Below are 55782 nucleotides of genomic sequence, written 5' to 3' on the forward strand. Positions count from 1 at the left end.
TTCAACTTTCTTCACGAGACCATCCACCTGCTCGCGTAGTAAGTATCGAAGAGACGAGGTGATTTTGATGGTATTAAGAACGCCGCGAATTTGCAGTCCTTTAACCTGCTGGGGCAGAATACCCAATCGCGAAGCCGCATCTTTGAGGTTGAGCAAAGTATCTCGGTACGCCTTAGCTCTTTCGACCTCTTTTACACTTAGCTCCGTTCGTTTGAGTGCCTCAGCCTTCGATATGCCGTCTAGGTGTCCAAGCAACAGCTTTAGGAAAACAACACCCAGGTTTGTACGCCTTCTCGCTTCTTCCATAGAGAGCCAAATCCGTTCTTTTGGTTGCTCTCCAAACACCCTCTTTCCCGTTGGGGTAGGATAGGTATCGAATACATGCTCGCGTGCGACGTCAATCATCGCTTTCATTGCTGGTTCCTTCTGAGCTTCGCGCAGCCAACTATAGTGGGGGCCGAAGTCCGTCGTGTAGTATGGCTTTTCCGCCCCGCTCTGACGATGAAGTTCAATGAGCGCCTCTCTGTACGCATCGGGTCCATCTACCAACCTCTCAAATCCAATCTGGCTGAAACTGCGCAGCTCGGTAGATGGGAGATTCTTGAGAAACTTTTCTTTGAACCCACTCATTGCAGCGCCAAGCGACAAGCTTCCGCGGTGGATTTGCGTAAGCTCAAGATCTTTCAGCCAATCATCCTCAGGCCCACGCCAGATCCTTCGCCGGACATAGGCTTCAAAGCTGATGTCAGGTAGGAGCACGCATGAATCGCTAGCCCTGGAAATTTCATCACTGTGTTCCATCACGCGCGTAACGAAATCGTAAGTCGCATGAGAAAACTCCGCAGACGGGATCGTCATCAACTGGCAACCGTGATGCGCGCATCTTTCTATGCAAAGAATTGACCATTCAAGCATTTGAAATAAGCCATGTGATCCGACGTCCGAAAGTGCACTCTCCACACAACGCGGGCAAAGCCGTACTGCTGTGCGCCTCAACGTGCCCGTACTGGCTATCGCCCGACCCACCTCATAACGACCGATCCCGATTTTCCGGGTTCTCCACGTCTTTAACAGGGACGGCTGGACACCTAACAGCCACGCCAGTCGCTCGATTTGATGATCGCGGCCGCTGCATAGAAACGGCCAGCGCATCCCAAGATCGGAACAGAAATCTCTCGGGGTGGTTTCATGGAGCTTCGCGTTTCTGCTGACGTAGCCAGAAAGCGTCTCCCCTTCGATGAAGGGGAGAGCAAGTTTTAGAGGCGCAGTCATGCATCCTCTCCGTCGAATTCGAAGATCTGTCGCGGATCTATCCGCGTAAAGTCTTCCGCGATAAACGGATTAAGGGCATCGATAGCGGCACTTCGATCGAAGAACACATCCGCAAAGTGACGAAGCTGTAATTCGGCTTCAAACCCTTCGTTGAACAGAGCCTTTGAAAGGGCTTGAACCGTTATCTCTGTCATCAGGCCAAACTCATAATCCGCTGCATGCATGAGACGTTTCGCGAAGCTTTCGTTTCGCACACACGATTGTGCTTTAACCTTCGCCCTCGCGACGTATTTCTGGACGATGTCGAGTACAGGCTCCACATCTCGGACCGCATGCAATCTGCCGATCTCGACGGGATAAAGGCGGCGCGCCAATTGAGGGTCCTGGTTCACGATCTTCTTAAGATCCGGCATGCCTGACAGGATGAGCCCGGTTGGCCAGAGGGAGTTCTCCATTACGGATTTGAGGGTGTTAACGACAGACTGGCGCTCTTTATCTGTCTGATATCGAGCCAAATCCTGTGCTTCATCGAGATGCAGAAAACAGGTCTGCCTTAGCTTGAGCTGAACCTTGACCTGATCCCATATGGCCGGACCCTGCTTGTCCCCGGAATAGGGATAGCCAAGAGCGCGAAGCGTCGCTGCGCCAACAAATTTCATGGTTGCCGGGCTTGGAACCTGAAGACTGAAGAACTCGCAGATATCCTGCGTGGGGTCCGTCTGGAGCAACGATTTGTTCTTACGGATCAACTCCCGAATGGCAGTGGTTTTCCCACTTCCGGATTGCCCGACAAGAACTATACCCCGCGCATTGTTGATGGTTCCGTCCCTCACGTCGGCGCGGCGCTGCTTAAGTAAAGCGCGGAAGTGGGCTTCAAGTTTGGCGTATGAAGGCGTCGGCACAAATGCCGACCGTAGATCTTGAACAATTTTGCGAATTTCATTGTTGGTCTCAGTCATTGTTTTCATCCTTGTCAGACGTGTGAGGCTGGTCTTCGTCTTCATCGCTGAATGACCAGAATTCGATGGGTGGGTTTTGCTTGTCGCGCAGAACGGGACGATCGGCGGGGCTGGGAGTTAGATCGTGCGTGATCTCGTTCGACAGAAGGCCCTGAGGCTCACCGCCGCCACCCTCAGATGGAGCTGGGCACAGCTCGGGATCGCCCCCTAATGAGAGCCCCCAGAAGGTTTCTTTCTGAGCCCTTTTGATCTGATCGTGGGTGTCGCCAATCGGACCAAGCTGTCGCAGAGCGCATTGCTCCGCATCTATCTCCTTGATCCTTTTGATGGCGCGATCCACCACGCCCTGCGTCAGCGATGCCGCATTGCGATTGTTCTGCCGAAGTTCAAACACGGATCGTTCCCAGGCGGCAAAAGACACACCTTCCAGTCCGCCTATCTGGGCTTTCAGAGTTGACCAGCCAGAGTCTTTCCCCTTCTCCAGCCAGACGGAAATATGCCCCATATCTTCAGGGTCGATGCGTATATCAACATGTTGCTTGCCAAATTTCTGGAAGTGCTTCGCAAGACGGTCAGAGTGATAATTCACACCATTCACGAGAACACCGTGAGGACCGGTATCACGCGACATTGCGACTCCAAGGATATGCCGCAGGGTGTGGTGGCTCATGGGAGGTGACCACCCAAACTCCTTGATGAGCCGATCCCAAACGATGTTGGGGGTTGCGTATTCCAATCCCCGATGTTTGCGGTTGTGGTACACATCGACAGTGAACCGAACCAAAAGCTCGATGATACTTTCGGCTGTGTGCACCGCATATTTCTGGGATGGATAGTCACCACGTTCTTGAGGATTTGAGAACGTTCGTCCCGTCAGATGCGGCATCAAAAGAGTGATGATGGAACGAAACACCCGCTCGATGCGACCGCGCAGTTTCGGTATTCCCGCAGGAAGGACCGAGTAGTCAATGCACAGATCTGAGAGTGCCGCTTTGAATTCTGCATTGACGAATGCTGGGCCGTTGTCGACAACGACATGGCCAATATGACCATACTGTTTCCAGTCCGTTTCACAGCCCAGTTGACGAGCCAGTTCAGTCTTGTCGCGCATTGCCATCCACAAGACAGCTTTGGCGTCTTCAGCCGTGGGGCTTCGCGAAAGCTTCAAACCAAGGATACTGCGGCTGGCGGCATCAAACGCGACGCACACCCAGTATCGGCCGGTTTCGAGATCCCGCACATTGTCTTGGCTGATATTGTATCCGCTCTTGTTGAGGAGAGCGATGAGATCAATCTCCCATTCGTCCATTTCAATGCGGTGAAGTGGGACATCCAGCTTCAATCCGCCACCATGAGACCCTAGCTTGTTCTTCGCAGCAGCTAGCCCTTTTCTGGCGGCAAGCACCTCGAACTTGTCGAGTTCCTTTATCCGGCGTTCGATGGTGCTTTTGGAGACCTCAGTTAGAGGCGGCTCATCGCTCGCGATACGTATTGCGTTGCGCCGTCGGATTTCCGCATTTACGTCATCATGGATGTGACCGGCGAGAAGCTGATTTGGATGCAGGTAGCTCTCGAGAATCCCTTGAATGATAGCTTCGCGCTCAGCGTCGATACGCCGAGCATTACTACCGTTGAAGATGGATTTCTTTACAAAGATCATTGGGTCTTTGGACGTTTCCCACTCCCGCAGCCAAGACATGACTGAGGTTCTGCAAGGTGTTCTGCGCAACTCAATACTATCAAAGCTGGCCCCGGCAGTTGCCGCTTTCAGTCCCTGTTTCAGTTTCTCAGCGATACGTTGTTCAAGCGCCGGCCGAAATTCTTCCCAGCGTTCAGCAGAGCGATTGAATTTTTCCTCGGCTTCAAGCTCCTGGACCGATGTGCAACAGCATTCCTTGTAGAATGCGTCCAGCTGGGCCTTTATTGGAATCCTCGACATCAACGCCCGTCCAGCTATTGCGCGACGAGCAACCTGACGGCTTTCAAAATACCCATACTGAATGGAGAACTGACCGGAGCTGATGAGCTCTGATAGCTCTGCGTGGGTTAAGGAAATTGGTTCGGTGTCCCCGCGCAGAGGTTTCATTTCGACAAACAGGTCGGTCACTTTGGTGATGGCTTGTATTGTCCCGTTGGCGACGATGGCGTCACACGGTGTCACGCCAAGCCGTATAGGTTCATGTTTCATGCCCAGCCCTTTCCTGGTGCAACGATGGAGTTGATGGAGATGTGCTCTCGCGTATTCGCATTGAGCCTGCCCGCGTAGACCGCACGGAATGCCGCGCGAAACGCCCGAGCACCAAGGCCAGATTTCTCAACCAGATCACTGATCGGAACCTCGCCAAAGAGCCCATTAATCAGATCGACAACGATGTTGTCAGCCTCTTCGTCAGAACACCGCCGAAAGAAATTCAGCAGCTCAGCATTGCGAACCTCGACCTTGTGCCGCTCTCGCTCCGTGACCAAGGCAACCTGGTCGGCAAAGCCAATGGGCAAGTCGCGCTTGATAGCTTGCAGCGTGGCTTTGAAGTTCAGTCGCTCAACGCGCTCCTCAGGTTTCACCGCAATGGCGACGCGGCGACCATTTCTGAATACTGCGAGATAGTCGAACCTGTGGGTTCTTTGTCTGCCATCCACGTCTACAAAGCTCACCGGCTTTGGCTGATCGATGAGGTTCCAGAGATCTGGCATTGCCAGCGACAACAGGCAGGTTTCACGCTCCCCTTGGCTGGCACTGATAATCTGACGCCAGTATTGTTCTGCAGGTGTCATCGCGAGCGTGAAGCCGCGCACAGTTTGTTTGGACCGCGCGGGAAACATCAGCCCCGCTACGGTCGGCGAAGGTGGACAATAGAAGTCGTCATCATCATCTTTTGTCATAGTGTTTGCCATGGCCACCGGTTCACACCGGCGCCGTGTGGCTCTCCTTTATGTTGGGATGAACGAAACCCGCCCGCAGAAACACTCTGCGCGGTTGACGGGTTTCGAAATTTGGGTCATGAAGGAGGTGCAAAGGGCTACAAACTTTTGCACCTCGGGCCTTGATGGAAGTCGCTAGCTTCTTTCGAGGCCTTTGGTTTTTATAGGCTCATTGTTTTTTCCTCCCGATGCTGCGTTCTGGAAATAGCTCTTCGGGGGTAGTCTCCAGCGCTTCTGCTAGAGCTCTTTCGACGCGCCGAGAGCGTCGATGCCCCTGGCTAACAGCGGTAACACTGCCAGCCGAAATCCCAAGCTCCCGCGCGACCTGAACCAAGGACAGTCGCCGCTTCCTGAGGCGATATTTTATCTCTTCATGTCGGTCGAGGTCGGGAGTCATCAATCTATCAAACTGTTTTGCTGATGAACCCAACTTCACCTCTCTCACCATCAGGTCAAGGATTTCCACTTTGTGGCGCTTTGAATCTCAGTTTTGCCCGGTCGATCGTGTATCAAAATGAGAACTTTAGTTGGCCCCAGCGCCGCAAACAGAGACCATGACACAAAAAAGAATCACAAGCTGGGAACCAGATATGGGCTTGAAGATCGATGCACAGCCTACCCCTAGTCGCATTAGCGGGCTAACCGACGAGGAAGAGCGGCAATTGCGCCAGGCCGAGGATGACCTACGTCGCGCGCAAGAAGCCTACGACGCACTCGCGCCGTTACGACAAAAGAGGGCCTTGTTGAAGAGAAGCGAAAGGCACCGAAACCGCAGGCCGCCGACTGAAGTGGAGCAACCAGCTGATGACACGGCAGCGGTTCGAAGCGCACGAGAACGACGTCTCAGGTACCACAGACGAGCGCAGGAGCGCCTCTTTTTTAACAGCTTTCAGCAGGACGCCAGCATTGAGCAATCATCCGATGATCTGGTGTCATTGTTTCGGGAGATCGGATCCCTCGATCAGTTTGCGAAACATCTTGAGACAACCCGACGCAACGCCATCCACGCATTGAAAGCAGCAGGCGTTGACGTACTGGAAGACATTGCCAAGCAATGGGAAAATAAGACATCTCTTCGCCGCCTCAGCGAACAGCATGGCCCAACACCTCAAACGATATCCAAGTGGATCAAGTCAACTGGGAGGCAGATCAAACCACGAAATTCCAATCGGATCTACGACGAGACCACGATGCACGCCCTGTTCCGTCAAAAATGGACTATCAACAGCATCGCGGAAGCCATGAAGCTCAGCTGGGCAACTGTACAAAAGTGCTACGAAGCTTGGTGGAGAGCCCAAACTGAGCGGGCCTAACATGCTTTGACCCGCGGCCCGTTGCAGCCACCGATTATTAGCCCAGCATCCGGAGCGAGGGCGGAAAAGCCGCCTTTCGCTGCGCTGTGTCGTCAATCCTTGAACCAACTCCGAAGCAGACCTTCTGCTTGTACCAACCTTTGAGTTTCATCTGTCTGCCTTAGGACCTTTGGATGGTCGTCCGCCCCGACACCAAGTGATTTGTCCCTTCTTGATCCAAAAATGGCACCCGCAATCATTCTTTTGGTGAACCGATGGATGCACGGTAGGTCGTGACCAAAAGTCTTCTGAGACCCTCCACCGCGGTCGCAGGTTAGGGTTGAGCGAAAGACTGATAACTTCCCCGCATCCACCGGGACACTTCAGACATGCCCATTTCTTGATATCGCCACTTTCGACAAGAGTGAGTTTACCCGCTTCCATCATTGACCGGTCTGGCAAGGTTGAAGCGCGTATCGTGAGAACATCAAAACGTAGCAGGCGCAGCAGTCGCAATAGGTGTGAGATGATGTTTTTCATTTCAGCTCACCACGTCCAAAAACGGTTGCATATCTGCCCGACCAAGTGTTGCTGGCTGGTTGCAACAGGGGCAATCTGGTTGCGACTCAACAAACGGTCTGCGCTCGTCTCTGGCGTGAAAGCGCCGCATGCGCGTAGGTACCATTCCAGCCTCTCCAGCAAGCCCGGTCACCCCGGCCAACCATTCATTGACTGCCATCGCTGCCGCTTCGGTCGTGAAGGTGACGACGGCCGGGGACGGATCACCTTCACCCAGAACGTAGGCTTCTTCTTTCAACCGCTCATATGCATCGAGGTCATCGCGCTGCATCGCTTCTTCACGCGCTTGCCGTGGATCGACGTAGCCGCCGCAAAGTAGGCAAGGATGCCCAGGCACGAGTGTCGAAACGCGGGCGAAGAGATCATATGCCGTGTCCGTCCGCCGCTGCATTGCGAGTCCGACATCGATAACGGGGATGCCATAGAACCGCGCGAAGCGATTGAGAAACAACCGTCCGGCGTGGTCATCTGTGCAGCAAAAGATCACATCGCACGCTTTTAGCGAGTCCCAGGTTTCTGGGTGTCCGGCCCAGGCATCCACACTCACCAACGTCATGCCGAGCCCGGATTCCTTCACGGTTCGCGTGTGAATAGCGGTCTTAGGCATTCTTCCATCGACATCCGAGCGCCGCGCTCCGTGAAGGCGGTTGAGATTTGTTTCGTCCACGATGTCTTTATCGAATTGGACAGCCTCCTGAACGCCAAGCCGCAGGAGCAACGGCAAGACGGCACTGCCTGTCGCGCCCCCACCAGCGATGCCACAGCGAAAGCCCGCCACCTGACTTGAGGCTTCTTTGCCGAATAGCCGGACCTGCCGATCCAGAAAATCTGCGGGTGTTCCCTGTAAACCCGAAATACGCAACCACGGTCCGGAATGCAGGATTCGATTGATGTCTTCAGCCTTGTCCTTTCGCGCCCAGATGCGTGCAGCGATATCGCCGTCTCCGGCGACGACCACACTGATCAACCCTGGCACGCCTTTCAGAAGGGCGGTGCGGGCAAGTTCGGCTTCGTTGCGGTCGTCCTGTTCAGAGAACTTAGCCTGGCCGTTTGGATGGGTGTGAACGAGGGCCGGGACGAGGCCGGTCGCCTGGGCCTCGCTCAAGAGCCGCATGAAGCCATCGGTCTGCCAAGTCACATGCCGCGCCGATGCTGATACGAGATCGTCATCGCCGATCGCATCGAAACGGTGTGACACCAGGCGCCGCCGCGGTTCGGTTGTCCATGGATCGACTTTGATATCGACGATACCAAAGAGCATATAGGCAGAGCGCTCCGACCCGGCCCCCGCCGCCAGCAGGGACCGAATTTGCGCCTCGTGCGGGCCCAAAAGGATCATGTCCAAATCACGCATCAGACTCGGGCCCCCGCCAAGGCCGTCTGCACGCGGGCAACCATGGTTTGAAGTCCATCGACCCCCGGGCGCCACGCGTTGTTATGGCGGGACCACCGCTGCCACACGCGACTACCGAAGCGATGCTCAACGGTACAGGCTTTTGGCACTCGACCGGTGCCTGCCAAAGTCAGCTTCGGCGAGACATAGAACATGTCCGGCGGGCAGTCAGGATACCCCTTGGGGAGCAGGATCAGAACGTCTGCAGCCCCGTGGTTGAACTTGCCGTCCGGCAGCGGCAGGTTCTTCAGGATGATTCCCGTGTTGGCACCCTCCGTAACCACTTCGAACGCGTAGCCGTGACCCGAAAGATAGGTCTGATCTTTTGACGGAAGGGCATCCCCTTCCGTCGTTTGATCGATCAGCGACACGAACCGCTCAACACCGGCATCGGCAAGGTTGATCACATCCCTATCAGCGATCTTCTTGTCATGCTGACCCGGGATTTCCCGCCAAAGGTTGTAGTTGGGCGGCAACTTCGCGAGCTTGCGCAGCACGAAGCCGCTGATGCAGGCACGCGGCCATTCGAGATCGGCGTCATCGATCTTGAATTTGAAGCTCCGATCCGAACGGGCGACAAGCACTTTCTCGACGCCACGACCGCGCAGATCGTAACTTTCGTCTAGTCGGATGTCTTCGAAATCGCCATTGGACAGGATCGCAATGGCCACATGCTCATCGACAGGGCGACCACCAGCCGCTTCGATCAACTGGCGTCCCAGCACCTTGGGATCGTCGAAGACATGTTTTTTGAAGTTAAGGTCCTCATCGGCGATGAGAACAGGGAAGCGAGGATCATTTCCTTGCGGTTTCATATTGTTAGTCCTTGTTCAGTTAGAGGTCACAGACACCATGTCTGCGCCTTCACAAGGACAATCGCGGCGTCAGCAAGAATCCGGTAAGCCTGATCCGATTTTTTTTCTGAGCGTGCCCGATGGTGGCGGATTGCAGATGAAAAAGTAGGGACAACGCGCACATCGGTCGCTGCGGCTAGGTGGAAAGCGTCCCTCTATGATCGAAATCGCGGCGTCCGCGATCTTCTTTTTTCGGGTTTTGATTTTGCCCTCGGACATACTCAGACGATCCCGATCACCGCCTGTCAGGTACACGAATTCCGCTTCCCCGCGTCCGTCGGCTGCAATCTGAAACGCCGCAGCATCGAGAGCGTCTAGCGCCGTGCTTGTCTTGCGACCTGTGCGGATACGCCGGTACACCGTCGAGTGACCGGTCTCGATTTGTTCATGCGCAGTCACCACGACTTCAGCGTCCTCGAAGCGAAGCGAGAGAGATTTTGGTACCCGTCGGCGCTCGCCCTGACGGAGTTGGATAAAGAACTGCAGCAGTTCATCGGAAATCTGGCGATACTCGTTGGCATAGCCGTGTTCAGTGGGCCCGTGCGCGGCCCAGGCCACATCTATGATCGTCCGCATCTCGGTTTCATCGGGCGCGTATTCTGGGCGAGCTGTCAACTCATCGACAACAGCCTGTACGGCATTGTGCATGCGCATGGGCGCGGACTCCATGCGCCGCCCGCCGACCTGCAGCACGTGGGCGAAGAAAAATCGCCGCGGACATTTGTCGAATGTCGCCAGTTGAGACGGCGACATACGGGCAATGCCATCGACCTCCAATGTGAAGCGCTCTGCCTCGCCGCCGACATCTCTCAACGCGGAAATCGGGTCCTGATTGGACAGTTGGCCCGAAATATCGTCGACAAAGCTGGATCGGCTCTGCCGATGACCATTGGACTTTTTGTTGGGCGCATAGAGGAACAAACCGTCTTCCGCCCGGGATAGGGCTACGAAGAACAAACAACGCTGTTCCTCATCATGGCCAGCATCTATCGCGTCGCATCCCCGAAACACTGGGCCCTCGATCATGCCGTCGGGTGGAGGAAGACCACGGCTCTGTTTGGCCGAGCGTGGGATCGAGCCGCTTGTCAAAGACGGGAGGTGAAGCACCTTGAACTCAAGCCCCTTGCTTCCGTGGATCGTCATCAAACGAACAGCATCTATGCTCTGGGCGGCGGCAGGCAGATCGCGCAGATCCCGTTCGTCCGACAGGATCACCAGCCGTCGAATGTGTTCTAGGAGATCGCGGATAGGGTAACCTGATTTCTCGGGAAGGGTTGAGCGCAGGAAGTTCTGAAATTGCCAGAGTGCGAGCGCAGGATTGGCGTTGCCCTCGCGGGCCTGCGTTGCGATGTCGGCCGCAACGCGGGTACGCTCCAGATAGATATTCGTGATCACCTGCCACGCGGTTGCCGTAGGCTCGATTCCCTCAAACGCATCGATAAGAGCGTTCGCTGAGGCCCGACCGCGCTCGCTCATCCCTGGTGCCATTGCCAATATAGTGCGCCAATCGAGCGGCAGAGGCTTCTTGCTGGCCCGAACTGTTTCGATGGCGACGGCGACGTCTTCGATCGACATCTGAAATGGCGACATCGAAGCAATGCACGTCAGCCCCATAGCCCTTGGATCGATCACGAGCGATAGGAGGGACAATGCCTCCTTGATCTCCGGCCGGTCGAACAAAGGACCGAGGAACAGCACCGGGATTCCACGCGCCTCGAGGCCCGCGGCTATTTCTGCTAAACGCGCATTTCCCTTGCAGATCACGGCCTGGTCGCGAAACGCGGTCGTATCATCGCAGGCAGCCATTATGCGTGCTGCGATTTCGTCAATCTCGTGATCTTTGGAGTCAACAGAAACGAAAGAGGGCGATACACCGCTTTTGCCCTTGAAGGCATTTGCCTGAAAACCCGTAGCCGCCATGCGCGTCGCCGCGAAAGCGCTGAACGTGTCGCAGATTTCCTGAGACGATCGGTAGTTCATACTGAGTTGCATCGACGTCCCACCCGGGAAGTCTTCGGCCTCGAACCGGTCGATATTGTAGGAGGACGCGCCCCGAAAACGGTAGATCGACTGCTTGGCATCTCCCACGACCCAGAGGTTCTTGCCGTCCGGTTTGAGAGCGCGCAGAAGCCGAACGCTTGCGCGGTTCACGTCCTGATACTCGTCTACAAGGACGTGTTCATATCGCCCTCGCAACTCCTTTCGCACGGCCTCGTCGGATTCGACCAAGGCCGTTGGGCGGGCAACAAGATCGCCGAAATCGACCGCACCGCGCTCGGCTTTCAATTGTTCATAGAGGTCGTAAACGGAGGCGATCTCGAGGCACTTCTCCGCAGCTATCTCTTCTTCTTCCGTCTCCGCCGCATCAGCCATCTGCTGCGCCAGCTCGCGGTAGCGATGTTGATCGACAACTTCGTCTTTCGCCCGCGAGATTGCCGAAAGGATGGACCGCAAATTGTCGGTTGGGTCCCAAAGATCGTTGAAATGCTTTAGCCTCAGGCGCGGGAATTCGTCCTCAAGAAGCGCTATAGCTTCCGTGGCATCGATCAAGCGCGGGTCTGGAGGCAATCTTGCCCGATCATGGAACCGGCGCAGAAGGTCGAGCCCAAAAGAGTGAAATGTTCCGATCCACGCAGACCCTGCAGCCTCCGGCCAGGCCAGCATGGCACGATCCGTCATTTCACCGGCAGCCTTGTTGGAGAAGGTGAGCAACAAGATGCTCTCCGGATCGACGCTGCGGTCCTTCAATACCGACAGCCGGCCGACGAGCGTCTGAGTTTTTCCGGTGCCAGGCCCAGCTTTCAGGAGCAAGGCCTTGCCCTCATGTTCAGCCGCGTGTCTCTGTTCTTCGTTCAAGGGTTTGGGCGGCGACGCCGCATCATCATCCGGCTCACTCTGCGGAAGTAAGAGCGCATCAAAAAGCTGAACGGCCACCATCGGATAGGGGGCACCCAGCTTCTTGGTGATGTCACTTGCGCTCAAACCTTCGTCGATATGCCACGACCAGGCCATGGTGCGTGGAAACAGGAACTCGCGTGCAAAGAGGTCCATTTGGACCTCCTCGCGTGCGCGATTGCTGTAGTCGACTACTCGATCGGCACCGACGGATGACGGGTCTGCAGACCGCGCCGGATCGACCTCAATGATTGGCGGTATTTCTACTTCACCACCAAATTCGTGGTGCCCGATTTCGTGCGCGACCAGGAATGCGTCCAGAAATACATCACCCGTGTCTTCATGCAGGATGGTGGCAGATGCCCGTTGCAGAAGAGCTTTGCCGCCTTTGAGCTGCGGATGACCCGCTGGAAGTCTCCTCACCTCAAGATCGCGAGCTCCGGCTTCAGCCAAAACCAATTCGTAAGGCTGTGTGGGATCGCTGCCCTCGTTCACACGGTGATTATGAAGATCGGTCGCGCGTACGCGTATCGCTTCAATCCGATCCATCGCCAGCTAGCAGCGACTGCAACACGCGCTGCTCCTCCTCGGAAAGACCGGCACGATCAACGTAATCTTGGAAGTCGATTGGCGGCACGGCACCTGGCTTTACATCTGATTTCATCGCAACGGCGTGCCCATCACCTTGCTGCATGCCGCTGATGACATCCTGCATGTGTACGCCGAGCTTATTTGCCAGAGTTTTCAACAGGCTCGTTGGCATCGAGGCGATATGGACAACTTCGGCGGTCAAGCCGGTGAAGAAAGCTCGAGGAAGACCGAGGTCACGGGCAAATTCCCTTACACCTGTTCCAAAAAGGGATTGTCGGACGTGTTGGACGCGCAGCACTTCCGCGCTTACGGCCTTGGTTTCAAGTGGAAGACTTGCCTCAGCCGACGCCAAATCGCTCATCGATAGTTCGTTGAAGAGCGCAAGGAGGTCCTGGGTGAATTCCGGGAAGCGCTGGAGGTATGCCTTGAGAATTGCAGGCGACATCTCTTCTTCCACGGTGAAGTCGTTGAGGACGTCTTCTCTATTGGCCATCACCAACCTCCAGTTCCAGCGCTTGCCGGATTTTTGTAAAAGCACGATCCCGTCGGTTGCGCACAGTCTTTTCAACGCAGCCCAAAAGCTCCGTCATCGAGGGTTCGCCATCTTTGTTCGTCTCAATAGGAATGTCTGCGAGCATCAAATCAACTACCTCTCGTTCGTCTGTCGGTAGAGCGTTAATCGCGTCACGCAGATGAATCCGGTAATCGAGATCCTCTTCAGCCGTGAGGCCGACTTTCTTGTATCGCTCCAAAGCGGCTTCGACGACAGCGCGCACCTCGCCGGTGACTTCGTCCTCCATGTCCTCATTAGCGTTTTCCCGCCGGCTTACTTTGCGGAGCTTCGTGATGTGCGCCGCGCGAACAGCCTTGTCGAAGACAACTTCGTAGATATCGAGTTGTTCATCATAGTCCTGCCGGTCAGTGAACATCAACTCCGTGACATGATCGACGGTTGCGTCACGAATTTCAGAAAGACGCGCATCTTCGTGGATTTCCTTGCCAACCTGGCGGTTTGCCCGCGGACACGCGGCTTCAACCCGATCGCGCAGAATGTCGTAGAGCTGAATGAACCGACCGTCTGAATTGTCAGACTTTGTCTGGCGCAGATAGTAGACGAGTACTTCCGACGGGATATAGTCACTATGTCGCCGATCCCGAATGGACGCGCGGTCAAGCAAATCCTCAAAGGACCAATCAAGGCTCTTCTCGATGTACTGTTTTGTTGGCGATCGTCGCGTATAGAGTTCGCCGTTTGTTTTGCGTTTCCGCAGTGGTTCAATACTCATTCAAATACACGATAAATCCTTGCTCAGTGCTTTACTATCAGGGGGCGAACCACAGCGGCAAGTGCTCAACTATATTGAGCGCCCATTTGATATGATCCTAAGTAAAATTCATCTCTTCAAAATTTCGGCGAGAACATCACCTGGGTTGGGCTCTGAATGGCATGCCCAATGATGTTGGCTTGAACGCCTTCATCAAGCAAGCAGAATGCACTGCTTGATTGCATGACCGCTAACCGCAAGCTGCATCGCAGCGAATTTTGTTGCGAGCAATGTCCGGTTAGGGCCGTACTTACTAGTTGTGATGGGAGTATCGGCCATCGACTCTTTTTGAGGGCCAGCGGGATTTGGATAAACCAAACGCCCCTGGCCGTCAGGGTGAGGGCGCGGCCCTCCCCCTCGGGCAAACCTATTAGACAGGGCCGTGTCCTCGGCTGCGCCTGCGGGCCGCACCCCCCCCTGTCGAATAGCATTGCCTCGCCCCCTCCCGCGTTCGCCACGTGGCAGATCAGCAGGAACAGGCGGCTTCGCCGTCTGATCTGCAAATCAGCCCTGATTTCCCGAAGGGAAGTCAGATTAAACGAAACAGTCTGCGGGAGTACGAAAAGGGGTTGTTGGGTCAGTTTATGACGCAAAGGTCAAATTCGTCTGACGTCCAACAATTACCAAGTGGCGGACCGAGGAGGATTCGAACCCCCGACCCCTTGATTCGTAGTCAAGTACTCTATCCAGCTGAGCTATCGGTCCGCGTTGGTGAGGCGGTATTTAGACCTGAGGCCACGGGCGTGCAAGCCGATTCTTCAAAAAAACTTCAAAAAGTCATATCACCGCGTGGGAGCCTTATTTCAAAGGTGGTTCCCTCGGGTCCGGTGGTTTTCAGAAACAACTCCCCGCCATGGCCACGCACCAACTCTTGCGAGATAGCCAATCCCAAACCCGAGCCGCCTTTACGCACGCCCCCCTGAAAGGGTGTAAACAGATTCTCTTGGGCTTTTGGCGGAAGACCCGGGCCCGTATCGCTGATTTCGATACACCAATCCTTTTCCTGCTCGGAGGCGTTTACAGAAATGCGACCCGGTTTTCCAGAAGTAGACAGCGCCTGTCGTGCATTGCGTACGAGGTTCATAATGACCCTGAAAATCTGCTCGGGGTCAGCACGGACAACAAGATCTTCGGGCACTTCATTTACGATCTCAACACAGGCATTCGCCAGCGCGAGCCTCTCGCTGGTGGCAACATCCTCGGCAATCTCTCGCAGGCGCAACATGGTCAGTGTCGGAGCGGGCTCCTCCGCGCGACCAAAGGCCAGTGTGCTTTCGCATAATGAGACGGCGCGGGTGATCGAATTGACAAGTTTTGGCGCCATACGAGCCACCAGCGGGTCATTACTCGCCTCAATCCGGTCGGTAAACAGCTGGGCCGAAGTCAGAATGTTGCGCAAATCATGACTAACCTTAGCCACCGCACCTCCCAATTGCGCCAGGCGTTCGCGTTGCTTCAAGGCTTGTGTCAGATCGGTTTGAAGCATCTGCAAGGCCTCTTCGGCTTCGCGCAGTTCCGTCACCTTGGAATTGGGTGAGATAATTCCGCGCGCGTCCTCGGGTGCGCTGGCGTAGCGTTGCATATAGCCGACCACACTTTTGATCGGGCGTACCAGAACCACGCGCACGGCAAGAAACAGGAATGAGGCGGTAATGATAGAAATCACAAAGGACAGGCCCAAAATGCGAAGCCCGTAATCCGTCATCGCCATTCGCAACGGGTCGCTATCCATTGTTACTTCTATCAGCAGACCAGCATCCTTGACTGGCGCACCTAGAACGCGAATGACCTCGTTTTCGGGTGTAAACAGCCGCAGAGTCGCGTCGCGGATCAGCACCCAGGCGCTGGCATCGCGCAGATCGAAGGTTTTGGAGATCCGATCCGGGATGGGTGAAGACAGCATGAGTTGGCGCACTTCGTCGCGGCGCAGCACGACGTTGTAAACACCCGCATTGACCAGCAGTTCTGCCTCAAGCTCGTCGGCCAGCATATCATCAGCCAGCAACGCCAACGAAGCGATCTGGGCACGCTCGAGCCGGTTCAGTAGGAAATCTTCACGAAAGCGCGCGATCGATGGCACAAAGATCAGAACTTCGGCCAACATCACGAAGACCGTCGTCAGGATCAGAAATCGGCCCGACAGCGAGTTCACTTTGCGCTCCTCCTTAGGTCAGGGAATCCAGCGCTGGACGAATCTGACCACTTTCTTAACCGTTTGATTCTCAAACAGCCTTGGCGTGAAATAGGCACCCGCCACCCGTTTGTTAAGCTCTCCGATCGTCGGATAGGGCGAGACCATGGCAGCGATCTGCCCCATCTTTAGGTTATTTGCGAGCGCCAGCGACCACAAGTTGATCAGTTCACCGGCTTGGTGCCCTACGATTGTTGCACCGACGGGGCGACCTTTAACTACCATCACCTTGATAAAGCCTTTCGTTTTCCGATCGGAAATCGCCCGGTCATTATGGTGATAATCGAAACGGGCAATTTCCACCGCGTCTCCGTGTTGGGCACGCGCTTGCGCTTCGCTGAGACCGACCTGTGCCAGTTCCGGGTCGGTATATGTCGCCCAGGGGATATGTGCTGTCTTCGCCTTTGACGGTAACCCGAACAGGGCTGAGCGAATGATAACCCCCGCCTGATAGCCTGCCACATGGGTAAATTGCAGACCACCTGCGACATCTCCGATAGCATAGACCTTGCGGTTGGTAGTTCGCAGTGAGTCGTCGACCTTGATACCGGTGCGAGTACGCTCAATCCCGGCAGCTTCAAGATTTAGGCGATCAACGTTGGCCTTGCGCCCAACGGCAAGCAACAAATGTGAACCAGCGTGAATCTCTCCATTCTCGGTCACGACCTCTATGACGCCCGCATTGTCTCTGATCTGAGCCACCATGGCGTTTTCATGAATCGCGACGCCTTCCGCCTTCAGGGTGTCCAGCACGATGGTTGCGGCTTCGGGGTCGTCCTTGCCGAGCGCCTTCAGGCCTTCGATCACCGTAACCTTACAGCCCAGACGGATATGCGCCTGCGCCATCTCCATGCCGATCGGGCCGCCACCGATGATCAGCAGATGCTCGGGCTTGTCGCGCAGGTCGAAGATGGTCTCATTGGTAAAATAGGTTACCTGATCCAGACCCGGCAATGGTGGCACCAGCGGCGAAGACCCGGTGGCCACAACAACGCGGCGGGCTGTGATCAGGTGACCGCCAGCCTGAACCTGAGTTGGTGAGACAAAGCCACCGTATTCCCGGATTACTTTGACACCAAAACTCTCGAAACGCTCCTGACTGTCCATCGGTTCGATCTGAGCGATCACGTCATGCACATGATCCTTTGCAGCGGCATAGTCGACCTGCGGCACCACGTCCGCGACCCCAAAGGCCGAAGCGTGTGCTTGCCCATGTGCCGCCTTACCGCTGGCAATCAGGGCCTTGGAGGGAACGCAGCCAAAGTTCAGGCAGTCGCCGCCCATCTTGTGCCCCTCCAGCAGGACGACATCCGCCCCCATCTTGCTGGCCCCGGCCGCCACAGACAATCCGCCCGACCCGGCGCCGATCACCAGGATATCGGTCTTTAACTCTTGCATGAATCAAGTGTCCTTTCGGCCACGGAGGGATTTGATAACAATCGGCAGCGCCGCCAGAACACACAAGCCGATGATGGGCCCAATGACAAACGGCTCCCACAGCAACGAAACATCCGGCGTCTCACCCCGGTCAAATACACCCCCGAGCCCGACGCCAATCCAAGTATAGACGATGCCGCCTGGGATAATGCCCAGCGCAGTCGTGATCAGGAAGTTCCGAAATTTCACGCCAACCAATGCAGGCACCAGATTGGCCACGAAGAACGGCACCACAGGCACCAGGCGCAACAGGAAGAGAACCGAGATCTCATTCTCACGCAGGCCGTCTTTCAGTTTCTTGACCGTCCCTTCCGAGGATTCCAGCCGCGCCGTGAGTGACTCGCCCAACCCCCAGCGTGCTGCAAGGAAGATGGCTGAGGCCCCGATCGTAGCTGCAACAACATTGAACACGGTCCCGGCAAAGAGACCAAACAGGAAGCCCCCGGTCATCGATGCCACCGCAGCTCCGGGCAATGAGAAGGCCACGATCACGATGTAAATGCCAATAAAGGCAGCAACCATCGCCAAATAGTTGGCATCCCGCCACGCCAAAAGCGCCTCGCGGTTGTCGCGCAAGGTCTCAAACGTCAGGTAGTCGCCCAAGGTAAAGAAACCCACCGCAGCGACGGCGAGAATCACTAGCAAAGGGATATGACGCGCAGGTCCGCTGCGCGGGGTCTGAGCTGTATCACTCATTACAGTGTCCGGTTTGGTGCGTTTCATTCTGGCACCAACATGCGATGCCTTGGGCCCGCACAACAGGGACCTCACGCGGCGTTGATGTTTATGGCCCGGAATGTGACGAATTTGGGCTATAATACCTGCGAGTTGAAACCTTTTGCTGGTGCCGGTTACAGAATTGTTGCAAAAGGCGGCGAAACCCCCACCTAGGGGTTTGACTTAACTCCCGTGACCCAGTAGAGGACGGGCTTCGAACACTAGGGCCAGGCGAATCCGCGCCGCACCCGACCGCTATAGATTGGAGACGGAGCGATGAAACGCACCTATCAGCCTTCGAACCTGGTTCGCAAACGCCGCCACGGTTTCCGCGCGCGCATGGCTACCAAAGCCGGCCGCAAAATCCTGAACGCGCGCCGCGCACGTGGCCGCAAATCGCTGAGCGCGTAAACCGCTCACTGATCAGGTTATGAACATGACGCCGCCGGAGGCCCCTGAGGATGGTACAAACCAGCCGAGGGTCAAGCCCCCGGCGGCGTCCGTTTGCGCGCATGAGACTTTGACTGTTCTGCAGAACCGCTCGGATTTTCTTAAAGCAGCACGGGCGAAACGGCAGGGCACCGCCTCGATGTTGGTGCAAGCGCGAAAACGCGGCACAGATGAAGTGACGGGTATTCGCGTCGGATTTACCTGTTCCAAGAAAGTCGGCAACGCCGTGGCCCGCAACCGCGCCAAGCGCCGATTGCGCGAAGCTGCGCGTGCAGTTCTTCCCGTTCAGGGAAGCGAAGGGTGGGATTACGTCCTAATCGGCCGTGCCGAGGTCACTGCCGCCCGGCCCTTTGAGGCACTGAAAGATGATCTGCGCTTTGCCCTGCGCAAAGTGCATAGCGGCAAATGACCCTGTTTGCCCATATCCTCGCCCTACCGATCCGGGCCTATCGGCTGATCTTCAGCCCATGGGTTGGTTTCAATTGCCGGTACCAACCAACCTGTTCGGCCTACGCGCTGGAGGCGCTGGAAAAACATGGTCCCATCAAGGGCACATGGCTGGCTGCGCGGCGCATTGGACGCTGCCATCCATGGGGCAGCGATGGATATGATCCGGTTCCCGACGACGAATAACGCTCACCCTTGCCCGGTTCACTCAACTGCGATAGGCCCGCCCCATGTTCGACGAAGCTGACGATATCCATCCGCTCTTTGCCGGGGCGCCCTCGACCACCGAGTTTAAGAAACTGCGCAAACGCATTGTGCGTCAGACGCGTGAGGCCATTGATCAATACGGGATGGTGGACCGCACCAAAGATGGAAAAACGCCCCGGTGGTTGGTTTGTCTGTCGGGCGGCAAGGACAGCTATACCCTTCTGGCCGTGCTCCACGAACTAAAATGGCGCGGGCTGCTGCCTGTCGATTTACTGGCCTGCAATTTGGATCAGGGTCAGCCGGGTTTCCCGGCCACTGTTCTTCCCGAGTTCCTCGAACGCATGGGAGTGCCGCATCGGATCGAATATCAGGATACTTATTCGATTGTGGTGGATAAGGTCCCCCAGGGCCGCACCTATTGCGCACTGTGCTCGCGTTTACGGCGGGGCAACCTCTATCGCATCGCGCGCGAAGAAGGGTGTTCAGCAGTCGTGCTGGGCCATCACCGTGACGATATTCTTGAGACCTTTTTCATGAACCTGTTCCACGGGGGCCGTCTTGCGACCATGCCGCCCAAACTGGTCAATGAAGAGGGGGATCTGTTTGTCTATCGACCCCTCGCCCATGTGGCCGAGGCGGATTGCGAGAAATTTGCAAAGGCGATGAACTATCCCATCATCCCATGTGATTTGTGCGGCAGCCAGGACGGGCTGCAACGTCAACAGGTCAAACAGATTTTGGACCAGTGGGAAAAAAATGCGCCAGGGCGACGTCAGGTGATGTTCCGGGCGCTGACAAATGCCAGACCGTCGCATCTGCTTGACCCGAAACTTTTTGATTTTATCAACCTTTCGACCGGACAGATTCAAAACGACGAAAATTCGGCGGAAATTCCCAAGTTGCGTTAACGAGTGACTCAGATAGATTTCCTACGGTTGGCCTGCGCGATCCTTGCCCAAGCCAAAGGCCGTAAAACCGATGCGGAAATTTCTCTTTGTTGATAAATATCTCGATCTGTTGCGAGTTATCCTGACCGGACCACAGGTCCTGGCCTTTTTGCCAGCCATCTGTCTGGCAGCGTTCTGGTTGGGTGGTGAACGTGCCCTTTTCATGGCGGCGCTTGGCCTGCCGCTTATGTTTGCCGCAACCGGAATATGGGGCAGCCGATCCTACACCGCCCATAGCGCGGGAATGCGCCCCAGCGGCCTGGTGACTCATGATGTTTTTCAATCCGAACTGCAGATTTTGAATGAGACAGCGCGTAGCAAAGGCGAGAATGCCGCCTGCATCGCTATAGCTCTGGACGATTTTGCCGACCTTCTGGATCTGCACGGGCAGGCCGCAGCCGATCATGCAAAACAGCAATTCCGCGATCGCGTTCTTTCGATCATTCGCAATCATGACATCTTTTGCCAGATTGACCAAAATCGGTTTTTGATTGGTCTTAATCCCTCACCGCATCTGGATCTCGAAGCCTGCATTCAAATGTCAGGCCGCCTGCAAAGCGCCGTCGAAGAACCGCTCTTTTTAAACGGAGTTGGCGTGTATCAGTCCTGCTCGATCGGGTTTTGTCTGCAGTCGGATCTGCGCCAGGCTGAAGCTGATGAATGGATAGGGGCCGCCACGGCTGCCCTTGCCGAGGCCCAGAGAAGCGGGCCTTCGACAATCCGCGCCTATTCAACGGCAACCCGCCGGCGATCTCTGGTTCGAGCCAACTTGCGCAAAGAGTTCGAGGCTGCATTGGACAATGGGGAAATCCGGCCCTGGTTCCAGCCTCAAGTGTCCACTGACACCGGCAATATTACCGGGTTCGAAGCGCTTGCACGGTGGGAGCATCCTGGCAAAGGTGTGCTTGGCCCTCAGGTATTCTTGCCCTTCGCAGAACAAGCCGAACTGATGGAGCGGTTGGGTCAGGTCATGCGCCACCACGCCTTCGAGGCCCTGCGCACTTGGGATAGCGCCGATGCGATCATTCCTCGGATAGGTATCAATTTCTCGTCTGATGAACTTCGCAATCCCAACCTAATTGATCGATTGAAGTGGGAACTGGATCAGTTTGAACTGACACCAGACAGATTGGCGGTCGAGATTCTGGAAACCGTGTTCTCGCGCCGACCCGATGACGTGATAACGAGAAACGTGTCAGGCATGGCGACTCTTGGGTGTTGTATCGATCTGGATGATTTTGGAACTGGTCATGCCTCGATCGCGTCAATCAAACGATTTAACGTTTCGCGTATCAAGATCGACCGGACCTTTGTGGCAAAATCCGACCAGGATCCCAGTCAGCAGCAGCTTGTCAGCGCGATTCTGACGATGGCTGAAAGGTTGAATCTTGAGACTCTTGCGGAAGGTGTCGAAACCCCGGGTGAGCACGCATTGATGGCACAGTTGGGCAGCAATCACGTGCAGGGGTTCGGAATTGCCAAACCGATGCCGTTCGAACAGACGCTGCAATGGATCACTGCCCATCGTAATCAGCTTAAAAGCGCGCCCAGGATCGGCGGCAATATGGGATGAAATCGGTCATTTCATTGCGCCAAATCCGTTACTGCGGCGATTTATGAGGCGATTCCGCTTGACCTTTGGGGCTGCACTCTGTTGAACCCACCGGGTGTGTTTCACTGCTCAAGGTGGCTGTCCCCGATGGACGATCAGAATAAGAACCTCATCCTTGCAACCGCGCTCAGCTTTTTGGTGATCCTTGTCTGGTTCGTCCTGTTTCCACCGCCCGAACCATCGGTGACACAGGAAGAGGCTGAAATTGCCGCCCTTGAAGGGGACGAGGTGCAGACACCCAGTGCCACCAGCACTGTTGGTGAAGCAACCGCAACCACCGAAGAGACTCTGCCAGAGGAACAAGCCCCTCGGGTGCAAATCGACACGCCCCGCCTGGAGGGCAGCCTGTCCCTGTCGGGCGGGCGGATCGATGAGCTGTTCTTGAAAGACTACAAGGTTTCGATCGAAGAAGGAGCGCCCATTGTCGAATTGCTGTCTCCGGTCGGGTCGGAATCAGCATATTACGCCATTTATGGTTGGGCGCCAGGCGCAGGCTTGGCAGGTGCGGACGTTCCCGGCCCCAATACACTATGGACATTGGAGCAGGGAGAGAAACTGGGTGTAGACAGCCCCATCACGCTTGCCTGGGACAACGGCAATGGCCTGACCTTCCGCCGGATCATCTCGGTCGATCAGGACTACATGTTCACCGTGACCCAATCGGTCGAAAACGCGACCCAGTCCGAGGTGGGCATGGCCCCTTATGGCATTCTCGCCCGGCACGGTATTGGCGAAGATGGTGATCTTCCGGGCCTAAAGAATTTCTTCATCTTGCATGAGGGCGTGATTGGCATGTCGGATGGCACACTGTCCGAGGTCGATTATGGCGATGTCCGCGATTTCGATATCGACCCGAATGAAAGGGCCCAGGCCGAGGTCTATCAGGTCAAGGAAGATGGATGGATCGGATTTACCGACCATTACTGGATGACTACACTGATCCCCGAACCCGGTTCAGCTTTCAAAGCAGCCGCCAAATACGACTCGCGCCGCAAAATTTATCAGACCGAGACGGTCCTGCCGACACTCACTGTCGACCCAGGTGAAACCGCCGAGGTCACGACCCGCCTGTTCGCCGGTGCCAAGGAATGGGAAGCCATTCGTGAATATCAGGCTGAAGGCGTACAGAAATTCATCGACAGCATCGACTGGGGCTGGTTCTTCTTTCTGACCAAGCCGATCTTCTGGCTGCTGCACAATATCAATGCTCTGATCGGCAATATGGGCTGGTCCATCATCGGCCTGACCCTGATCATCAAGGCAATCCTCTTCCCGCTGGCCTTCAAATCCTACGTCTCGATGGCGAAAATGAAGGAACTGCAGCCGCAGATGGAGGCGTTGAAAGAAGCCGCAGGCGACGACCGCCAGAAGATGCAGCAAGGCATGATGGAACTTTACAAGAAGGAAAAGGTAAACCCGGCCGCTGGCTGTTTACCAATCCTGATGCAGATTCCGATCTTCTTCTCGCTATACAAGGTGATCTTCGTCACCATCGAACTGCGCCAAGCCCCCTGGTTTGGCCCGTTCCAGGACCTCAGCGCGCCGGATCCGACCTCGATCATGAACCTGTTCGGCCTGCTGCCCTGGGCTGGCCCACAACCGGAAACGTTCATGGCGCTGATCTTCATCGGCATCCTGCCGCTGTTGCTGGGTATCTCGATGTGGCTGCAGCAAAAGCTGAACCCGGCACCAACCGATGCGACACAGGCGATGATCTTTGCCTGGATGCCTTGGGTGTTCATGTTCATGCTGGGCAGCTTTGCCAGCGGGCTGGTGGTGTACTGGATCGCGAACAACACGATCACATTCACCCAGCAATATCTGATCATGCGCAGTCAAGGCTACAAACCTGACGTATTCGGAAACATCAAGTCTGGCTTCAAGCGCACCCCAAAGACGGATGACAAATGAGCGGAACAGTAACCGCTTTGTGGCGGCACCCGATAAAAAGTCACGGGCGCGAAAGCCTTGATCACATCACCATGACCCCCGGGCAGACCATGCCCGGGGATCGTATTTGGGCGGTTGCGCATGAGGCGTCCAAAGCGGATGGGTCGGAATGGGTACCCTGCAACAATTTCAGCCGCGGCGCGAAGGCGCCTCAGTTGATGGCAATCTCAGCGCATCTACAGGGTGACACGGTCACGCTGCGCCATCCCAACCGCCCCGATCTGAGTTTTGAGCCCGACACGCAACAAGACAAATTTCTGGACTGGGTGAGGCCACTGATGCCGACAGACCGGGCCGCCTCGGCCCGCATCATCCGCGTTCCCGGTCGCGGGATGACCGATAGCGATTTCCCATCAATCAGCCTGTGCAATATGGCCTCGCACCGTGCGGTCGAGCAGAAATTGGGCCGTGATCTTTCGATTGCACGTTGGCGTGGCAACATCTGGTTCGATGGCCTGCCACTGTGGGAGGAATTCGACTGGCTGGGCCGCGATATACGAATTGGCGAGGTGATCTTTCACGTCCGTGAACGCATAACGCGTTGCTTGGCCACGACGGCCAACCCCGAGACGGGCGAACGCGATGCCGATACGTTGGGCGCGCTCGGCAATTGGGATCATCAGGATTTCGGGGTCTACGCTGAAGTTCTGCAAGGCGGCAGCATCCGCACCGGCGACGAGGTACAGGTACTGTGACCGCTCTTCGTTTTCCATTGGCCGAATCCCCTGACGCATTCGCAACAGAAACCGGGCGCAAACTGTTTGCCGGACCATCCGAGTTCGTCAAAGGCGTGGTCGCCATGGACGGCCTGCCCGCACCTGACCGGCTAGAAGTCTGCTTCGCAGGGCGCTCAAACGTGGGCAAGTCCAGCTTAATCAACGCGCTGACTGGGACCAAAGGGCTGGCGCGTGCATCAAACACGCCGGGCCGCACACAAGAGATCAACTTTTTCACTCAAGGACCTGAGCTCTATTTGGTTGACCTGCCGGGATATGGTTACGCCAATGCGCCGGTCAAGGTCGTCGAAAAGTGGCAGCGGTTGCTGAAAAAATATCTCAGCGGCCGTCAAACCCTGCGCCGTGCCTTTGTGCTGATCGACTCGCGCCACGGGGTAAAGCCGGTCGACGCAGAGATTATGAAGCTGCTGGACACCAGCGCTGTCACGTTTCAATGCGTTCTGACCAAAGCCGACAAGGTAAAAGCCAACGACCGCGAGAAGGTGCTGCAGCAGGTACGCAGTGCGCTTGCCAAACACCCCGCAGCCTTCCCCGAGATCGTGTTAACATCATCCGAGAAAGGCGACGGAATTCCCACCCTGCGCTCGATCATCGCGCATCTGGAATAGCTTAGCTCTTGGCAGCACCGTTCAATGACCCTAACACGGGTGCCCAGAGGGACCTCAGCCATGAAGACAAGAGATATGAATCGGGATTGGATCGCCACCGCAGCCACCTTGAACAGCGCCCTGCCCTACCTGCAGCGCTATGACGGGGCCATCGTTGTTATCAAGCTGGGTGGACACGCCATGGGCAGCGACGAGACGATGGAAAGCTTTGCACGCGACGTTGTTCTGATGCGGCAAGTCGGTGTAAACCCCGTCATCGTGCATGGCGGCGGCCCTATGATCAACGCCATGCTGGGCAAGCTGGACATCCAGTCCGAATTTGTCGGCGGCAAGCGTGTGACCGACAAAGCCACTGTTGAGGTGGTCGAGATGGTTCTGTCCGGCCTTGTAAACAAGCGTATCGTACAGGCGATCAACGGTCAGGGCGGCTCGGCTGTGGGTTTGTCGGGCAAGGATGCAAACCTGATGATTTGCGATCAGACCGATCCATCGCTGGGATTTGTGGGCTCACCGTCCAAGATGAACCCAAAGGTTCTGCATGACCTGTTCTCACATGACGTGATCCCCGTGATTGCCCCGCTTGGTGCGGGCCAGAATGGTGAAACGTTCAACGTCAACGGCGACACCGCGGCTGGCGCGATTGCCTCGGCACTTAAAGCAGATCGCCTTCTGCTGCTTACCGATGTTTCGGGCGTCAAGAATGCCGCCGGAGAGGTCGTGACCGAACTGAAAGCCGGTCAGATCCGTGAGATGACGCTGGAAGGCACTATCGCGGGTGGAATGATCCCCAAAACAGAAACCGCGTTGGACGCGCTTCATAGCGGTGTTCGGGCGGTGGTAATACTGGACGGGCGCGCGCCAAATGCGGTGTTGCTCGAACTGTTTACGGAACACGGTGCCGGATCCCTGATCCGCCCGGATTAACGCCATAGTGATCTTCGACATCTTGCACCGAGCATTAACATGCTCGATTGTGAATGTATGGAGAACGAGCCCCTATTTCGCCTAAGCGTGTTTTTGATCCTGTTTGTTGTGTTTGCGGCGGCAGAGACAATTGCGCCAAAACGCTTACGAACTTGTCCGCGAAAAAATCGGTGGCTAACCAATCTATCAATCACTGTTTTGAACACACTGATGCTCAGGACTATGGCGATTGGGTTGCCCTTATTGGCAGTTGGCGCTGCCATTGATGCCGCGAAAAATGGATTGGGCGTTTTTAATTGGCTCGCCTGGCCAGGGTGGGTTGAGCTTATTCTGAGTGTGCTGATTCTGGACTTTGCAATCTGGCTACAGCATCTGATTACCCACAAGGTGCCAATCCTTTGGCGGCTACATCGTGTGCATCACGCCGACCGAGACATGGACGTCACTACTGCAGTCCGCTTTCACCCTGTAGAAATCGCGTTGTCCATGATCCTGAAAATCGGGCTAATCTATCTGCTCGGCGCCAGCGCCCTGGCTGTGATCCTGTTCGAGATCCTTCTTAATGGCACAGCGTTGTTCAATCATTCAAACTTGAAGCTCCCCCTTGCCGTTGACGCTGTGGTACGTAGGGTTCTTGTGACACCCGATATGCATCGCGTACATCATTCGGTATTCCGAACAGAGCATGACAGCAATTATGGCTTTGCACTGTCTATCTGGGATCGGATGCTGGGGACTTACATCGCACAACCTCGGGACGGGCACGAACAAATGAGCGTGGGATTGGAATGGCAGGACGATCGGCCAACAAAACTGGGATGGAGCCTGGCTCTGCCCTTTCGCCGTCGATGACTTACGCCAATGTCGAACGAGCAGCCACTCAGGTTGGGCTGATAGTTATGGGTGCACAACATCCGCGCGTGTCGGGAGCCAAACAACTGGACGGCGGCACATTGATCCTGTTGGGGACGGCAGGAGCGTTCTGGCCCACTCTGGCTGCATCACCTGAGTGGAAGGATGGTCAACCCGATCCTGTAGACCGATGGTCAAAGCGAGTTATTGGCAAACTGGCGCAGGACCTGTCAGCCGCAGCGCACTATCCGTTTGGCGGCCCACCTTACGCACCATTCATTGACTGGGCACTAAACTCCGGGCGCACGTTCAGCAGCCCAGTAGGGGCACTGGTGCACGATACTGTGGGAATGATGATTTCATTCCGTGGCGCTTTGCATTTCACTGGGGAATTTACGATCCCGCACAACTTACAGGAATCTCCATGTATTGAATGCCCCGCCCCTTGCGCGACGACCTGTCCGGTAGAAGCGCTGAATACGCACAGCTTCTACGATGTGGCCGCCTGCAAAGGATATCTAGGTACTGAAGCTGGACAAGACTGCTTGAACGATGGGTGTATCGCGCGGCGCGCCTGCCCTGTCAGCGCAAGTGCCGAGCGTCAACCCGAACAGTCGGCGCATCACATGAACGCCTTTTTTCGATCATGACCCGAACTCTGATTCTGACCCGCCATGCGAAATCCAGTTGGCAAGATCCATTTGTCCAAGATCACGACCGGCCACTAAACAAACGCGGACGAAAGTCGGCTACTGAGATCGGCCGCTGGTTACAAAGCAATGGTTGGTTACCAAATGAGGTCATCAGCTCAACAGCACAACGCACGCGGGAGACATGGAACCGGTTGGGACTGAGCACATCAAAGCTGTCCTTTACCCCCGGCCTCTACCTTGCCGGGCCCGATCAAATGTTTGAGGCGCTTTCGTCGGCTTCGGCAAAGACCGTGCTCATGCTAGGCCATAATCCCGGTATTGCAGAGTTTGCACATCGATTAGTACGCCAAGCCCCGAACCATCCGCGATTCTACGATTATCCGACTGGCGCAACGACAGCCATCCACTTTAGAGCACCAGATTGGACTTCGGTTCGTTGGGGAAGTGGTGAAGTCGTTGGATTTACAATCCCACGCGAATTGCTCGAATAAAAAAGGCGGGGTAAACCCCGCCTTTCAGATCTTCCGGTCTCGGTTCAATGACCCAGAATTTGGCTTAGGAACAGTTTGGTCCGTTCGCTCTGAGGGTTGTTGAAGAACTCTTCCGGTTCGTTCTGTTCCACGATCTGGCCTGCGTCCATAAAGATCACACGGTTGGCAACCTGACGTGCAAAACCCATCTCGTGGGTCACACACAGCATGGTCATGCCTTCCTCGGCCAGTTCGATCATGGTGTCGAGCACTTCTTTGATCATCTCGGGGTCCAACGCCGATGTCGGTTCATCAAACAACATGATCCGCGGCATCATGCAGAGCGAGCGGGCAATCGCCACACGCTGCTGCTGACCACCCGAAAGCTGGCCGGGATATTTCAGCGCCTGATCCGGGATTTTCACCTTTTCCAGGAAATGCATCGCGCGCTCTTCGGCCTCTTTCTTGGGCGTCTTGCGCACCCAGATCGGGGCCAGCGTACAGTTTTCCAGAATGGTCAAATGCGGGAACAGGTTGAAGTGCTGGAACACCATGCCAACCTCGGACCGGATCTTGTCGATGTTCTTGAGGTCATTCGACAGTTCCGTCCCATCCACGACAATCGTGCCTTGCTGGTGCTCTTCCAGCGCGTTCAAGCAGCGGATCAGGGTGGACTTACCCGACCCGGACGGCCCCGCGATCACGATCCGCTCGCCTTGATTGACGGTCAGATTGATATCGCGCAGTACGTGGAAGGATCCGTACCACTTGTTCATGTTGTTGATTTCGATGGCGACCTCGTCGCTCACCTGCATCTTGGTGCGGTCGATTTCGCGGTCAATTGCAAGTTCAGACATATGTTGAACTCCTTAATGATGATCCGTGGCAAGGCGACGCTCGAGCCACTGGGAATATTGAGAGATGCCGTAGCAGACGACGAAGAACAGAAGCGCGGCAAAGCCCAGAAGCTCCCAATAGACGCCGTTCCATTCGGTCGACGCCAGGATGGGACCCCGGATCATGCCCACCAGATCGAACATTGAGATGACCGAAACCAGTGTGGTGTCCTTGAACAAGCCCACGGCCACGTTCACGATACCGGGGATCGATATCTTCAATGCCTGCGGCAGGATGATAAGCCGCATCGCCTGCGGGTAATCCAAACCAAGACTGTCTGCTGCTTCGTACTGTCCACGTGGAAGCGCTGCCAGACCACCGCGGATCACCTCGGCAATATAGGCGGCCGAGAACATGGTGATCATGATCACAACGCGCAGGAACAAGTCGACCGTGCTGTCAGGCGGGAAGAAATACGACAGCATCACCGAAGCCACAAACAGCAGTGTGATCAGAGGCACACCGCGTATAAATTCGATGAAGATAACGCAGACCCACTTGATCAACGGCATGTTCGACTGACGGCCCAGCGCAAGTGCAATCCCCAACGGGACCGACAACGAAACGCAGGCCAAGCCCAGCATCATGTTGAGCATGAAGCCACCTAGATCGCGGCTGGGAACAGCTGAAAGCCATGCCCCTTCGGACGCGTCCTCTGGGATCAAAGCACCGCCAAGCTTCCAGACGATCAAGGCAACGATAATGGCCCCGAAGAATCCAGCGGCAAAACTGTTCTTCCCGAGCTTCTGAAAGACAGCACCCGCAGCAACGCAGCCAAGTAGGGCAACAAAAGGTACCAAGATCGTGCCACCCCATATCAGCCAGAAGGCAATAAAGGGATAGAGGGCTGTAAAGATCAGTAGTTTGCGCGGTAGGTCGAAGAACAGGACCGGTGCAACCGCCGCAAGCATCAGTACGAATGCCAGATTAGGCCGCCAATACGCATCGGTGGGGTATTTGAACCCGTAGATAAGCTGAGGCCAGCGTTCGGTCAGAACCGCGAAACACGCACCTGTTTTACCGGCGAGAATCTCTCGGCATTCCGCAAGCGAGTTCGCGTTCCACACTCCATTCAGGATCCATGGCAACGTGTTCTTCAGAAGCACATAGATCAACATCAGCGACAGGACAGTCAGGATTGTATTGGTTGCGCCAGAGAAAAGATTCTCTCGCAACCACTTCACAATACCCGTCTGGTTCGCTGGTGGTGGCGACGGAGGAATGGTGCCATCGGCCACAAAGGCGATCGGGTTTGTTGTTTGATCAGCCATGGCTCAGCGCTCCTTCAACTTGACGGATGCGTTGTAGACGTTCATCACCATTGAGATCAGCAGCGAAGCGGTCAGATAGAACAGCATCAGCAACAGAACACACTCGATCGCACGACCGGTCTGGTTCAGCGTGATGCCACCCAACGTTGCAGTGATATCCGCATAGCCCACGGCAATCGCCAGCGACGAGTTCTTGGTGATGTTTAGATACTGCGAAATCAGCGGCGGGATGATCACCCGCAGCGCTTGCGGCAGGATCACCAGATTCATGATCCGCCCCGGGCGCAAACCCAGTGCAGCTGCAGCTTCGGTTTGACCTTTCGAGATCGCCTGAATACCCGCGCGAACGTTTTCCGCGATGAAGGCACCGGTATAAATCGACAAGGCAAACCACAAAGCGATCAGCGGGCCACCGATTTTGATACCACCGCTGAAGTTAAAGCCCTTCAGCTCGGGAATGTTCCAAGTCAGACCCATCACCGCCATCAGCAGCGCAAAAGGCACCAGCCAAACGGCCAGTTTCACAAGGCCGGTTTTCGGGCGCTCACCAGTTTGTTCCTGCTTCAGCGTGGCGCGTTTTTCAATTTCGCGAGACGCAAACCAAGAACCGACCAAAAACACGATCACCACAACCCAATTCAGAATTGTGGCGCTGAACAAGCCATTGGCGAATTCCGGACGCGGGATATAGACACCACGGTTGGTGAAAGCGAACAAGTCAAACAACATGCTGGATGTTGGGTTATCGCCGCGGAAGGCTCTGGGCCCTGGCAATACTGCTGTCATGATGGTGAAGATGATGATGATCCAGATCAGGACCGGGATGTTCCGGAAGATCTCGACATAGACGGCCATCAACTTTGACACGAGCCAGTTATTCGACAGGCGCAATACGCCCGCTATCACACCAAACACCGTGGCGGTAACACAGGCCAGAACAGCGACAAGCAGCGTATTGAGAATTCCAACAATAGCGGCGCGCCCATGCGAAGACTGGCTGTCATATTCAATCAAACGCTGGTTAATGTCGTACCCCGAAGGGTCGCCCAGAAATGTGTAGGAAATGTTGAGGCCAGCGGCCCTGAGGTTCTGGATCAGGTTGTTGCCAAGATACCAGATGGAAAGCGCAATAACGACGGCCGCAATCACCTGAAATGTCAGTGAGCGATAGCGGGTGTCGTTTATGAGCATAGACAACCGAAAGTCAGCTTTCGGCGGGTCAGTCATAGTTGACATATTTAGGAATCCCCGTGCTTTTCGAGCGCTTCATTGTCGGCGGGGTTCTCCCCACTCTTGAGCAACTCGTAGCATTCTGATGAGAAAAGGGCGCAGGTTGCCCTGCGCCCTTTCCAATGGATTTTAGCGGAACGGCGGCGAATACAGCAGGCCACCTTCGGTCCACTGTGCGTTCAGGCCGCGAGCCAGACCAATCGGAGTTTCTTCACCGATGTTCTTGGCGAAGACTTCGCCATAGTTACCACCAGCTTTAATCGCCTTGGCGGCCCAGTCAGCGTCCAGACCCAGCATTTCGCCCAGAGTACCTTCGGTACCCAGCAGACGGTTCACTTCGGGGTTGTCACCTGCGCCGGCGCTCAGCTCATCGATATTGGCCGAGGTCACGCCCAGCTCTTCAGCCGAAACCAGAGCGTTCAGAGTCCAGCGGACAACGTCGCCCCACTCGTGATCGCCGTGACGGACCAGCGGGCCCAGAGGCTCTTTCGAGATGATTTCGGGCAGCAGGACGTGGTCACCAGGGTTTTCGAACGTGGCGCGAGTAGCAGCCAGGCCCGATGCGTCGGTGGTGTAAACGTCACATGCGCCAGCCAGATACTGCTGCTGTGCTTCGGCGTTGGTTTCGATCGGAACCGGCTCATAGCTGATGTTGTTCGAGCGGAAGAAGTCCGCCAGGTTCAGCTCGGTTGTGGTGCCGGTCTGGATGCACACGGTTGCGCCGTCCAGTTCCTTGGCCGAGCTTACGCCCAGCGCTTTGGGAACCATAAAGCCCTGACCGTCGTAGTAGTTCACGCCGACGAATTCGAACTTCAGGTCTACGTCGCGGCTGAATGTCCAAGTGGTGTTACGAGCCAGCATGTCGATCTCACCCGAAGCCAGCGCGGTAAAGCGAGTCTTGCCGGTGGTCGGAACAAATTCAACAGCGCTTGCATCGCCCAGTACAGCGGCTGCAACAGCACGGCACAGTGAGACGTCAAAGCCCTGCCATTCGCCATTCGCGTCGGGTGCAGCAAAGCCGACCAGACCGGTGGTCACACCGCAGTTCAGCTTGCCGCGTGCTTTGACATCGTCAACAGTCCCCGCCGCAGCTGCGCCAGCAGCCAGGCCGGCAATGGTTGCCATGCCCAAGATTACGGATTTTTTCATTTTTACCTCTTCCTGATTTTCCATCCCTTTATGGGACGGTTCGATCCGGCACTATACGCGCCAGAAAGGTTACCCAAAAGGTGTCTCCCCTTTAGTGGCCCGAGTTTGGGCGTATTCATCAACAAACGTCAAGGGCTGGATCAGGGAAAACGATTGATCAATTTGGGCAAAAAGGGGCGCAAAATCACGATTTGAGCTCAAAAAGTCTCAGATCGAGATGTCGAAGAAACGCTTGGCATGCAAAAACGCTGCTTTTTTTACTTCGGCTGCAGCGTGTGCCTCGTCATCATGACCCCACTGTTCGATCTGCCACAGCTCATCCAATCGGGAAATATACCAGATCTCATCTGGCGCTCGCCAATCCAAAGCCGCAGCAAATCCAAGAATCAATGATCCGGACAGACTGACAAGATCGTGAAACGCCGCCAACTGAAAGGCATTGAGCGCATGCACCCGGTCGCGCAACGTTTGCAGCGTTTCTGTGTCTTGCGGTTGATGCACCACGCCCACGCGCGAAATTAATCGTGCGCCCAGCGCGTCGGCAGCCCAATCCAAAGCAGGGTCCCAATCATTTGCCTGCCGGTTCTGCAAAGCCTCGGGGTGCGTCGCCCGATAGCACAACAAATCCGAATCGCCATAATCTGCCAGCATATCAGCAACCTCACCATGCTGATGCTGCACCTTGTCGATCGCCGCGTTGGCCGAACGGGTGAAAGGCATCGTGGTGGGATCGATCTCTTTTTCCTGCGCGTCCCATTCATCCGCAATGGCCTGCGCCATGGCATGCGTGGGAAGGACCAGCGCAGCTTTTGCCGGTGTCTTGACACGACGACCATCCAACTCAACCGTGTAACCGTTGTCGATCTCAACGACCGCGCCCGAGGTCCAGAAGCGTTTTGGTTTCCAGTCGCTCATATTTTTCAGTCCCAGATGTTGGCCAGTGTAACTGGCAATTCTTCGAAGCTTTCGATCACGTATTGGGCAGCGCTCAGGGCTGATCGATCATGGTATCCCCAGCTTACTCCGATCCCTGCGACCTGCGCGGCAGCAGCCATTTCCATGTCAAAACTTGTATCGCCTACCATGACCGAATGAGCGGCCCCCACGCCGGTTTCAGCCAGCGCCGTTTCGATCATCGATGGATGCGGTTTTGACGGGTGATGATCGGCCACCTGCCGAGTGATGAAATATTGCTCCAACCCATGCGCCTCTAACAGCGCATCCAGTCCGCGCTTGGATTTCCCGGTCGCAACCCCCAGCAGCACCTCGGGCATATCATGGAGTGCCTGAATTACTTCCCGAGCGCCTGGATAAAGCGGAGAGCTGGCTGCGCCCTGCTCTAACCGTTGCGCGTGATAGGCCTGTTTGTAGCCATCAACCAGCGCGTTCTGCACCAGATCTGACTGATCCGACGCAAGACGTGCCATCGCATGGGGCAGAGACAAGCCAACGATGGACAGGATTGCGTTTCGGCTCGGCACTGGCAAAGACTGCGCCTGAAAGCTGGCAGTCATCGCCGACACGATGGCGCCCTGACTGTCGACAAGCGTGCCATCCACGTCGAACAAAACCAGCCGTAAGGGCGCACTCATCGCAGCTGCTCGAACGGATCGTCGGATGCCAAATCCTCGGTCCAGCCGAGCGTATCCCAACTGTGCTTCATGTGGTCTGGCAATCGGGCTGTGATCGTGATGGGTTTTCGTGTTTCCGGATGCTCAAATGACAGACCGCGGGCGTGCAGGTGAAGTTTCTTGCTGATGATGCCGCCCAGCTGAGCCCCCCAACCATCGCCGAGGTTTTCCTGCCCCGAGCCACCGTATTTTCCATCTCCGATGATAGGGTGGCCGATCGCTGCCATATGCGCACGCAGTTGATGTGTCCGACCGGTTACCGGCTCCATTGCAACCCATGCGGCCCGGCCCGCCACACGGTAGAGCGTGGCATAGAGCGTATGCGCGCGTTTTGCGCCAGGCGTATCGTTCACTTCGCTCGGATGAACAGCGATCATCTTCTCGCCTTCGCCCTGTTTGCCATGCCCCGGAGCCTTGACCAGACCGGTCTTGATCTCACCCAGATATGGCGTCGGCACCCCTGCAACGAGCGCCCAATAAATCTTTTGGGTGTTGCGATGCCGGAACGCTGCGGTCAGCCCCTTGGCGGCTTCGCGCGTGCGGGCCATCAACAGCACCCCAGATGTGTCCTTATCCAACCGATGCACAAGGCGCGGGTTCTCATCGTACCCAAAGCGCAACGCTTCTGACAGGCTGTCCACATGGCGCGTCTGACCGCTTCCGCCCTGCACCGGCAGCCCATGTGGTTTGTTCAGCGCCAGCACGTGATCGTCCTTATAGATCACGCAAGACTGGATCATCTTTGCGTCGGCGTCCGATACACGGTGCTTTACGACTGCCGGCTTATGGTCCGCATCCGGTAGCGGGGGCACACGCACGGACTGCCCGACCTCCAATCGAGTCGCGGCTTTGACCCGCCCGCCATCAACGCGCAGCTCACCCTTGCGACACATCTTCTCGATCCGACCCTGGCTGACATGAGGAAACAGCCGGCGCAGCCACCGATCCAACCGCTGGTCGCCATCGCCCTCTGCTACGGTGATCACCTGTACGCCGCTCATGCCATTGCCCCTTTTTCCGCACGGCTAATCCGCCCGGATTGTGCTGGTTTCAGTGCCTTAGAAATCATGCGCGTCTGTCGCGCGCATCGGGTGCAGAGTCAAGCCTAGCCCGGATTGCGCTGCGTTCTCAGTTTGGCAAAGTATTCCAACCGCTTTTTCAGTTCTCGTTCAAAACCGCGCTCGACCGGCTGATAGAGAACCGGGCGTTTCATATCATCCGGGAAATAGTTCTGACCCGAGAACCCATCTTCGGCATCGTGGTCATAGGCATACCCTGCCCCATACCCCTGATCCTTCATAAGCGATGTAGGTGCGTTAAGAATATGTTTGGGCGGCGGTTCACTGCCCGATTGTTTTGCCAACCGCATCGCTGCCTTGTACCCCACATAAGCCCCGTTCGATTTTGGAGCGAGCGCCAGATACACCAACGCTTGTGCCAGTGCCAATTCGCCCTCGGGCGAGCCCAGCCGTTCGTAGGTTTCCCAGCTATGAAGACAGATTGATTGCGCCTGCGGATCGGCCAGTCCGATATCCTCGACCGCCATCCGCGTGATCCGGCGTGCCAGATAGCGCGGGTCTTCACCCCCTGTCAGCATCCGCGCGAACCAATAGAGCGCCGCGTCCGGATCCGATCCACGCACAGATTTGTGCAGGGCCGAAATAAGGTTGTAGTGCTCGTCCCCCGATTTGTCGTATTTCGCTGCCCGCCGCATCAGACGCGTCGACAGCGCATCAGAATCCAGTGCGGTTTCCACGGTCCAGGCGGCAACCTGTTCGATCAGGTTCAACAGCGCGCGCCCGTCGCCATCCGCCATTTCCTGCAGCGCTTCGCGCGCCGCAGGGGTTAGGGGCAAGGCACGGTCCAGCTCTTTCTCGGCCCGTTGGGTCAAGCGTTCAAGATCAGCGAGGCTGAGACGTTCCAGCACCAGCACCTGAGATCGGCTGAGCACCGCTGCGTTCAATTCGAAGGACGGGTTTTCAGTGGTCGCGCCGACCAGAAGGATCGTGCCGTCTTCCATATGCGGCAGAAACCCGTCCTGTTGCGCTTTGTTGAAGCGATGGATTTCGTCAACGAACAGCAAAGTGCCCTGCCCGTTCTGGCGGCGGATCTTGGCGGCTTCGAACACCTTCTTCAGATCCGGAACACCGGTAAAGATAGCACTGATCTGTACGAAATGCAGATCAGTTTCCTGCGCGAGCAACCGGGCAATTGTCGTCTTACCTACGCCCGGAGGCCCCCAAAAGATCAGGCTCGACAGGCTTCCAGAAGCCAGCATCACTCCCAACGGAGCATCCTGGCCCAACACTTGTTCCTGCCCGATCACCTCGGATAAGGATTGCGGACGCAACCGATCTGCTAGCGGTCTGTGCGGCGAAGCCGTGGGTTCGCTCGACCCTGTATCAAACAGATCATTCACGGATCACATCCGGAACCGCAATGAGATTGTCCGCCCACCGCGTTCAATTTGAACCTGAACCCGGCGACCCGGGTCGGTCAGAACCTGAACAACATCTTCTGGCACGTCAATCTTGCCGCCGTTTATAACCTCAAGCACATCCCCTGCACGCAAGCCCGCCCGTGCGCCGTATTGTCCGGGATCGACGACAACAACACCTGTTTGAGACAGCTTCAATCCCAGACGCACAATGACCGCCGGATTGACTCCGGACACTGTAAGCCCTGGCAGCGCGGTATCTTCGCCCAAAGTCGTCTCGTTCGCGGCAGGCGTTTCGGGCGCTCGGATCAATGCAACTTCGATATCAGCACGCTCCTCACCCCTTAGCCGTGTCAGCACGGATTTGCCGCCCACCCCGGCAACCACCATGCGAAACTTCATCTCGGCTGGAGAATTCACCTCATCCCCATCCACATGCGTGACTACATCGCCTACCCGCAAGCCCGCTTCGGCCAGCGGACTAAGCGCATGAAGGTCCGACACCACAACGCCCATCGGGATGACCAATCCTAAAGACTCGGCAATATCCGCGCTCATGTGCTGACCGGCCATACCGGCCCAAGGGCTGACGAAGCTTTCATTCCCTGCCCGCGCCTGACGTAGAAATTCCGCCACCAAATTCGCCGGAATTGCAAATCCAATACCGTTTGACCCTCCCGACCGGGTCAGAATCGAAGTATTGATGCCGATCAAATCCCCATTCACATCGATCAGTGCACCGCCAGAATTACCGGGATTGATCGCCGCATCGGTTTGGATGAAATATCCACGTGCATTACCCGTCGCCGTGCCGGTCCGCGCCAATCCTGAGATTATCCCTGAAGACACAGTTTGCCCGACCCCAAACGGGTTCCCGATCGCAAGCGCCAGTTCACCTACTTCTACATGATCGGAGTCGCGCAGATGCAGAAAAGGTAGCTCGCCCGCCTCCTCCAGCCGCAGGATGGCAATGTCGCTTTCCTTATCGCCCAGCACAACCTTGGCCGAATACTCACGACGGTCCGTGGTCACCACCCGTATCTCTGTGGCTGTCCCAACCACGTGATAATTGGACACGACATAGCCGTCTTCCGACAAAACGACGCCCGATCCGAGCGAGTTCTGAATACGTTGACGGGGCTCCCCAAACCCCCGACCAAAGAAGTCCTGAAAGAACGGGTCTGAGAACAGCGAATTGGTTCGACCTTCCCGTATGATCTTGGCATAGATATTTACCACTGCCGGGGCAGCTTTCCGAACTACCGGGGCAAAACCCAGTCCAATCTCGGCCTGTGATTGGGGCACTCGCGTTTCAGCTGAGGCAGTCGCAGCCACCACCATCAGGCTTATCACTAGAATACTGCGGATCATGTGACCTCCAATCAGGAATGATCGAAGATATGCGAAGCCCGCGCCATGAATGCAAGAGCCGATGAACTGTGCGACCGCGACTAGCTTAGTCGACACACTGCAGGCATAGGCGTGGCCGATAATTCCCGTATCTGAACCTCAGAACGGAAAAACCTCCGCACGGTTGCCCGAGCGGAGGTTTATTTCAGACCAAATGGTCAGAATTTATTATTCGTCTGCAGCCTCTTCAGCAGCAACGCGGGCTTTGTCAGCCGCGCCTTTGGCGTCGACGTCACGATCAACGAATTCGATGATCGCCATCGGAGCCATGTCACCATAGCGGAAACCCGCTTTCAAGATGCGGACATAACCGCCCTGACGTTCGGCATAGCGGGGGCCAAGAACTTCGAACAGCTTTGCGACATCTTTGTCTTCTTTTAGCTGTGCTGCGGCCTGACGGCGGGCGTGCAGGTCGCCGCGCTTGCCCAGAGTGACCAGCTTTTCGATGATCGGGCGCAGTTCTTTTGCCTTCGGCAGAGTTGTTTTGATTTGCTCATGCTCGATGAGCGAGCCAGCCATGTTCGCAAACAGAGCTTTGCGGTGCTCATGAGTACGGTTCAGGCGGCGGTAACCACGTGCGTGACGCATTTTCTAGTTCCTTCTTTCGCGTTTTGCTTTGTCTGGCCGGCGATGCGTGTCACCGGCTCTCCTTGGGGCGGAAGTGCCCATTTGGTCCCCGGATAGTCCCAATTCGGGCCGGGCATTTGGGAAGACGCGCTTAGAACGCGTCTTCGAATTTCTTCGCCAGATCTTCGATGTTGTCGGGCGGCCAGTCCTCGACATCCATGCCGAGGTGCAGACCCATGCCGGACAGCACTTCCTTGATCTCGTTCAGCGACTTGCGGCCGAAGTTCGGGGTGCGCAGCATCTCGGCTTCGGTTTTCTGGATCAGATCGCCGATATAGACGATGTTGTCGTTCTTCAGGCAGTTTGCCGAACGGACAGACAATTCCAGCTCGTCCACTTTCTTCAGCAGAAGCGGGTTGAACTCCAGACCATCGTCTTCGTCCTGGCGGCCAGCCGATTCCGGCTCGTCGAAGTTGACGAAGATTGACAGCTGATCCTGCAGGATGCGTGCGGCGAAGGCCAGCGCGTCTTCCGGCGTGATCGAACCGTCGGTGTCGATCTTTAGGGTCAGCTTGTCATAGTCCAGAACCTGACCTTCGCGGGTCGGCTGAACGTCATAGGCAACCTTTTTGACCGGCGAATAGATCGCGTCGATCGGGATCAGGCCGATTGGTGCATCTTCGGGCTTGTTCTTCTCAGCCGAGACGTAGCCTTTGCCGGTGTTGACGGTCAGTTCCATGAACAGATCAGCGCCATCGTCGAGGTGGCAGATGACGTGATCGCGGTTCAGAACCTCGATGCCGGCGCTTTCGCTGATGTCACCTGCGGTGACAACGGCAGGGCCTTTGGCATTGATCGACAGGCGCTTGGGGCCTTCAACTTCCATGCGCAGGGATACGCCCTTGAGGTTCAGGATGATGTCGGTGACGTCTTCACGAACGCCCGCGACCGAGGAGAACTCGTGCAGGACGTTGTCGATCTGAACGCTGGTGATGGCCGCGCCTTGCAGCGAGCTCATCAGAACGCGACGCAGCGCGTTGCCCAGAGTCAGACCAAAGCCACGCTCCAGCGGCTCAGCAACCAGGGTTGCCTGACGCGCGGGGTCGTTGCCCGGCTTGCCGTCAAGCTGGGTCGGCTTGATCAATTCTGCCCAATTCTTATGGATCATGTAATCCCTCCATTCCTGTCCGCGCCCCATGACCAACAAGGTGCAGACGCCCGAGGTTCAAAATGACGTGCTGGGGCCGTGCAAAAACACGGGCCCCAGCCTAATTCAAAATCGCTTAGACGCGACGACGCTTCGGCGGACGGCAGCCGTTGTGAGCGATCGGTGTCACGTCGCGGATCGACGTAATGTTGAAGCCCACTGCAGCCAGCGCGCGCAGAGCCGATTCACGGCCCGAACCGGGGCCCTGAACTTCGACTTCCAGCGTCTTGACGCCATGGTCCTGCGCCTTTTTGCCTGCGTCTTCTGCAGCCATCTGAGCGGCGTAGGGGGTCGATTTCCGCGATCCTTTGAAGCCCATGGTACCGGCAGACGACCACGAAATGGCGTTGCCCTGTACGTCCGAGATCAGGATCTTGGTGTTGTTGAAGGTCGAGTTCACATGGGCAACGCCCGATGCGATGTTCTTGCGCTCTTTGCGCTTGATGCGAGTCTTATCGCGTGCCATCGGTCAGACCCTCCCTTATTTCTTCTTACCGGCAATGGCCTTTGCGGGGCCTTTGCGGGTACGAGCATTGGTGTGGGTACGCTGACCGCGAACCGGCAGGTTGCGGCGGTGACGCAGACCGCGATAGCAGCCCAGGTCCATCAGACGCTTGACGTTCATCTGAACTTCACGACGCAGGTCACCCTCAACGGTGAAGTTCGCATCGATGTGCTCGCGGATGGCCAGAACTTCGGCGTCGGACAGTTCGTTGACGCGACGGTGCGCTTCAATGCCTACGGCTTCGCAGATAGCTTTGGCCGAAGTGTTTCCGATACCAGTGATATATGTGAGGGCGATTGGTACCCGCTTTGCAGTCGGGATGTTTACGCCGGCAATACGTGCCACGTGTCACTTTCCTTTTTGTTGCGGTTCCGTAACTCCGGAACCTTTTTTCACAACACTTGACCGTGGCAGTGACGCCAGAGGGTCCAGTATTATTCGAGGTGGTCGGGGCATTTGGGACGAATCCCCCATGCGATCTTGATTCCCCTTAGGGATGGGGGTCGATATGGGCTTTTGGCGGTGCCGTCAAGCCCATATTAATATCAGCCAAGAACCGCCTCAATCGAAGCGGTAACTTCCTTGATATCCGCCAGCCCATTCACCGGGCGCAGATCGCCTTTGGCGTAGTAATAGCCAATCAGCGGAGATGTCTTCTTATAGTATTCCATCAAGCGCGTGCGCAGGCTGTCTTCGTTGTCGTCCGCACGACGGACGAAGTCATTTTCCTTGCCGCAATTGGTGCATTTGCCATCCGCAGGAATCGGCTTGGTGTTGTCGTTGTAGACCTCACCACATCCGCCGCAGGTTGATCGCGCCGTGATCCGGTCCACCAGCGCGTCATCGTCCACGCGCATCTCGATCACCGTATGCAGTGACTGGCCCAGCTTGGTCAGCAGAGCCGATAGGGCATCGGCCTGTGCCAGCGTCCGAGGGAAGCCGTCAAAGATGAAACCAGCACCTTTTTCGGTGGTCAGTTTCTCTTCGATCAGGCCGATCACGATCTCGTCGGTGACCAGCTTGCCCGCGTCCATGATCGCAGCAACCTTCTGGCCCATTTCCGTGCCCGAGGTTTTGGCCTCGCGCAGCATGTCTCCGGTGCTCAGCTGCACCATACCGCGGGTTTCAACCAGGTGACGCGCCTGCGTTCCTTTGCCTGCCCCCGGGGGGCCGAGAAGAATGATGTTCATCGACGAGCAGCTCCCTTTCTGCCGCGTTTCTTGCCTTTGCCGCGCAGTTGGGACTTTTCAATCAGCCCTTCGTATTGATGCGCCAGCAGGTGGCTCTGGACCTGTTGGATGGTGTCCATGGTCACAGAGACGATAATCAGAACCGAGGTGCCGCCGAAATAGAACGGAATGGCAAACTGGCCCCGCAGAATTTCAGGCAACAGACAGACCGCCGCCAGATAGGCCGAACCCAGAACCAGAACGCGGTTGACCACGTATTCCAGATACTCGGAAGTTTTCTTGCCTGGGCGGATGCCGGGTACAAAGCCGTTCTGCTTTTTCAGGTTGTCCGCCACATCGTCGGGTTTGAACGACACGTTGAACGTGTAGAAATAGGCGAAGAACACGATCATCGAAGCGAAAAACAGCAGGTACAGCGGCTGACCGGGACCGAAGTTCGCCAGCAGCCACGACATGACCGGGCCATTTGTGGCACCCGACGAGAAGGTCGAGATCGTTACCGGCAGCAGCAGCAGCGAGCTTGCAAAGATCGCCGGGATCACGCCCGCCGGGTTCACTTTGACTGGCAGATGGCTGGAGCCGCCTTCATAGACTTTCATACCGGCCTGACGGCGCGGGTATTGGATGTGGATCTTGCGCAGAGCCCGCTCCATGAACACCACAAAGGTGATCACGGCGATGACCATGATGATTACACCAACGATCACGGCAGGGCTGATCGCGCCGCTGCGTCCACTGGCAAAGAACTGTGCTAGAGCGGCCGGAACCTCGGCGATAATGCCGACGAAGATGATCAGAGAGATACCGTTGCCGATGCCGCGTGCAGTGATCTGCTCACCCAGCCACATCAGGAACATGGTGCCGCCGACCAGAGTGATCATGGTCGACATACGGAAGAACAGGCCCGGATCAGTGGCCAGATCACCCGATTCCAGCGAAACGGCCAGACCATAAGCCTGAACGGTGGCCAGAGCCACGGTGCCGAAACGGGTGTATTGGTTGATCTTCTTGCGGCCCTGCTCACCCTCTTTCTTGAGTTGCTCAAGCGCGGGAACCATCGATGTCAGCAGCTGTACGATGATCGAGGCCGAAATGTAGGGCATGATGCCGAGGGCAAAGATACCCATCCGCCCCAGCGCCCCGCCGGTGAACATCGAAATCATGCCGCCGATGCCCTGCCCCGCCTGCTCCATGAACTCGCGCAGGGCTGCACCGTCAATGCCAGGCACCGGAATGAAGGTGCCCAGACGATAGACGATCAGCAATGCAAGCGTGAACAGGATGCGGTTGCGCAGATCGGTGGCTTTACCAAGGGCAGCCCAGCTTGTGTTGGCTGCCATTTGTTCTGCTGCTGATACCATAAATCGGTCTCTCTTATGAAAACACCGCCCGGAACCGTTTTCCGGCTCGGGCGGCGTCTTGGAAAACTCTGTGGTCTATGTAAGCGGGTCTTGACCCGCTCACAAGCGCTTACTCTGCCGCAGCCGCTTTTGTGACCGTAAGTGAGCCGCCCGCTTTCTCAACCGCCTCAACAGCAGCTTTCGAAGCACCGGTTACTTCCAGGTTCACTTTGGCGCTGATCTCGCCTTTGGCCAGAACGCGGACACCGTCCAGCTTGCGACGAACCAGACCGGATGCTAAGAGCGCGTCCTCGGTGATCGCAGCTTTGGCGTCCAGCTTGCCGGCGTCGACGAATTTCTGGATCAGGCCCAGATTGATAACGGCGAATTCCTTGCGGTTCGGCTTGTTAAAGCCACGCTTGGGCAGGCGCTGGTACAGCGGCATCTGGCCGCCTTCGTAGCCATTGATGGCCACACCCGAACGGGATTTCTGGCCTTTGATACCACGGCCACCCATTTTACCTTTGCCGGAACCGGGACCACGGCCAACGCGGGTGCGTTTCGGTGCGGCGCCTGGGTTGTCGCGCAATTCGTGCAGTTTCATATCGCTTCTCCTTAGCCGGATGTGACCCCCGAAGCGTGATGGGCCAACCACGGCATTTCTTGGTTTTGATTCTCGTGGATGGAAATCCACCGGAGCGCTCTACAGCGTTGCACGCTCAGTTGCAAGTATTGTTCAATCACATCCCCAATACCAAAAGAGGCGCCATATTGGCGCCTCTTCAACGGTGAGTGGTTGGGGTGTTACCCGCAGTAGGCATGCTCGCGCGCGATATCCGCGATATCGCAGCGACGAATACCGATATCATCCAGTTCGCGGTTGGTCAGACGCTGAAGCTCGGTATAGGTGCGGTTGTATTCGGTCGCTCGGGCGCGGTTTTCTTTTACGCGCTCGATAAAGTTCGCAATACGGGTGCTCAGGTTGAAGCCGCCATGTGTCAGTGTAGCAGTATGTGCCATATCTTTATTCCTTTCGAATGTCGGGGCGTATTCCCCGATGTCACTTGATTTGTTCCTTCATTGGACAAGGGGGAGATAGGCGCGCTCGATACCGCTAACAACGCGCGTTTTGGTCTAACCGGTATGCAAAAACTGAATGGCGGGACGAGTTTGATACTTATTGCGCATTTTGGCTGCCATTTGTTGCGCTCACAGCACCGGTTCGCATTAGCCGTCGTCTACAGACAATGCGAGCTGCCATCATTGTTCTGCGACCTTAATGTCAGGGCTTAAATGTCAGGGCTTGGTTACGAAAATACTGTACACAATTCGCACCCGTCGAAATGTGATTGAGCCCAGACTGAATATCCTAATTGCGATCCTTTCCTGGGCTTGTATCTTTATCTTACGAGACGCGGCCCATACTCGGCATATTCTTCCCAAATGGGGGTGGTATCACACACTCTCATCTCTGCTTCCGAGGTGCCGGTAATAGAACCCAAAGACTTCATGGTAATGCCTTCGATCTTCTTGGCTCTGGCATGAAAATAGATGTCACCCTCTGTCCAGACTGTTCCACCATAGGAAGAAAAGTTTGCGTTGGCATAAAACCCGCCCATACTGATAATGCTGGCTTCGCCGCCCGGCGCGCAGTCGTCATCCTTACCCATCTGTAATCCTGAATGCGAATAGACAGATTGTGCGGACGTGTTGGTTGTGGCAATCGTTGCATCCCCCAACACAACGTTCGAGGAAAACTCGATTTTGCAATCGGTTACCATCGAGAAGTTCTCATAGGTACCCGACTTGAAGGTAATAGTGCCGCCGGAACATGCATGTTTGTAGGCCTTTCCGGAAGTGATATCTTCAGGGCGTATCTCCATTACAGAAAGCGTGTCTTCCGCCACTTCGGTAACGGTTGAAGGCGTAAACGCACTGGTGCCTGTATTCAATTCGTCGATGATCGTAGGAATTTGGCTAAGTGAGGAAAAATCGTACCAACCTTCGGTCCGTGCATGTTCAAGGTTTGCGTTTGTCGCAAAGCCTGAATCAGGAAGACGAAGATCTTCAGCATGAGGCATCGAGACTTTGGCACCCATGATATTTGCATCATAGTTGTCCGGCGTGAAATAGTTATTCGACCTCAGACTGACATATTGGTTGGAATGCATACAAAAGCCAGGCCCATAGAAGTTCTGGGAATCAACTGTAAGGGGCCCTTGAGCCAAGAGACCTTGATACGAACATGGCTTGAGCTTCATGGCATAGATTGCTTCGCTAGCCACATCAAAGCTGTCAAAACCAATTATAGACAAAATGAAGTTCAGAGTTGGATTGCCTCGGTCCTGCGTCATACCCGCATAGACGTGCACGGCTTCGGTCGCGACGGGCGATGATACAAAAGTGCGCTTGTCAAAATCCCAAGTTCCAAATGTGAAATCGGCTGATCTTACCGCAGTATCCATATTTGTTCTGGGCAACATCTTGTTCAGTACGGCAAGGCCCTCTGCCCTTGCGTCCGTGGCACTCTTGGTCTGACGCGCCAACAACGCCGCATGAGCGGAAGAATCCGCCGCGTTCTGCAGCCTTTGATTATCGGCTTGGCGCTTTTGGAAATCGATCGCTAACCCCCCCAAGACCAGCAATATAATGCAAAAGTACAGAGACAGAATCGTGGCCGATCCGTCTTCGTCACTCAGGAAAAAACTGGCGAGATAGTCAGAGAGTTTCATCTCAAAACTCCACGAGATGGTTGCTTGTTACGTCGATCTCAACTCCGCTGAATGTATTGCGTAAAAACTGCATTGGCATCAGATCAACTGCTGGAACTTGCACTGATGCAGTCGCCATCTTGAACGATTTTGACACATCAACAGTGACATTGGCACCCAGGTGCGACAGCTGGTTCGATAAATCTAGTTCTGCTTCTGCATCGTCGCGGTAAAGACCCAGTGAGTGCTCTCTCGATACCGTTTGGACAACGCGCAAAATTAATGATTCCTGCACAAAAACCATCGAGACATTTAAGGCGAAAATCATCAAGAAAAAGAACATCGGAATCCAGATCATAGCCTCTACAGTGAAAGAGCCAGACTCGCAGTTCCAGAATTCCGACATGCGCCGCTTCGAGTTAGAGAATATTTTTTCGTGCAGTTTTGACATTGAACAACTTTTTACACTAGCTACTTCACAAACTGCACCTTGGTTTGCAGTTTCAGCCATTTCTCGGTCCTTTCTCAACAAAGACTCTTTGGTCGAATCGTCTTCAACCCTGACTTGCAGAGAGAGTTTGCCCGAAAGCTATTAAACACCATTTGAACACACCGTTCATATTCAATTAACATTGAGTGTTTTTCGTGCACAATTAACCGTGTTCATCAAAGTTTTCTGCTAAAAACGCTTGATTTCCTAAGGTTATCGAAGTTCCGAGAAATCTCTTTTTTTATCGGTTCGCCCAGTGAATTATTAGTCTGGCGACCTTGGAGCGCACTCAATCCACTTGGCAGGAATTGACCGAGGCGTGCACAGAATAGGTGTCAATCAAACTATCGTTCCGATGAAATGTAACCGTCATCATCATGGGTATTAGTCGTGTGCGGTGCTTCGGTGTGTAGGCTGATTAGGTGTACTCACGCCACGGGCAGACGATCCGAGGGCATCTCGGCCTGCAAAGAGATGGTGCACAGGCAAACAGCGCAGGTGCCGAATGTATTGGCCGTTATGCCTTATCATTCGGAGATTGCCTGGCGATAACGGGAAGCCGTCCAAATATGAAATCCGCCGCCCACAGGTTCGGTTGTTACACCCTCGAAATGCGGACTGAGCAGGTCGATCTCAGATTTCAGACACAGGCCACGTATCCGCCCACCCTTGTATTTGCGCATGTCGCGTGTAAGCGAGTCCACGCTGCGCAGATAGATATGCTGCCCCGGTCCGGCCTTGGGCGCATGAACGTGCACCGCGCCACGGGGGAAGTTCCGATTTTCGAGCCTGCAGAAGATTGCCGTCTCACCAGATTCAAAGCTGTCGTTTAATTGCCCAAGGATCTCGGCGATAGGCATGCCGTAGTCCCGCGACTTCGATTGCGCCAGAACCTCGACCGGTCGCAGCGGACCGCCCAGTGCAACAACAACCAGAACCGCTGCAATGCATCCGATCACAGGGCGTCGGCAGATGTAGAAGATCAACCACGCCGCGCCGACGCACAACAAAGGCAAAATCGTGAGTGTATAGCGGTCATAAACGCTGTCTTGGGCAAGGATCATGATCAAAACAAACAGGACCGCGATCGAGGACATGGCGAAATAGGCCGATGTCCTGTAGATGAACGGAATCATCAGTAGACCTGCCAGACCAGCCAGCCGTATCACGGGCTCGTCATACAGGATCAGCGTGTCGAAACCGGAGATGGTTCTAGACACGAACTCCAGGTTTTCGGGGATGAAGCGGTTGATCATCTCACCCTCGATCGACCCGCTGAGCCTATCCTGCCCCCAATATTTTGCATGCTGGAAAATCTGCCAGATGAACCCAAGGAAAAATGCAGCGAGAACCGAGTACTGAAAACGTCGATTCCGGGCGATGTCTCGCAGTTTGTCCCCATGGAACCGCGAGGTCAGCGCCACACCAATCAGAGCGATCAGCAGAAATCCCAACGGTGTCGGACCCTTCTGCAAACCCGCCAGAAGAACTGTAATCGGGAATGTCGGCCAATAGCGTGGGTTCTTGAGCGACAAGAACAACGACAATACACCAAGCGTTACAAAAAAAACCGCACCCGCATCCAGCATCGCCGAGGTTGAATATTGCCAGAATTGATCGGATGTGGACAACAGCAACACCGAGATCGGCATCAGCCAAACCTGACGCGGAAACATAACATAGGCGAGCGCTGCGGTGGCTATCATCGCTCCGGCTGCAAAGATCAGAGAGGGTATGCGCAGCGCGATCAGATCGGTCAGACCTGCCTGGATCAGTCCCGCGGACATCCAATATTGCAGGGGCGGCTTTTCGAGTGAGGGTTTGCCAAGGCTGTAAACTGTAAACCAGTCCTGAAACGCCGCAAAACCCAGGGTTCGGTCATGGGTATAAAACTCGTCATAGCGCCACAGATCCCCGCCGCCGAGGTTCTGCGCGTGCCAGTATGCCGCGGTGATGACGATGCAGATACAGGCCAGCACCGCATAGCCAAACCCGTTTTGAAATTTACTGCTCTTGAGCTCAATCTGCGTCATTTTTTTTTAAAATCAATGTTACTTTTGGGATTCACGGGTCTCTGCGCCAGTTCAGCACAACCCATGGGATTGATGATACGAAAAACCCAGAACCAGTTCGATGGTTAGGTGGCCGGAATATAAAAAACGCCCCCGATCCGGTCAGGGGCGTTCTTATTCCACAAAGAAATCGCGCTCAGCCGCGTTCTTCGATGATCTCTACCAGATGCGGGATCTTGTTGACCATGCCGCGGACAGAAGGAGTGTCCTCCAGCTCACGGGTTTTGTGCATCTTGTTCAGGCCCAGACCGATCAGGGTTGCGCGCTGTTCGGCGGGGCGGCGGATCGGGGAGCCGATCTGCTTGACGACGATGGTTTTTGCCATGGGTCGTTCTCCTTATGCTTCTGCTTCAGCAGCAGCTGGTGCTTCTTCCCGCTTGGGCAGGATGTCGGCAACCTTTTTGCCACGACGTGCGGCAACCGAACGCGGGCTCTGCTCTTTCTGCAGGCCGTTGATGGTGGCGCGGATCATGTTGTACGGGTTCTGCGAGCCCAGCGACTTGGACACAACGTCCTTGACGCCCAGCATTTCGAACACGGCACGCATCGGACCACCGGCGATGATACCGGTACCTTCAGGTGCGGTCCGCATGACCACTTTACCAGCGCCGTGACGGCCCTCGATGTCGTGGTGCAGAGTACGACCTTCGCGTAGTTGCACGCGGATCATCTGACGCTTGGCTTGCTCGGTCGCCTTACGGATGGCCTCAGGTACTTCTTTCGCTTTACCTTTGCCAAAGCCGACGCGGCCTTTCTGATCGCCGACAACCACCAGAGCGGCGAAGCCAAAGCGCTTACCACCTTTTACGGTTTTCGACACGCGGTTAATTGCGACCAGACGATCTGCAAATTCCGGTGCTTCTTCACGGTCGCGGCCACGGCCCCGACGGTTTTCACGTTCTGCCATTTGGCATCCCTTTTCTCATGTGGCGCTTATGGCGCCGTTTTCTTCAATCCAAGTGAGCCCCGATTGTCGCCGAGGCCCCCGGATCATCGGGGCGGATCGAAACCCGCCCGCAGGTCTTAGATCTTCAGACCACCTTCACGCGCGGCGTCGGCAACTGCCTTCACCTTGCCGTGGAACAGGAAGCCACCACGATCGAAATAGGCCTCTTCGACGCCTGCCTTCTTGGCACGCTCTGCGATGGCCGCGCCGACTTTGGTCGCCGCTTCGACGTTGTTCTTGCCGACAACACCCAGATCTTTTTCCAGGGTCGAGGCAGATGCCAGGGTCACGCCACGTACGTCGTCGATCAACTGAACAGAGATGTTCTTGTTCGAACGGTGTACGGACAGACGCGGACGACCCGCGTTGACCTTGCGAAGTTTGTTCCGAACGCGCAGGCGGCGCTTCAGAAACAGGGTTCTTTTGCTGTTTGCCATTGTTTGCGTCCTTACTTCTTCTTGCCTTCCTTGCGGAAGATGAACTCGCCCTTATAGCGGATGCCCTTGCCTTTGTACGGCTCGGGACGGCGCCATTCGCGGATTTTGGCCGCGACTTCGCCCACCTGCTGCTGGTCGATACCTTCCACAACGATTTCGGTCTGCTTCGGCGCGGTGATGGTGACACCTTCCGGAGCAGTGAAATCAACATCGTGGCTGTAACCGAGGTTCAGCTTCAGGGTGTTGCCCTGCATCTGAGCCCGGTAACCAACACCCTGGATCTCCAGCTCTTTTTTGAAGCCGTTTGTCACGCCTTCAACAAGATTGGCAACCATAGTGCGGCTCATGCCCCACTGCTGGCGCGCGCGCTTGGACATCCCACGAGGGTTGATCTGCACAACGTTGTCTTCGACCGACAGCGTTACGTCATCGGTTGCGGTGAAGCTACGGGTGCCTTTCGGACCTTTCACTTCGATGGTCTGACCCGACACAGAGGCGGAAACGCCGCTGGGCAGCTCGACCGGTTTTTTACCAATACGAGACATTGACAGACCTCCTTAGAAGACGGTGCAGAGCACTTCGCCGCCAACATTGTTGGAGCGAGCGTTTGCGTCCGACATCACACCTTTCGGAGTGCTGACAATCGACACGCCCAGACCCTGACGGACCTGCGGGATGTCATTGACGCCCATGTATACGCGACGACCGGGTTTTGAGACCCGCTTCAGTTCGCGAATAACAGGGGTGCCTTCGTAGTATTTCAGGCTGATTTCGATGGCCGGATGACCGTTTTCACCGGTCGTCGCTTCGTAGCCACGAATGTAACCTTCGTCCGCCAGCACGTCCAGAACCCAACCGCGCAGCTTGGAAGCCGGGGTGGAAACGGTGGACTTGCCGCGCATTTGCGCGTTGCGGATACGGGTGAGCATATCGCCGATAGGATCATTCATATCTATGTCTCCCTTACCAGCTCGATTTCACCATGCCGGGGATCTGACCAGCAGAACCCAGCTCGCGCAGCGCGATACGGCTGACCTTCAGCTTACGGTAGTAAGCGTGAGGACGACCGGTCAGCTGACAACGGTTGTGCAGACGGGTTGCCGAGCTGTTGCGCGGCAGTTTCGCCAGTTTCAGACGCGCTTTGAAACGCTCTTCCATCGGCTTGCTCTCGTCATTCGCGATTTCTTTCAGCTCGGCACGCTTTGCGGCATATTTGGCCACCAGGCGTTCGCGCTTCTTTTCGCGTTCGATCATTGCTTTCTTAGCCATGTCTCAATCCTCCCGGCGCTTACGCGTTGAACGGCATGTTGAACGCTTTCAACAATGCCTTTGCTTCAGCGTCGGTTTTCGCTGTGGTGGCAATTACGATATCCAGGCCCCAGACCTCGTCGACCTTGTCGAAGTCGATTTCCGGGAACACGATGTGCTCTTTCATGCCCATGGCAAAGTTGCCACGACCATCGAAAGACGGCTTAACACCGCGGAAGTCACGAACGCGAGGCATCGCGATAGTGATCAAACGATCCAGGAATTCGTACATCCGGTCACCGCGCAGGGTCACTTTCGCACCCAGCGGCATGTCTTCACGGACGCGGAAACCCGCGATCGACTTCTTCGCCTTGGTTGCAACGGCCTTCTGGCCAGCAATCGCAGTCAGATCCTCGACAGCAGCTTTCGCTTTTTTCGAATCTTTGACAGCCTCAGCACCACAACCGATGTTCAGAACGATTTTTTCCAGCTTGGGCAGCTGCATGTCGTTCTTGTAGCCGAACTCTTCTTTCAGAGCGGCACGGATGGTTTCGGCGTACTGAGCTTTCAGACGCGGGGTGTAGGTTGCGGTATCAAGCATCGATCACGTCCCCTGTGGTCTTGGCGAAGCGCACCTTCTTGTCGCCTTCCATGCGGAAGCCAACGCGGGTTGCTTTGCCGTTTTTGTCCAGCAGTGCCAGGTTCGACAGCTCGATCGGGTTTGCCTGAGGCAGGCGACCACCTTGCGAGGTTTGCGACTGACGGGTGTGGCGGATGGCGATGTTGATGCCATCAACAACAGCTTTACCGGCTTTCGGGTCAACCGAGGTGATAGTCCCCTCTTTGCCCTTGTCCTTGCCGGCCAGCACGACGACCTTGTCGCCTTTGCGGAGTTTAGCAGCCATGATTACAGCACCTCCGGAGCCAGCGAGATGATTTTCATGAAGTTCTTGCCGCGCAGTTCGCGAACAACGGGGCCAAAGATACGGGTACCGACTGGCTCGTTGTTGTTGTTCAGGATGACGGCGGCGTTGCGATCGAAACGGATCGCGGTGCCGTCTTCGCGACGGACTTCCTTGGCGGTGCGTACGACGACGGCCTTACGGACGTCACCTTTCTTTACGCGGCCGCGTGGGATGGCTTCCTTCACCGAGACAACAATGATGTCGCCAACGGAGGCGTATTTACGCTTGGAACCACCCAGGACCTTGATGCACTGAACTCGGCGTGCGCCGGAGTTGTCAGCGACATCCAGATTGGTCTGCATCTGGATCATGTGGTTTCTCCCGACCTGTGGGGGCTGGTCTTGTTAAATCCCCCAGGGTTTCGACAAATGGAAAAATCCCGGAAGCTTACGCCTCCAGAACTTCCCAGCGTTTCGTCTTCGATTTCGGCGCGCATTCGATGATGCGGACTGAGTCACCGACCTTGAAGGCGTTCTTTTCATCGTGAGCCCGGTATTTCTTGGACTTACGGATGGTTTTCTTCAGAACCGGATGCGTAAAGCGGCGCTCGACGGAAACGGTTACGGTCTGTTCATTGGCATCGCTGGTTACGGTGCCGGACAGGATACGCTTGGGCATAGGATTACTCCTCCGATGCCGCGGCAGCGGCCTTTTCGTTCAGAATGGTTTTAACGCGGGCAGCATTGCGGCGGGCCGCTTTGATGCCGGCTGTGTTTTCCAGCTGACCGGTTGCCTGTTGAAAGCGCAGGTTAAAGCTTTCTTTCTTCAGGTTGGCCAGTTCCTCGCGGAGCTGGTCCGGGGTCTTGTCACGCAGTTCTTGGGCGTTCATCGCCTTTTTCCTTTGCTCAAAACACCAGAAGGCCCCGTATACGGGTCACCTTTGACCTGGTGGATGAATGATAGACATACGAATCGCCCGACTAGGCCGGGAGATCGCAAGATGCCGCTCTATAGGGGTTTGGGGTGTAGGTGGCAAGAGGAAGTTTGGAAGCCAATCAGAAATCAGTCTGCGCGCAAATTTCCACTATGCCGAGCATGCATTTAAAGCAGTCCAAGAATCAAAAAACGTGGCAACAAATACCAGGACCCAAATTGCACCTTTGAATCTGGGTAAATAATGCAAATTTGATCGCTACAGAACTGCAAGCAGGCTTTCTTTCAGCTTCCAACCAGAGCGGCGCATGTTCAAAAAGCAAAGGACGAAAAAGCCACCCCAAAACACCGGAGTGCAAGCACTCACAGCCTCTGCAAGACAGCTGTTACTCCCACTTGTAGTTAAAGCTAACACTGATCCGCTCTTCCTCGGCCATGTTCATCGGCACCTCGTGGCGCAGCCAGCTTTCCCATAGCAGAACGTCGCCCACCTGAGGCTTCATGTAAATGAACGGCTGCAGATCTCGCCGCCCACCTTTCAACCGTGTCGGTGCGGCCATCATACGGCCAGAACGCGGATCTTCGAGCTTCAACGCACTCGCCCCTTCGGGCATCGCCACATAGGTCGTACCCGAGATCACGCTGTGCGGATGCAGGTGGCTGGAATGCATGCCGCCTTCGGGCAGGATATTGATCCAGAGGTCTTCCAGCTTAAGCTCTCCCTCGCCCAGATCAAACGCCAGATCTTTGGCAAAGGCCGCGACGTGCTGGTCCAGCGCCTTGACAAGGTCAGCGAAGATCGGGAACCGCCATGGCAGATCGGTCAGAGAGGCATAGCTGGTGTAGCCGGGATAGCCGTTTTCCTCGCACCATTCCTGCCCGGCCTCATCATCCTCGGCGATGACAAGGCAAGAGCTTTCCAGTTCCTCCGGGTCGATCTTGGGATCGAACTCGGACAAAGCGGCGCGGTATAGACGGGTAACGAAGAGCGATTCAATCTGTGCCATGGGCCGGGAATACCCCAGCCCTTTCGGCAAGACCAGACGCTTAGCTTTTGATGGGCCCTTTGCCACAGCGCGGGATCGGGCGACCGCCATCGGCATAGGCGATGCACAGCACGATCTCATCCGGTTTCGGCGCGTCTGGAACGTTTAGCGTCATCGTGTCGAAATGATCGAACGACCACGGATTGTCCTTGTGCCCCAGCGGCAGATCAATCGCGCAACCCGGCGCGCCCAGCTTGGCGTTCGAGGGGATCACCGCCTCACCACCGCCGACCGCCGCGCGCATGGGAGCGCCGAGCTTGGGGTGGATCACCGCCCCGCCCTGCTCGAGGTCGCCGTTCATGCCGATGATCGCTGCCTTGCCATATGACACCGGCGCACCGTCCAGTTGCGAGAGCGCATCAGCCGCAAGGTCAGGGCCCAGAAGGGCTCCGATTTCAAACAGCTCGGAAAGATCATCCGAGAAGCGTCCGGCCCGAGGGTTCTGTATCACCGCCAACGCGGCAACCCGACTGATCGGCTCACATGGCTGGCCCAGCTGGTCGGTGGTTATGACTTCTTTGACGAACATCTTTTTGCGTAGCTGCACCATATGCCCCTCCCATTCCTACCGGGCAGCCTATGGGCCTCGCGGGTTGAGGTCGACTTTTTTCGCGACCTGCATCATCAAAAGCGGACGAGCCAAAAGAAAACCCCCGCCGGTGTCCCGACGGGGGTCGATCTTGTCACGAGCGGAGTTGCCCCCGGATCGCTTACCAGTCTTCGCGGATCACAACGCGGGTCTTGATCGGCAGCTTCATCGCAGCCAGGCGCAGGGCCTCACGGGCGATGTCGTCATTGACGCCGTCGATCTCGAACATCACGCGACCAGGCTTGACTTTGCAGGCCCAGCGGTCGACCGAACCTTTACCTTTACCCATACGAACTTCGATCGGCTTTGCAGTGACCGGAGTGTCGGGGAAGATGCGGATCCAGACACGACCCTGACGCTTCATGTGACGCGTCATGGCACGACGTGCAGCTTCGATCTGGCGTGCGGTTACACGCTCAGGCTCAAGAGCTTTCAGGCCGTAGGTGCCAAAGTTCAGATCAGAGCCGCCCTTGGCGAGACCCTTGATCCGACCTTTGTGCATCTTGCGGAATTTAGTACGCTTTGGTTGAAGCATATCTTTCCCTCCTTAGCGACGACCGCCACCAGCACCACGAGGTGCAGGGCCGTCCTGGAGTTCCTGTGCTTTACGGTCACGTGCCTGCGGATCGTGCTCCATGATCTCACCTTTGAAGATCCAGACCTTGATCCCGATGATCCCGTAGGGAGTCATCGCTTCGGCATGTGCGTAATCGATGTCGGCGCGCAGGGTGTGCAGAGGCACGCGGCCTTCGCGATACCACTCGGTCCGTGCTATTTCAGCGCCGCCCAGACGACCAGCGACGTTCACCCGGATACCCAGGGCGCCCATGCGCATGGCGTTCTGAACCGACCGCTTCATCGCGCGGCGGAACGAGACACGGCGCTCCAGCTGCTGAGCGATGGACTCGGCAACCAGCTGCGCGTCAAGCTCGGGCTTGCGCACTTCGACGATGTTCAGGTGCAGTTCGCTGTCGGTCATCAACGCGATTTTCTTGCGCAGAACTTCAATGTCCGCGCCTTTCTTGCCGATGATGACACCCGGGCGTGCGGTGTGGATCGTTACGCGGCACTTTTTGTGCGGACGTTCGATGATCACACGGGCAACACCGGCCTGCTTGCACTCTTTGTTGATGAACTCACGGATTTTCAGATCTTCCAGCAGAAGATCACCGTAGTCCTTGGTATCTGCGTACCAACGGCTGTCCCAGGTGCGGTTGACCTGAAGGCGCATGCCGATCGGATTGACTTTATGACCCATTAGGCTTGCTCCTCAACTTGACGCACCTTGAT

At 55.9% G+C, this 55782-nt stretch carries 63 protein-coding genes and 1 tRNA gene (2 of these 64 only partly in view); 13 read left to right on the plus strand and 51 right to left on the minus strand.

Annotated features, from left to right (window positions below; translation table 11 throughout):
* The 5 genes from ACR3EJ_RS00330 to ACR3EJ_RS00350 form a co-directional block, all read right to left on the minus strand.
* Positions 1-1272: the 5' portion of a TniQ family protein gene (locus tag ACR3EJ_RS00330; protein WP_170544264.1), read on the minus strand. It extends 534 nt beyond the left edge of the window; 1272 of the gene's 1806 nt are visible here — the first part of the coding sequence; its start codon is at positions 1270-1272; the stop codon falls past the left edge of the window.
* Positions 1269-2231, minus strand: coding sequence for a TniB family NTP-binding protein (locus tag ACR3EJ_RS00335; RefSeq protein ID WP_170544266.1), 963 nt, complete (start codon positions 2229-2231; stop codon positions 1269-1271). Before ACR3EJ_RS00335 ends, ACR3EJ_RS00330 begins: the two co-directional genes overlap by 4 nt.
* Positions 2224-4419, minus strand: a complete 2196-nt coding sequence (locus ACR3EJ_RS00340) for a DDE-type integrase/transposase/recombinase (protein ID WP_170544268.1) — start codon at positions 4417-4419, stop codon at positions 2224-2226. Before ACR3EJ_RS00340 ends, ACR3EJ_RS00335 begins: the two co-directional genes overlap by 8 nt.
* Positions 4416-5111, minus strand: coding sequence for a hypothetical protein (locus ACR3EJ_RS00345; protein WP_170544269.1), 696 nt, complete (start codon positions 5109-5111; stop codon positions 4416-4418). Before ACR3EJ_RS00345 ends, ACR3EJ_RS00340 begins: the two co-directional genes overlap by 4 nt.
* Before the next feature lie 208 nt (positions 5112-5319).
* A complete protein-coding gene (locus ACR3EJ_RS00350) occupies positions 5320-5598 on the minus strand; it encodes a helix-turn-helix domain-containing protein (RefSeq protein ID WP_480423304.1) in 279 nt (92 codons plus the stop codon).
* A gap of 142 nt (positions 5599-5740) precedes the next feature.
* Here ACR3EJ_RS00350 and ACR3EJ_RS00355 point away from each other — a divergent pair, with 142 nt between their 5' ends.
* Entirely contained in the window at positions 5741-6463 is a 723-nt protein-coding gene (locus ACR3EJ_RS00355; protein ID WP_170544271.1) for a hypothetical protein, read from the plus strand.
* A 147-nt stretch (positions 6464-6610) separates the two neighbouring features.
* Here the strand turns inward: ACR3EJ_RS00355 and ACR3EJ_RS00360 are convergent, their stop codons facing one another.
* From ACR3EJ_RS00360 to ACR3EJ_RS00405, 10 genes are all read right to left on the minus strand, one after another.
* Entirely contained in the window at positions 6611-6982 is a 372-nt protein-coding gene (locus tag ACR3EJ_RS00360) for a ubiquitination-like system serine protease family protein (protein WP_480422427.1), read from the minus strand.
* A 1-nt stretch (position 6983) separates the two neighbouring features.
* Positions 6984-8375 (minus strand): ThiF family adenylyltransferase, encoded by a 1392-nt coding sequence (locus ACR3EJ_RS00365; protein WP_170544273.1) that lies wholly within the window; start codon positions 8373-8375, stop codon positions 6984-6986.
* Positions 8375-9229 (minus strand): multiubiquitin domain-containing protein, encoded by an 855-nt coding sequence (locus ACR3EJ_RS00370; RefSeq protein ID WP_170544275.1) that lies wholly within the window; start codon positions 9227-9229, stop codon positions 8375-8377. Before ACR3EJ_RS00370 ends, ACR3EJ_RS00365 begins: the two co-directional genes overlap by 1 nt.
* Positions 9230-9298: 69 nt before the next feature.
* A complete protein-coding gene (locus tag ACR3EJ_RS00375) occupies positions 9299-12712 on the minus strand; it encodes an ATP-dependent helicase (protein WP_170544277.1) in 3414 nt (1137 codons plus the stop codon).
* Positions 12699-13247, minus strand: coding sequence for a hypothetical protein (locus ACR3EJ_RS00380; protein ID WP_170544279.1), 549 nt, complete (start codon positions 13245-13247; stop codon positions 12699-12701). Before ACR3EJ_RS00380 ends, ACR3EJ_RS00375 begins: the two co-directional genes overlap by 14 nt.
* Positions 13237-14040 (minus strand): RNA polymerase sigma factor, encoded by an 804-nt coding sequence (locus ACR3EJ_RS00385; RefSeq protein ID WP_170544280.1) that lies wholly within the window; start codon positions 14038-14040, stop codon positions 13237-13239. The genes ACR3EJ_RS00380 and ACR3EJ_RS00385 overlap by 11 nt, the downstream gene beginning before the upstream one ends.
* 667 nt (positions 14041-14707) lie before the next feature.
* Positions 14708-14784, minus strand: a tRNA-Arg gene (locus ACR3EJ_RS00390).
* 64 nt (positions 14785-14848) lie between these two features.
* Positions 14849-16231: a sensor histidine kinase gene (locus ACR3EJ_RS00395; RefSeq protein ID WP_260024326.1), complete on the minus strand. Its 1383-nt coding sequence runs from the start codon at positions 16229-16231 to the stop codon at positions 14849-14851.
* 18 nt (positions 16232-16249) lie between these two features.
* Positions 16250-17668: an FAD-dependent oxidoreductase gene (locus ACR3EJ_RS00400; protein WP_170544282.1), complete on the minus strand. Its 1419-nt coding sequence runs from the start codon at positions 17666-17668 to the stop codon at positions 16250-16252.
* A 3-nt stretch (positions 17669-17671) separates the two neighbouring features.
* The gene (locus ACR3EJ_RS00405) at positions 17672-18403 is read right to left on the minus strand and encodes a TVP38/TMEM64 family protein (protein ID WP_170544284.1); all 732 of its coding nucleotides are present in this window, start codon (positions 18401-18403) and stop codon (positions 17672-17674) included.
* 297 nt (positions 18404-18700) lie between these two features.
* On the opposite strand from ACR3EJ_RS00405, the gene rpmH reads away from it, so the two are divergent.
* The 12 genes from rpmH (at position 18701) to ACR3EJ_RS00465 (ending at position 28302) form a co-directional block, all read left to right on the plus strand.
* Positions 18701-18835, plus strand: a complete 135-nt coding sequence (rpmH, locus tag ACR3EJ_RS00410; RefSeq protein ID WP_005980833.1) for a 50S ribosomal protein L34 — start codon at positions 18701-18703, stop codon at positions 18833-18835.
* 25 nt (positions 18836-18860) lie between these two features.
* Positions 18861-19283, plus strand: coding sequence for a ribonuclease P protein component (gene rnpA / locus ACR3EJ_RS00415; protein WP_170544285.1), 423 nt, complete (start codon positions 18861-18863; stop codon positions 19281-19283).
* Positions 19280-19507, plus strand: coding sequence for a membrane protein insertion efficiency factor YidD (gene yidD / locus ACR3EJ_RS00420; RefSeq protein WP_010437166.1), 228 nt, complete (start codon positions 19280-19282; stop codon positions 19505-19507). Before rnpA ends, yidD begins: the two co-directional genes overlap by 4 nt.
* A gap of 44 nt (positions 19508-19551) precedes the next feature.
* Entirely contained in the window at positions 19552-20436 is an 885-nt protein-coding gene (gene ttcA / locus ACR3EJ_RS00425; protein WP_170544287.1) for a tRNA 2-thiocytidine(32) synthetase TtcA, read from the plus strand.
* A gap of 70 nt (positions 20437-20506) precedes the next feature.
* On the plus strand, positions 20507-22048 hold the full coding sequence (locus ACR3EJ_RS00430; protein WP_170544289.1) for a bifunctional diguanylate cyclase/phosphodiesterase: 1542 nt from the start codon (positions 20507-20509) through the stop codon (positions 22046-22048).
* 126 nt (positions 22049-22174) lie between these two features.
* On the plus strand, positions 22175-23998 hold the full coding sequence (gene yidC, locus ACR3EJ_RS00435; RefSeq protein ID WP_170544291.1) for a membrane protein insertase YidC: 1824 nt from the start codon (positions 22175-22177) through the stop codon (positions 23996-23998).
* Positions 23995-24732: an MOSC domain-containing protein gene (locus ACR3EJ_RS00440; RefSeq protein ID WP_170544293.1), complete on the plus strand. Its 738-nt coding sequence runs from the start codon at positions 23995-23997 to the stop codon at positions 24730-24732. Before yidC ends, ACR3EJ_RS00440 begins: the two co-directional genes overlap by 4 nt.
* Entirely contained in the window at positions 24729-25382 is a 654-nt protein-coding gene (gene yihA / locus ACR3EJ_RS00445) for a ribosome biogenesis GTP-binding protein YihA/YsxC (protein WP_170544295.1), read from the plus strand. Before ACR3EJ_RS00440 ends, yihA begins: the two co-directional genes overlap by 4 nt.
* 60 nt (positions 25383-25442) lie before the next feature.
* Positions 25443-26306, plus strand: a complete 864-nt coding sequence (gene argB / locus ACR3EJ_RS00450) for an acetylglutamate kinase (RefSeq protein ID WP_170544297.1) — start codon at positions 25443-25445, stop codon at positions 26304-26306.
* Between the two features lie 57 nt (positions 26307-26363).
* Positions 26364-27158 (plus strand): sterol desaturase family protein, encoded by a 795-nt coding sequence (locus ACR3EJ_RS00455; protein ID WP_170544340.1) that lies wholly within the window; start codon positions 26364-26366, stop codon positions 27156-27158.
* The gene (locus tag ACR3EJ_RS00460; protein ID WP_170544342.1) at positions 27125-27808 is read left to right on the plus strand and encodes a ferredoxin; all 684 of its coding nucleotides are present in this window, start codon (positions 27125-27127) and stop codon (positions 27806-27808) included. The genes ACR3EJ_RS00455 and ACR3EJ_RS00460 overlap by 34 nt, the downstream gene beginning before the upstream one ends.
* Positions 27805-28302 carry a histidine phosphatase family protein gene (locus ACR3EJ_RS00465; RefSeq protein WP_170544299.1) on the plus strand — a complete coding sequence of 166 codons (498 nt, stop codon included), beginning with the start codon at positions 27805-27807 and terminating at the stop codon, positions 28300-28302. Before ACR3EJ_RS00460 ends, ACR3EJ_RS00465 begins: the two co-directional genes overlap by 4 nt.
* A 44-nt stretch (positions 28303-28346) precedes the next feature.
* Here the strand turns inward: ACR3EJ_RS00465 and ACR3EJ_RS00470 are convergent, their stop codons facing one another.
* The 36 genes from ACR3EJ_RS00470 to rplV all read right to left on the minus strand — a co-directional run.
* Positions 28347-29138 (minus strand): amino acid ABC transporter ATP-binding protein, encoded by a 792-nt coding sequence (locus ACR3EJ_RS00470; RefSeq protein ID WP_029621560.1) that lies wholly within the window; start codon positions 29136-29138, stop codon positions 28347-28349.
* A 12-nt stretch (positions 29139-29150) separates the two neighbouring features.
* Positions 29151-30449: an amino acid ABC transporter permease gene (locus ACR3EJ_RS00475; protein ID WP_170544300.1), complete on the minus strand. Its 1299-nt coding sequence runs from the start codon at positions 30447-30449 to the stop codon at positions 29151-29153.
* 3 nt (positions 30450-30452) lie between these two features.
* Complete coding sequence (locus tag ACR3EJ_RS00480; protein ID WP_170478212.1) at positions 30453-31685, minus strand: amino acid ABC transporter permease; 1233 nt, start codon at positions 31683-31685, stop codon at positions 30453-30455.
* Positions 31686-31808: 123 nt separating this feature from the next.
* The gene (locus tag ACR3EJ_RS00485) at positions 31809-32828 is read right to left on the minus strand and encodes an amino acid ABC transporter substrate-binding protein (protein ID WP_010437135.1); all 1020 of its coding nucleotides are present in this window, start codon (positions 32826-32828) and stop codon (positions 31809-31811) included.
* A gap of 207 nt (positions 32829-33035) precedes the next feature.
* Complete coding sequence (locus ACR3EJ_RS00490) at positions 33036-33743, minus strand: ATP12 family protein (RefSeq protein WP_170544302.1); 708 nt, start codon at positions 33741-33743, stop codon at positions 33036-33038.
* Positions 33744-33748: 5 nt separating this feature from the next.
* Positions 33749-34420, minus strand: a complete 672-nt coding sequence (locus tag ACR3EJ_RS00495) for an HAD-IA family hydrolase (protein ID WP_170544303.1) — start codon at positions 34418-34420, stop codon at positions 33749-33751.
* Positions 34417-35460: an RluA family pseudouridine synthase gene (locus tag ACR3EJ_RS00500; RefSeq protein WP_170544305.1), complete on the minus strand. Its 1044-nt coding sequence runs from the start codon at positions 35458-35460 to the stop codon at positions 34417-34419. The genes ACR3EJ_RS00495 and ACR3EJ_RS00500 overlap by 4 nt, the downstream gene beginning before the upstream one ends.
* A 104-nt stretch (positions 35461-35564) precedes the next feature.
* Positions 35565-36878: a replication-associated recombination protein A gene (locus ACR3EJ_RS00505; RefSeq protein ID WP_170544307.1), complete on the minus strand. Its 1314-nt coding sequence runs from the start codon at positions 36876-36878 to the stop codon at positions 35565-35567.
* Positions 36879-36881: 3 nt separating this feature from the next.
* Positions 36882-38267 (minus strand): trypsin-like peptidase domain-containing protein, encoded by a 1386-nt coding sequence (locus ACR3EJ_RS00510; protein ID WP_170478227.1) that lies wholly within the window; start codon positions 38265-38267, stop codon positions 36882-36884.
* A 207-nt stretch (positions 38268-38474) separates the two neighbouring features.
* A complete protein-coding gene (gene rplQ / locus ACR3EJ_RS00515; RefSeq protein ID WP_170478231.1) occupies positions 38475-38894 on the minus strand; it encodes a 50S ribosomal protein L17 in 420 nt (139 codons plus the stop codon).
* Positions 38895-39024: 130 nt separating this feature from the next.
* Positions 39025-40041 carry a DNA-directed RNA polymerase subunit alpha gene (locus tag ACR3EJ_RS00520; RefSeq protein ID WP_010437127.1) on the minus strand — a complete coding sequence of 339 codons (1017 nt, stop codon included), beginning with the start codon at positions 40039-40041 and terminating at the stop codon, positions 39025-39027.
* Positions 40042-40156: 115 nt separating this feature from the next.
* Positions 40157-40546, minus strand: a complete 390-nt coding sequence (gene rpsK / locus ACR3EJ_RS00525; RefSeq protein WP_010437126.1) for a 30S ribosomal protein S11 — start codon at positions 40544-40546, stop codon at positions 40157-40159.
* Between the two features lie 15 nt (positions 40547-40561).
* A complete protein-coding gene (rpsM, locus tag ACR3EJ_RS00530; RefSeq protein WP_008757392.1) occupies positions 40562-40930 on the minus strand; it encodes a 30S ribosomal protein S13 in 369 nt (122 codons plus the stop codon).
* Between the two features lie 200 nt (positions 40931-41130).
* A complete protein-coding gene (locus tag ACR3EJ_RS00535) occupies positions 41131-41775 on the minus strand; it encodes an adenylate kinase (RefSeq protein WP_170424551.1) in 645 nt (214 codons plus the stop codon).
* Positions 41772-43136, minus strand: a complete 1365-nt coding sequence (gene secY / locus ACR3EJ_RS00540) for a preprotein translocase subunit SecY (protein WP_010437121.1) — start codon at positions 43134-43136, stop codon at positions 41772-41774. Before secY ends, ACR3EJ_RS00535 begins: the two co-directional genes overlap by 4 nt.
* A 109-nt stretch (positions 43137-43245) precedes the next feature.
* Positions 43246-43719: a 50S ribosomal protein L15 gene (gene rplO / locus ACR3EJ_RS00545; protein WP_170544309.1), complete on the minus strand. Its 474-nt coding sequence runs from the start codon at positions 43717-43719 to the stop codon at positions 43246-43248.
* A gap of 200 nt (positions 43720-43919) precedes the next feature.
* Complete coding sequence (locus ACR3EJ_RS00550; RefSeq protein WP_010437116.1) at positions 43920-44135, minus strand: DUF1127 domain-containing protein; 216 nt, start codon at positions 44133-44135, stop codon at positions 43920-43922.
* 380 nt (positions 44136-44515) lie between these two features.
* Positions 44516-45847 carry a TadE/TadG family type IV pilus assembly protein gene (locus ACR3EJ_RS00555; protein WP_480422442.1) on the minus strand — a complete coding sequence of 444 codons (1332 nt, stop codon included), beginning with the start codon at positions 45845-45847 and terminating at the stop codon, positions 44516-44518.
* A 1-nt stretch (position 45848) separates the two neighbouring features.
* The gene (locus ACR3EJ_RS00560) at positions 45849-46337 is read right to left on the minus strand and encodes a hypothetical protein (protein ID WP_170478247.1); all 489 of its coding nucleotides are present in this window, start codon (positions 46335-46337) and stop codon (positions 45849-45851) included.
* Positions 46338-46843: 506 nt separating this feature from the next.
* Positions 46844-48349, minus strand: coding sequence for a glycosyltransferase family protein (locus tag ACR3EJ_RS00565; protein ID WP_170703704.1), 1506 nt, complete (start codon positions 48347-48349; stop codon positions 46844-46846).
* Positions 48350-48524: 175 nt separating this feature from the next.
* Complete coding sequence (gene rpmD / locus ACR3EJ_RS00570; protein WP_008757946.1) at positions 48525-48713, minus strand: 50S ribosomal protein L30; 189 nt, start codon at positions 48711-48713, stop codon at positions 48525-48527.
* A 12-nt stretch (positions 48714-48725) separates the two neighbouring features.
* Entirely contained in the window at positions 48726-49295 is a 570-nt protein-coding gene (gene rpsE / locus ACR3EJ_RS00575) for a 30S ribosomal protein S5 (protein ID WP_010437107.1), read from the minus strand.
* Between the two features lie 116 nt (positions 49296-49411).
* Positions 49412-49771 carry a 50S ribosomal protein L18 gene (gene rplR / locus ACR3EJ_RS00580; RefSeq protein WP_010437103.1) on the minus strand — a complete coding sequence of 120 codons (360 nt, stop codon included), beginning with the start codon at positions 49769-49771 and terminating at the stop codon, positions 49412-49414.
* A gap of 11 nt (positions 49772-49782) precedes the next feature.
* Positions 49783-50316 carry a 50S ribosomal protein L6 gene (gene rplF, locus ACR3EJ_RS00585; protein WP_010437101.1) on the minus strand — a complete coding sequence of 178 codons (534 nt, stop codon included), beginning with the start codon at positions 50314-50316 and terminating at the stop codon, positions 49783-49785.
* 12 nt (positions 50317-50328) lie between these two features.
* Positions 50329-50721 (minus strand): 30S ribosomal protein S8, encoded by a 393-nt coding sequence (gene rpsH / locus ACR3EJ_RS00590; protein WP_010437099.1) that lies wholly within the window; start codon positions 50719-50721, stop codon positions 50329-50331.
* Between the two features lie 13 nt (positions 50722-50734).
* Positions 50735-51040, minus strand: a complete 306-nt coding sequence (gene rpsN / locus ACR3EJ_RS00595; RefSeq protein ID WP_010437098.1) for a 30S ribosomal protein S14 — start codon at positions 51038-51040, stop codon at positions 50735-50737.
* A gap of 19 nt (positions 51041-51059) precedes the next feature.
* Positions 51060-51620, minus strand: coding sequence for a 50S ribosomal protein L5 (gene rplE, locus ACR3EJ_RS00600; protein ID WP_170544316.1), 561 nt, complete (start codon positions 51618-51620; stop codon positions 51060-51062).
* Positions 51613-51924 (minus strand): 50S ribosomal protein L24, encoded by a 312-nt coding sequence (gene rplX, locus ACR3EJ_RS00605; protein ID WP_010437096.1) that lies wholly within the window; start codon positions 51922-51924, stop codon positions 51613-51615. The genes rplE and rplX overlap by 8 nt, the downstream gene beginning before the upstream one ends.
* Positions 51925-51926: 2 nt before the next feature.
* Positions 51927-52295 carry a 50S ribosomal protein L14 gene (gene rplN, locus ACR3EJ_RS00610; RefSeq protein ID WP_008757934.1) on the minus strand — a complete coding sequence of 123 codons (369 nt, stop codon included), beginning with the start codon at positions 52293-52295 and terminating at the stop codon, positions 51927-51929.
* 76 nt (positions 52296-52371) lie between these two features.
* Positions 52372-52602, minus strand: a complete 231-nt coding sequence (gene rpsQ, locus ACR3EJ_RS00615; protein WP_170351678.1) for a 30S ribosomal protein S17 — start codon at positions 52600-52602, stop codon at positions 52372-52374.
* A 4-nt stretch (positions 52603-52606) separates the two neighbouring features.
* Positions 52607-52813, minus strand: coding sequence for a 50S ribosomal protein L29 (rpmC, locus tag ACR3EJ_RS00620; RefSeq protein WP_010437082.1), 207 nt, complete (start codon positions 52811-52813; stop codon positions 52607-52609).
* A gap of 430 nt (positions 52814-53243) precedes the next feature.
* Positions 53244-53864, minus strand: a complete 621-nt coding sequence (locus tag ACR3EJ_RS00625; protein ID WP_170544318.1) for a 2OG-Fe(II) oxygenase family protein — start codon at positions 53862-53864, stop codon at positions 53244-53246.
* A gap of 40 nt (positions 53865-53904) precedes the next feature.
* A complete protein-coding gene (locus tag ACR3EJ_RS00630) occupies positions 53905-54453 on the minus strand; it encodes an amino acid synthesis family protein (RefSeq protein WP_170544320.1) in 549 nt (182 codons plus the stop codon).
* Positions 54454-54613: 160 nt separating this feature from the next.
* Positions 54614-55027 carry a 50S ribosomal protein L16 gene (gene rplP, locus ACR3EJ_RS00635; protein ID WP_010437070.1) on the minus strand — a complete coding sequence of 138 codons (414 nt, stop codon included), beginning with the start codon at positions 55025-55027 and terminating at the stop codon, positions 54614-54616.
* A gap of 12 nt (positions 55028-55039) precedes the next feature.
* Positions 55040-55750, minus strand: coding sequence for a 30S ribosomal protein S3 (rpsC, locus tag ACR3EJ_RS00640; protein ID WP_010437060.1), 711 nt, complete (start codon positions 55748-55750; stop codon positions 55040-55042).
* A protein-coding gene (gene rplV / locus ACR3EJ_RS00645; protein WP_008756532.1) for a 50S ribosomal protein L22 crosses the window boundary here: on the minus strand, positions 55750-55782 show its 3' end. Its footprint extends 348 nt past the window's final position; the window shows 33 of its 381 coding nt (coding positions 349-381); its start codon lies beyond the right edge, outside the window — the gene reads right to left on this strand; its stop codon occupies positions 55750-55752. The genes rpsC and rplV overlap by 1 nt, the downstream gene beginning before the upstream one ends.

It is taken from the genome of Ruegeria sp. AB11, assembly GCF_056536325.1.

Bases quoted from the DNA above. Each gene is read 5' to 3' on its own strand.
- ACR3EJ_RS00630 (WP_170544320.1), bottom strand. From the start codon at position 54,453: ATGGTGCAGCTACGCAAAAAGATGTTCGTCAAAGAAGTCATAACCACC.
- ACR3EJ_RS00460 (WP_170544342.1), top strand. From the start codon at position 27,125: ATGGAGCCTGGCTCTGCCCTTTCGCCGTCGATGACTTACGCCAATGTC.
- ACR3EJ_RS00365 (WP_170544273.1), bottom strand. From the start codon at position 8,375: ATGCGTGATTTGGACATGATCCTTTTGGGCCCGCACGAGGCGCAAATT.
- ACR3EJ_RS00565 (WP_170703704.1), bottom strand. From the start codon at position 48,349: ATGACGCAGATTGAGCTCAAGAGCAGTAAATTTCAAAACGGGTTTGGC.
- ACR3EJ_RS00455 (WP_170544340.1), top strand. From the start codon at position 26,364: ATGGAGAACGAGCCCCTATTTCGCCTAAGCGTGTTTTTGATCCTGTTT.
- rnpA (WP_170544285.1), top strand. From the start codon at position 18,861: ATGACGCCGCCGGAGGCCCCTGAGGATGGTACAAACCAGCCGAGGGTC.
- ACR3EJ_RS00485 (WP_010437135.1), bottom strand. From the start codon at position 32,828: ATGAAAAAATCCGTAATCTTGGGCATGGCAACCATTGCCGGCCTGGCT.
- ACR3EJ_RS00495 (WP_170544303.1), bottom strand. From the start codon at position 34,420: ATGAGTGCGCCCTTACGGCTGGTTTTGTTCGACGTGGATGGCACGCTT.
- ACR3EJ_RS00385 (WP_170544280.1), bottom strand. From the start codon at position 14,040: ATGAGTATTGAACCACTGCGGAAACGCAAAACAAACGGCGAACTCTAT.
- ACR3EJ_RS00520 (WP_010437127.1), bottom strand. From the start codon at position 40,041: ATGATCCATAAGAATTGGGCAGAATTGATCAAGCCGACCCAGCTTGAC.
- rplP (WP_010437070.1), bottom strand. From the start codon at position 55,027: ATGCTTCAACCAAAGCGTACTAAATTCCGCAAGATGCACAAAGGTCGG.
- ACR3EJ_RS00350 (WP_480423304.1), bottom strand. From the start codon at position 5,598: ATGGTGAGAGAGGTGAAGTTGGGTTCATCAGCAAAACAGTTTGATAGA.
- rplE (WP_170544316.1), bottom strand. From the start codon at position 51,620: ATGCTTGATACCGCAACCTACACCCCGCGTCTGAAAGCTCAGTACGCC.
- yidC (WP_170544291.1), top strand. From the start codon at position 22,175: ATGGACGATCAGAATAAGAACCTCATCCTTGCAACCGCGCTCAGCTTT.
- ACR3EJ_RS00405 (WP_170544284.1), bottom strand. From the start codon at position 18,403: ATGAGTGATACAGCTCAGACCCCGCGCAGCGGACCTGCGCGTCATATC.
- ACR3EJ_RS00370 (WP_170544275.1), bottom strand. From the start codon at position 9,229: ATGAAACCGCAAGGAAATGATCCTCGCTTCCCTGTTCTCATCGCCGAT.
- ACR3EJ_RS00510 (WP_170478227.1), bottom strand. From the start codon at position 38,267: ATGATCCGCAGTATTCTAGTGATAAGCCTGATGGTGGTGGCTGCGACT.
- rplF (WP_010437101.1), bottom strand. From the start codon at position 50,316: ATGTCTCGTATTGGTAAAAAACCGGTCGAGCTGCCCAGCGGCGTTTCC.
- rplQ (WP_170478231.1), bottom strand. From the start codon at position 38,894: ATGCGTCACGCACGTGGTTACCGCCGCCTGAACCGTACTCATGAGCAC.
- rplR (WP_010437103.1), bottom strand. From the start codon at position 49,771: ATGGCAAACAGCAAAAGAACCCTGTTTCTGAAGCGCCGCCTGCGCGTT.
- argB (WP_170544297.1), top strand. From the start codon at position 25,443: ATGAAGACAAGAGATATGAATCGGGATTGGATCGCCACCGCAGCCACC.
- ACR3EJ_RS00400 (WP_170544282.1), bottom strand. From the start codon at position 17,668: ATGCAAGAGTTAAAGACCGATATCCTGGTGATCGGCGCCGGGTCGGGC.
- ACR3EJ_RS00470 (WP_029621560.1), bottom strand. From the start codon at position 29,138: ATGTCTGAACTTGCAATTGACCGCGAAATCGACCGCACCAAGATGCAG.
- rpsH (WP_010437099.1), bottom strand. From the start codon at position 50,721: ATGAATGATCCTATCGGCGATATGCTCACCCGTATCCGCAACGCGCAA.
- ACR3EJ_RS00380 (WP_170544279.1), bottom strand. From the start codon at position 13,247: ATGGCCAATAGAGAAGACGTCCTCAACGACTTCACCGTGGAAGAAGAG.
- ACR3EJ_RS00375 (WP_170544277.1), bottom strand. From the start codon at position 12,712: ATGGATCGGATTGAAGCGATACGCGTACGCGCGACCGATCTTCATAAT.
- rpmC (WP_010437082.1), bottom strand. From the start codon at position 52,813: ATGAACGCCCAAGAACTGCGTGACAAGACCCCGGACCAGCTCCGCGAG.
- rpsQ (WP_170351678.1), bottom strand. From the start codon at position 52,602: ATGCCCAAGCGTATCCTGTCCGGCACCGTAACCAGCGATGCCAATGAA.
- ACR3EJ_RS00465 (WP_170544299.1), top strand. From the start codon at position 27,805: ATGACCCGAACTCTGATTCTGACCCGCCATGCGAAATCCAGTTGGCAA.
- rpsC (WP_010437060.1), bottom strand. From the start codon at position 55,750: ATGGGTCATAAAGTCAATCCGATCGGCATGCGCCTTCAGGTCAACCGC.
- ACR3EJ_RS00440 (WP_170544293.1), top strand. From the start codon at position 23,995: ATGAGCGGAACAGTAACCGCTTTGTGGCGGCACCCGATAAAAAGTCAC.
- ACR3EJ_RS00560 (WP_170478247.1), bottom strand. From the start codon at position 46,337: ATGGCTGAAACTGCAAACCAAGGTGCAGTTTGTGAAGTAGCTAGTGTA.
- ACR3EJ_RS00535 (WP_170424551.1), bottom strand. From the start codon at position 41,775: ATGAACATCATTCTTCTCGGCCCCCCGGGGGCAGGCAAAGGAACGCAG.
- rpsN (WP_010437098.1), bottom strand. From the start codon at position 51,040: ATGGCTAAGAAAGCAATGATCGAACGCGAAAAGAAGCGCGAACGCCTG.
- ACR3EJ_RS00550 (WP_010437116.1), bottom strand. From the start codon at position 44,135: ATGGCACATACTGCTACACTGACACATGGCGGCTTCAACCTGAGCACC.
- yidD (WP_010437166.1), top strand. From the start codon at position 19,280: ATGACCCTGTTTGCCCATATCCTCGCCCTACCGATCCGGGCCTATCGG.
- ACR3EJ_RS00555 (WP_480422442.1), bottom strand. From the start codon at position 45,847: ATGAAACTCTCTGACTATCTCGCCAGTTTTTTCCTGAGTGACGAAGAC.
- ACR3EJ_RS00345 (WP_170544269.1), bottom strand. From the start codon at position 5,111: ATGACAAAAGATGATGATGACGACTTCTATTGTCCACCTTCGCCGACC.
- rplN (WP_008757934.1), bottom strand. From the start codon at position 52,295: ATGATCCAGATGCAGACCAATCTGGATGTCGCTGACAACTCCGGCGCA.
- rpmH (WP_005980833.1), top strand. From the start codon at position 18,701: ATGAAACGCACCTATCAGCCTTCGAACCTGGTTCGCAAACGCCGCCAC.
- secY (WP_010437121.1), bottom strand. From the start codon at position 43,136: ATGGTATCAGCAGCAGAACAAATGGCAGCCAACACAAGCTGGGCTGCC.
- ACR3EJ_RS00430 (WP_170544289.1), top strand. From the start codon at position 20,507: ATGCGGAAATTTCTCTTTGTTGATAAATATCTCGATCTGTTGCGAGTT.
- ACR3EJ_RS00340 (WP_170544268.1), bottom strand. From the start codon at position 4,419: ATGAAACATGAACCTATACGGCTTGGCGTGACACCGTGTGACGCCATC.
- rplO (WP_170544309.1), bottom strand. From the start codon at position 43,719: ATGAAACTGCACGAATTGCGCGACAACCCAGGCGCCGCACCGAAACGC.
- ACR3EJ_RS00500 (WP_170544305.1), bottom strand. From the start codon at position 35,460: ATGAGCGGCGTACAGGTGATCACCGTAGCAGAGGGCGATGGCGACCAG.
- ACR3EJ_RS00355 (WP_170544271.1), top strand. From the start codon at position 5,741: ATGGGCTTGAAGATCGATGCACAGCCTACCCCTAGTCGCATTAGCGGG.
- ACR3EJ_RS00490 (WP_170544302.1), bottom strand. From the start codon at position 33,743: ATGAGCGACTGGAAACCAAAACGCTTCTGGACCTCGGGCGCGGTCGTT.
- ttcA (WP_170544287.1), top strand. From the start codon at position 19,552: ATGTTCGACGAAGCTGACGATATCCATCCGCTCTTTGCCGGGGCGCCC.
- ACR3EJ_RS00360 (WP_480422427.1), bottom strand. From the start codon at position 6,982: ATGAAAAACATCATCTCACACCTATTGCGACTGCTGCGCCTGCTACGT.
- rpsE (WP_010437107.1), bottom strand. From the start codon at position 49,295: ATGGCAGAACGTGAAAACCGTCGGGGCCGTGGCCGCGACCGTGAAGAA.
- ACR3EJ_RS00625 (WP_170544318.1), bottom strand. From the start codon at position 53,864: ATGGCACAGATTGAATCGCTCTTCGTTACCCGTCTATACCGCGCCGCT.
- ACR3EJ_RS00475 (WP_170544300.1), bottom strand. From the start codon at position 30,449: ATGGCTGATCAAACAACAAACCCGATCGCCTTTGTGGCCGATGGCACC.
- rplX (WP_010437096.1), bottom strand. From the start codon at position 51,924: ATGGCTGCTAAACTCCGCAAAGGCGACAAGGTCGTCGTGCTGGCCGGC.
- ACR3EJ_RS00335 (WP_170544266.1), bottom strand. From the start codon at position 2,231: ATGACTGAGACCAACAATGAAATTCGCAAAATTGTTCAAGATCTACGG.
- rpmD (WP_008757946.1), bottom strand. From the start codon at position 48,713: ATGGCAAAAACCATCGTCGTCAAGCAGATCGGCTCCCCGATCCGCCGC.
- rpsK (WP_010437126.1), bottom strand. From the start codon at position 40,546: ATGGCACGCGATAAGACTCGCATCAAGCGCAAAGAGCGCAAGAACATC.
- ACR3EJ_RS00480 (WP_170478212.1), bottom strand. From the start codon at position 31,685: ATGTCAACTATGACTGACCCGCCGAAAGCTGACTTTCGGTTGTCTATG.